At 40.3% G+C, this 57,671-nt stretch carries 56 protein-coding genes (2 of these 56 running past the window's edge); 39 read left to right on the top strand and 17 right to left on the bottom strand.

Going from position 1 to position 57,671, the window contains the following annotated elements:
- From hemL to HLH18_RS05750, 7 genes are all read left to right on the top strand, one after another.
- Positions 1 to 432: the 3' portion of a glutamate-1-semialdehyde 2,1-aminomutase gene (gene hemL, locus HLH18_RS05780; protein ID WP_171546116.1), read on the top strand. The gene continues 870 nt to the left of window position 1, outside the view; 432 of the gene's 1,302 nt are visible here — the last part of the coding sequence; the start codon falls outside the window, past its left edge; the stop codon is at positions 430 to 432.
- 76 nt (positions 433 to 508) lie between these two features.
- A complete protein-coding gene (locus HLH18_RS05775) occupies positions 509 to 928 on the top strand; it encodes a GlcG/HbpS family heme-binding protein (RefSeq protein WP_171546115.1) in 420 nt (139 codons plus the stop codon).
- On the top strand, positions 928 to 1,638 hold the full coding sequence (locus HLH18_RS05770) for a phosphopantetheine-binding protein (RefSeq protein WP_171546114.1): 711 nt from the start codon (positions 928 to 930) through the stop codon (positions 1,636 to 1,638). The genes HLH18_RS05775 and HLH18_RS05770 overlap by 1 nt, the downstream gene beginning before the upstream one ends.
- A 128-nt stretch (positions 1,639 to 1,766) precedes the next feature.
- Positions 1,767 to 2,411, top strand: coding sequence for an RluA family pseudouridine synthase (locus HLH18_RS05765; protein ID WP_171546113.1), 645 nt, complete (start codon positions 1,767 to 1,769; stop codon positions 2,409 to 2,411).
- A gap of 144 nt (positions 2,412 to 2,555) precedes the next feature.
- Positions 2,556 to 5,393, top strand: coding sequence for an RNA polymerase-associated protein RapA (rapA, locus tag HLH18_RS05760; RefSeq protein ID WP_171546112.1), 2,838 nt, complete (start codon positions 2,556 to 2,558; stop codon positions 5,391 to 5,393).
- Between the two features lie 153 nt (positions 5,394 to 5,546).
- Complete coding sequence (locus tag HLH18_RS05755; RefSeq protein ID WP_171546111.1) at positions 5,547 to 5,813, top strand: PAAR domain-containing protein; 267 nt, start codon at positions 5,547 to 5,549, stop codon at positions 5,811 to 5,813.
- 142 nt (positions 5,814 to 5,955) lie between these two features.
- Positions 5,956 to 6,783 (top strand): alpha/beta fold hydrolase, encoded by an 828-nt coding sequence (locus tag HLH18_RS05750; protein WP_171546110.1) that lies wholly within the window; start codon positions 5,956 to 5,958, stop codon positions 6,781 to 6,783.
- Between the two features lie 52 nt (positions 6,784 to 6,835).
- Here the strand turns inward: HLH18_RS05750 and fabR are convergent, their stop codons facing one another.
- Positions 6,836 to 7,531, bottom strand: a complete 696-nt coding sequence (gene fabR / locus HLH18_RS05745) for an HTH-type transcriptional repressor FabR (protein ID WP_171546109.1) — start codon at positions 7,529 to 7,531, stop codon at positions 6,836 to 6,838.
- Between the two features lie 139 nt (positions 7,532 to 7,670).
- Here fabR and HLH18_RS05740 point away from each other — a divergent pair, with 139 nt between their 5' ends.
- The 7 genes from HLH18_RS05740 (at position 7,671) to HLH18_RS05710 (ending at position 13,873) form a co-directional block, all read left to right on the top strand.
- A complete protein-coding gene (locus tag HLH18_RS05740) occupies positions 7,671 to 8,738 on the top strand; it encodes a ferredoxin reductase (RefSeq protein ID WP_171546108.1) in 1,068 nt (355 codons plus the stop codon).
- Between the two features lie 14 nt (positions 8,739 to 8,752).
- A complete protein-coding gene (locus HLH18_RS05735; protein ID WP_171546107.1) occupies positions 8,753 to 9,847 on the top strand; it encodes a fatty acid desaturase family protein in 1,095 nt (364 codons plus the stop codon).
- A 554-nt stretch (positions 9,848 to 10,401) separates the two neighbouring features.
- Positions 10,402 to 10,863, top strand: a complete 462-nt coding sequence (locus tag HLH18_RS16205; protein ID WP_171546106.1) for a type IV pilin protein — start codon at positions 10,402 to 10,404, stop codon at positions 10,861 to 10,863.
- Complete coding sequence (locus tag HLH18_RS05725; RefSeq protein WP_171546105.1) at positions 10,857 to 11,282, top strand: prepilin-type N-terminal cleavage/methylation domain-containing protein; 426 nt, start codon at positions 10,857 to 10,859, stop codon at positions 11,280 to 11,282. The genes HLH18_RS16205 and HLH18_RS05725 overlap by 7 nt, the downstream gene beginning before the upstream one ends.
- Positions 11,263 to 11,700 carry a PulJ/GspJ family protein gene (locus tag HLH18_RS05720; RefSeq protein WP_171546104.1) on the top strand — a complete coding sequence of 146 codons (438 nt, stop codon included), beginning with the start codon at positions 11,263 to 11,265 and terminating at the stop codon, positions 11,698 to 11,700. Before HLH18_RS05725 ends, HLH18_RS05720 begins: the two co-directional genes overlap by 20 nt.
- Positions 11,701 to 11,714: 14 nt before the next feature.
- Positions 11,715 to 12,392, top strand: coding sequence for a hypothetical protein (locus tag HLH18_RS05715; protein WP_171546103.1), 678 nt, complete (start codon positions 11,715 to 11,717; stop codon positions 12,390 to 12,392).
- 14 nt (positions 12,393 to 12,406) lie between these two features.
- Positions 12,407 to 13,873 carry a hypothetical protein gene (locus HLH18_RS05710; RefSeq protein WP_171546102.1) on the top strand — a complete coding sequence of 489 codons (1,467 nt, stop codon included), beginning with the start codon at positions 12,407 to 12,409 and terminating at the stop codon, positions 13,871 to 13,873.
- Positions 13,874 to 13,931: 58 nt separating this feature from the next.
- Here the strand turns inward: HLH18_RS05710 and HLH18_RS05705 are convergent, their stop codons facing one another.
- Both HLH18_RS05705 and HLH18_RS05700 read right to left on the bottom strand, forming a co-directional pair.
- Positions 13,932 to 14,579: an HAD-IB family hydrolase gene (locus HLH18_RS05705; RefSeq protein ID WP_171546101.1), complete on the bottom strand. Its 648-nt coding sequence runs from the start codon at positions 14,577 to 14,579 to the stop codon at positions 13,932 to 13,934.
- Positions 14,546 to 15,754: a DUF1615 family protein gene (locus HLH18_RS05700; RefSeq protein ID WP_171546100.1), complete on the bottom strand. Its 1,209-nt coding sequence runs from the start codon at positions 15,752 to 15,754 to the stop codon at positions 14,546 to 14,548. The genes HLH18_RS05705 and HLH18_RS05700 overlap by 34 nt, the downstream gene beginning before the upstream one ends.
- 82 nt (positions 15,755 to 15,836) lie before the next feature.
- Here HLH18_RS05700 and dusB point away from each other — a divergent pair, with 82 nt between their 5' ends.
- Positions 15,837 to 16,862 (top strand): tRNA dihydrouridine synthase DusB, encoded by a 1,026-nt coding sequence (dusB, locus tag HLH18_RS05695; protein ID WP_171546099.1) that lies wholly within the window; start codon positions 15,837 to 15,839, stop codon positions 16,860 to 16,862.
- A gap of 73 nt (positions 16,863 to 16,935) precedes the next feature.
- Here dusB and HLH18_RS05690 read toward each other — a convergent pair whose 3' ends face one another.
- Positions 16,936 to 17,979, bottom strand: a complete 1,044-nt coding sequence (locus HLH18_RS05690; RefSeq protein ID WP_171546098.1) for an NAD(P)H-dependent flavin oxidoreductase — start codon at positions 17,977 to 17,979, stop codon at positions 16,936 to 16,938.
- 193 nt (positions 17,980 to 18,172) lie between these two features.
- On the opposite strand from HLH18_RS05690, the gene HLH18_RS05685 reads away from it, so the two are divergent.
- Positions 18,173 to 18,694 (top strand): hypothetical protein, encoded by a 522-nt coding sequence (locus HLH18_RS05685; protein ID WP_502708112.1) that lies wholly within the window; start codon positions 18,173 to 18,175, stop codon positions 18,692 to 18,694.
- 69 nt (positions 18,695 to 18,763) lie between these two features.
- Here the strand turns inward: HLH18_RS05685 and HLH18_RS05680 are convergent, their stop codons facing one another.
- The 3 genes from HLH18_RS05680 to ahpF form a co-directional block, all read right to left on the bottom strand.
- Positions 18,764 to 19,975: a YeeE/YedE family protein gene (locus tag HLH18_RS05680; RefSeq protein ID WP_171546096.1), complete on the bottom strand. Its 1,212-nt coding sequence runs from the start codon at positions 19,973 to 19,975 to the stop codon at positions 18,764 to 18,766.
- Between the two features lie 369 nt (positions 19,976 to 20,344).
- Positions 20,345 to 20,689, bottom strand: coding sequence for a hypothetical protein (locus HLH18_RS05675; RefSeq protein ID WP_171546095.1), 345 nt, complete (start codon positions 20,687 to 20,689; stop codon positions 20,345 to 20,347).
- A 200-nt stretch (positions 20,690 to 20,889) separates the two neighbouring features.
- The gene (gene ahpF, locus HLH18_RS05670) at positions 20,890 to 22,455 is read right to left on the bottom strand and encodes an alkyl hydroperoxide reductase subunit F (protein WP_171546094.1); all 1,566 of its coding nucleotides are present in this window, start codon (positions 22,453 to 22,455) and stop codon (positions 20,890 to 20,892) included.
- A gap of 270 nt (positions 22,456 to 22,725) precedes the next feature.
- Here ahpF and HLH18_RS05665 point away from each other — a divergent pair, with 270 nt between their 5' ends.
- The gene (locus HLH18_RS05665) at positions 22,726 to 22,947 is read left to right on the top strand and encodes a DUF1653 domain-containing protein (RefSeq protein ID WP_171546093.1); all 222 of its coding nucleotides are present in this window, start codon (positions 22,726 to 22,728) and stop codon (positions 22,945 to 22,947) included.
- 63 nt (positions 22,948 to 23,010) lie between these two features.
- Positions 23,011 to 23,601: an O-methyltransferase gene (locus HLH18_RS05660; RefSeq protein WP_171546092.1), complete on the top strand. Its 591-nt coding sequence runs from the start codon at positions 23,011 to 23,013 to the stop codon at positions 23,599 to 23,601.
- 85 nt (positions 23,602 to 23,686) lie between these two features.
- On the opposite strand, the gene HLH18_RS05655 is transcribed toward HLH18_RS05660, so the two are convergent.
- Both HLH18_RS05655 and ahpC read right to left on the bottom strand, forming a co-directional pair.
- Complete coding sequence (locus HLH18_RS05655; RefSeq protein WP_067725967.1) at positions 23,687 to 23,893, bottom strand: KTSC domain-containing protein; 207 nt, start codon at positions 23,891 to 23,893, stop codon at positions 23,687 to 23,689.
- Between the two features lie 265 nt (positions 23,894 to 24,158).
- Positions 24,159 to 24,722: an alkyl hydroperoxide reductase subunit C gene (gene ahpC / locus HLH18_RS05650; protein WP_086195510.1), complete on the bottom strand. Its 564-nt coding sequence runs from the start codon at positions 24,720 to 24,722 to the stop codon at positions 24,159 to 24,161.
- 528 nt (positions 24,723 to 25,250) lie between these two features.
- Between ahpC and hrpA the strand changes: the two genes are divergently transcribed.
- The 5 genes from hrpA to HLH18_RS05625 all read left to right on the top strand — a co-directional run bounded on the left by hrpA (position 25,251) and on the right by HLH18_RS05625 (position 35,032).
- The gene (hrpA, locus tag HLH18_RS05645; RefSeq protein WP_214647282.1) at positions 25,251 to 29,147 is read left to right on the top strand and encodes an ATP-dependent RNA helicase HrpA; all 3,897 of its coding nucleotides are present in this window, start codon (positions 25,251 to 25,253) and stop codon (positions 29,145 to 29,147) included.
- A gap of 28 nt (positions 29,148 to 29,175) precedes the next feature.
- Positions 29,176 to 30,285 carry a beta-ketoacyl-ACP synthase III gene (locus HLH18_RS05640; protein WP_171546090.1) on the top strand — a complete coding sequence of 370 codons (1,110 nt, stop codon included), beginning with the start codon at positions 29,176 to 29,178 and terminating at the stop codon, positions 30,283 to 30,285.
- Between the two features lie 11 nt (positions 30,286 to 30,296).
- Positions 30,297 to 31,055, top strand: a complete 759-nt coding sequence (locus HLH18_RS05635) for a lysophospholipid acyltransferase family protein (RefSeq protein WP_171546089.1) — start codon at positions 30,297 to 30,299, stop codon at positions 31,053 to 31,055.
- 166 nt (positions 31,056 to 31,221) lie between these two features.
- Positions 31,222 to 33,228 (top strand): hypothetical protein, encoded by a 2,007-nt coding sequence (locus HLH18_RS05630; protein WP_171546088.1) that lies wholly within the window; start codon positions 31,222 to 31,224, stop codon positions 33,226 to 33,228.
- An 88-nt stretch (positions 33,229 to 33,316) separates the two neighbouring features.
- The gene (locus HLH18_RS05625) at positions 33,317 to 35,032 is read left to right on the top strand and encodes a DEAD/DEAH box helicase (protein WP_171546087.1); all 1,716 of its coding nucleotides are present in this window, start codon (positions 33,317 to 33,319) and stop codon (positions 35,030 to 35,032) included.
- A 44-nt stretch (positions 35,033 to 35,076) separates the two neighbouring features.
- On the opposite strand, the gene HLH18_RS05620 is transcribed toward HLH18_RS05625, so the two are convergent.
- Positions 35,077 to 36,072 (bottom strand): 3-carboxyethylcatechol 2,3-dioxygenase, encoded by a 996-nt coding sequence (locus HLH18_RS05620; RefSeq protein WP_171546086.1) that lies wholly within the window; start codon positions 36,070 to 36,072, stop codon positions 35,077 to 35,079.
- Between the two features lie 451 nt (positions 36,073 to 36,523).
- On the opposite strand from HLH18_RS05620, the gene HLH18_RS05615 reads away from it, so the two are divergent.
- Complete coding sequence (locus HLH18_RS05615; RefSeq protein ID WP_131288090.1) at positions 36,524 to 36,886, top strand: hypothetical protein; 363 nt, start codon at positions 36,524 to 36,526, stop codon at positions 36,884 to 36,886.
- A gap of 16 nt (positions 36,887 to 36,902) precedes the next feature.
- Here HLH18_RS05615 and HLH18_RS15965 read toward each other — a convergent pair whose 3' ends face one another.
- A complete protein-coding gene (locus HLH18_RS15965; RefSeq protein ID WP_131288087.1) occupies positions 36,903 to 37,100 on the bottom strand; it encodes a hypothetical protein in 198 nt (65 codons plus the stop codon).
- 234 nt (positions 37,101 to 37,334) lie between these two features.
- On the opposite strand from HLH18_RS15965, the gene HLH18_RS05605 reads away from it, so the two are divergent.
- Entirely contained in the window at positions 37,335 to 38,255 is a 921-nt protein-coding gene (locus HLH18_RS05605) for a LysR family transcriptional regulator (RefSeq protein WP_171546085.1), read from the top strand.
- A 167-nt stretch (positions 38,256 to 38,422) separates the two neighbouring features.
- Complete coding sequence (locus HLH18_RS05600; RefSeq protein ID WP_171546084.1) at positions 38,423 to 39,598, top strand: MFS transporter; 1,176 nt, start codon at positions 38,423 to 38,425, stop codon at positions 39,596 to 39,598.
- Positions 39,599 to 39,651: 53 nt separating this feature from the next.
- On the opposite strand, the gene HLH18_RS05595 is transcribed toward HLH18_RS05600, so the two are convergent.
- Positions 39,652 to 40,104: a DUF441 domain-containing protein gene (locus tag HLH18_RS05595; protein ID WP_171546083.1), complete on the bottom strand. Its 453-nt coding sequence runs from the start codon at positions 40,102 to 40,104 to the stop codon at positions 39,652 to 39,654.
- A gap of 140 nt (positions 40,105 to 40,244) precedes the next feature.
- On the opposite strand from HLH18_RS05595, the gene HLH18_RS05590 reads away from it, so the two are divergent.
- A complete protein-coding gene (locus HLH18_RS05590) occupies positions 40,245 to 40,955 on the top strand; it encodes a pseudouridine synthase (protein ID WP_171546082.1) in 711 nt (236 codons plus the stop codon).
- Here the strand turns inward: HLH18_RS05590 and HLH18_RS05585 are convergent.
- The 3 genes from HLH18_RS05585 to HLH18_RS05575 all read right to left on the bottom strand — a co-directional run bounded on the left by HLH18_RS05585 (position 40,948) and on the right by HLH18_RS05575 (position 42,838).
- Positions 40,948 to 41,391: a GNAT family N-acetyltransferase gene (locus HLH18_RS05585; RefSeq protein WP_131288078.1), complete on the bottom strand. Its 444-nt coding sequence runs from the start codon at positions 41,389 to 41,391 to the stop codon at positions 40,948 to 40,950. The two genes, HLH18_RS05590 and HLH18_RS05585, sit on opposite strands and share 8 nt — an antisense overlap.
- Before the next feature lie 90 nt (positions 41,392 to 41,481).
- Positions 41,482 to 41,817 carry a type II toxin-antitoxin system RelB/DinJ family antitoxin gene (locus HLH18_RS05580; RefSeq protein WP_171546081.1) on the bottom strand — a complete coding sequence of 112 codons (336 nt, stop codon included), beginning with the start codon at positions 41,815 to 41,817 and terminating at the stop codon, positions 41,482 to 41,484.
- Between the two features lie 115 nt (positions 41,818 to 41,932).
- Positions 41,933 to 42,838: a pseudouridine synthase gene (locus HLH18_RS05575; protein WP_171546080.1), complete on the bottom strand. Its 906-nt coding sequence runs from the start codon at positions 42,836 to 42,838 to the stop codon at positions 41,933 to 41,935.
- A 151-nt stretch (positions 42,839 to 42,989) separates the two neighbouring features.
- Here HLH18_RS05575 and tsaE point away from each other — a divergent pair, with 151 nt between their 5' ends.
- The 4 genes from tsaE (at position 42,990) to hfq (ending at position 46,957) form a co-directional block, all read left to right on the top strand.
- Positions 42,990 to 43,466, top strand: coding sequence for a tRNA (adenosine(37)-N6)-threonylcarbamoyltransferase complex ATPase subunit type 1 TsaE (tsaE, locus tag HLH18_RS05570; RefSeq protein ID WP_131288252.1), 477 nt, complete (start codon positions 42,990 to 42,992; stop codon positions 43,464 to 43,466).
- Entirely contained in the window at positions 43,459 to 45,417 is a 1,959-nt protein-coding gene (gene mutL / locus HLH18_RS05565) for a DNA mismatch repair endonuclease MutL (protein ID WP_171546079.1), read from the top strand. Before tsaE ends, mutL begins: the two co-directional genes overlap by 8 nt.
- Before the next feature lie 6 nt (positions 45,418 to 45,423).
- A complete protein-coding gene (gene miaA, locus HLH18_RS05560) occupies positions 45,424 to 46,368 on the top strand; it encodes a tRNA (adenosine(37)-N6)-dimethylallyltransferase MiaA (RefSeq protein WP_171546078.1) in 945 nt (314 codons plus the stop codon).
- A gap of 91 nt (positions 46,369 to 46,459) precedes the next feature.
- Positions 46,460 to 46,957: an RNA chaperone Hfq gene (hfq, locus tag HLH18_RS05555; protein ID WP_171546077.1), complete on the top strand. Its 498-nt coding sequence runs from the start codon at positions 46,460 to 46,462 to the stop codon at positions 46,955 to 46,957.
- A 179-nt stretch (positions 46,958 to 47,136) separates the two neighbouring features.
- On the opposite strand, the gene HLH18_RS05550 is transcribed toward hfq, so the two are convergent.
- Together HLH18_RS05550 and HLH18_RS05545 are read right to left on the bottom strand one after the other, a co-directional pair.
- A complete protein-coding gene (locus tag HLH18_RS05550; protein ID WP_171546076.1) occupies positions 47,137 to 48,441 on the bottom strand; it encodes a peptidylprolyl isomerase in 1,305 nt (434 codons plus the stop codon).
- Complete coding sequence (locus HLH18_RS05545; protein ID WP_171546075.1) at positions 48,441 to 50,900, bottom strand: LPS-assembly protein LptD; 2,460 nt, start codon at positions 50,898 to 50,900, stop codon at positions 48,441 to 48,443. The genes HLH18_RS05550 and HLH18_RS05545 overlap by 1 nt, the downstream gene beginning before the upstream one ends.
- Before the next feature lie 120 nt (positions 50,901 to 51,020).
- Here HLH18_RS05545 and HLH18_RS05540 point away from each other — a divergent pair, with 120 nt between their 5' ends.
- The 8 genes from HLH18_RS05540 to msbA all read left to right on the top strand — a co-directional run.
- Positions 51,021 to 52,034 carry an aminoglycoside phosphotransferase family protein gene (locus HLH18_RS05540; RefSeq protein ID WP_171546074.1) on the top strand — a complete coding sequence of 338 codons (1,014 nt, stop codon included), beginning with the start codon at positions 51,021 to 51,023 and terminating at the stop codon, positions 52,032 to 52,034.
- A complete protein-coding gene (gene murU / locus HLH18_RS05535; protein WP_171546073.1) occupies positions 52,034 to 52,723 on the top strand; it encodes an N-acetylmuramate alpha-1-phosphate uridylyltransferase MurU in 690 nt (229 codons plus the stop codon). The genes HLH18_RS05540 and murU overlap by 1 nt, the downstream gene beginning before the upstream one ends.
- An 85-nt stretch (positions 52,724 to 52,808) precedes the next feature.
- Positions 52,809 to 53,441: a 16S rRNA (guanine(527)-N(7))-methyltransferase RsmG gene (rsmG, locus tag HLH18_RS05530; RefSeq protein ID WP_171546072.1), complete on the top strand. Its 633-nt coding sequence runs from the start codon at positions 52,809 to 52,811 to the stop codon at positions 53,439 to 53,441.
- Between the two features lie 25 nt (positions 53,442 to 53,466).
- Positions 53,467 to 54,249: a ParA family protein gene (locus tag HLH18_RS05525; protein ID WP_131288044.1), complete on the top strand. Its 783-nt coding sequence runs from the start codon at positions 53,467 to 53,469 to the stop codon at positions 54,247 to 54,249.
- Entirely contained in the window at positions 54,246 to 55,133 is an 888-nt protein-coding gene (locus HLH18_RS05520) for a ParB/RepB/Spo0J family partition protein (RefSeq protein ID WP_171546071.1), read from the top strand. Before HLH18_RS05525 ends, HLH18_RS05520 begins: the two co-directional genes overlap by 4 nt.
- A gap of 30 nt (positions 55,134 to 55,163) precedes the next feature.
- Positions 55,164 to 55,802, top strand: a complete 639-nt coding sequence (locus HLH18_RS05515) for a MotA/TolQ/ExbB proton channel family protein (RefSeq protein WP_171546070.1) — start codon at positions 55,164 to 55,166, stop codon at positions 55,800 to 55,802.
- Between the two features lie 8 nt (positions 55,803 to 55,810).
- A complete protein-coding gene (locus tag HLH18_RS05510; RefSeq protein WP_171528982.1) occupies positions 55,811 to 56,233 on the top strand; it encodes an ExbD/TolR family protein in 423 nt (140 codons plus the stop codon).
- Positions 56,233 to 57,671, top strand: partial view of a lipid A export permease/ATP-binding protein MsbA gene (gene msbA / locus HLH18_RS05505; protein ID WP_171546069.1) — the 5' portion only. 289 nt of this gene lie beyond the right edge of the window; only the first 1,439 of its 1,728 coding nucleotides appear in the window; its start codon is at positions 56,233 to 56,235; the stop codon falls past the right edge of the window. Before HLH18_RS05510 ends, msbA begins: the two co-directional genes overlap by 1 nt.

Genomic DNA, 57,671 nt, shown 5'->3' with positions numbered 1-57,671 from the left:
ATCGCGCCACTGGGTAAAGTTTATCAAGCAGGTACATTGTCAGGTAATCCATTGGCAATGCGTGCCGGTATTGAAATGTTTAAGCATTTACGTGCCGAAGGTTTTTATGAAAAATTAACCGCACAATTAGAAAAATTGCTTGCCGGTTTACAAACCGCTGCGGATGAAGCAGGTATACCATTCAAGACTCAACAAGTGGGTGGTATGTTTGGTTTGTACTTCACAGATCAGGAAGACATTACCAGTTTCGATTCAATGTTGAAATGTGATGTTGATGCTTTCCGTAAATTCTTCCATGGCATGTTAGACCGTGGTGTGAACCTTGCACCATCCGCATTTGAAGCAGGATTTATTTCAGCTGCGCATTCTGATGAAGATATTGCCTACACGATTCAAGCTGCTAAAGAAACCTTTGCAGAAATGAAAGCTTAATATTTCTAATTTATATCAGACCAAGCCCGAATTCGTTCGGGCTTTTTTATACAGTTTTTGAAAATGGAAAAGACAGATGCAAACCAAACATTATTTGACGCTTAGTGATGCCGAGTTTTTATTAGATCAAGCTCATCAATATGCTGTTCAGAACAGTTTTAATGTCAGTATCGCCGTCGTAGATGAAACCGGAATTTTGTTAGCCATGAAGCGTATGGATGGCGCAGCGCCCATGACTGCTAATTTAGCAATTGAAAAAGCCAAATGTTCTGCCATGAGCCGCCGTCCATCCAAGTTATTTGAAGATATTATCAAAGGCGGTCAAATGGGCTTCCTGACCATGGAATCATTTTCAGGAATGCTGGAAGGTGGTGAGCCGATTCTGTATCAAGGGCAATTGGTGGGTGCCATGGGCGTATCAGGTGTGAAGTCATTTGAAGATGCGGAGATTGCGCAACATGGGATTCAGACTTTTTTAGCTCAAGTTGAAAACTAATGTTTTATCCATTACCCAAAAAAATCCAACTCGCTCCATCTCAAGCCAAATGGCAGCTGTCCTCAACACAATCTGTTTTGATACTGGTAGGACTGCAAAACCCAAGGATGATGGCAGGCATACAAGACAGCGACCTCATGACCCATCTGATCCAGATCAGCAATAAAGCTAAAGCACTCGATATTCCAATTGTTGATTTGTACGGTGATGATTTGATGCAGGGAATGCAGCAACTCGGTGAATATGCTTCATCGCATCCACAACTGATTTTTGCCGGGCAGGTCACGCCGATGCTGAAACAGATTTTGCCGCATTTGCAAAGTGTTACCGAGCAAATCTGTGTAGTGGACGATGCGATTTTATTGTCGAATCAAGATCAGCATATTCAATGGATTGAAAATATCTCGGCACAAGGTGTGCATCACATGAATAGCTATAGTTTGGCTCGGTTATGGGATTTAAGTGCGCCGTCAGAATATGTATTGTCTACCAAAGGCATTATGTTAGCGGTCTCAGAACAACTAAACATGGATGCACTTGAAATTGATCCTTATGTTGATTTGAAACAATACGGTCTGGATTCTGTATCAATTGTCACTTTGGTCGGTGTTTGGCGCGCGCATGGTGCAAATGTGCGATATGAAGATGTTTTACAGCATGCTTCTTTGCATGATCTGGTAGGTTTTATATCGCAATCAGCACGGTCATAAGGCGCGATTGAAATTTTTTTGCTTAAAATCGGAAAAACCGTCGTCAATTCGAGCTTTGTGCATTGTAATTCTGTGCCAAGCTTTCTATTATTGCCGGCTCGTTTTCGCGATCAGCCTGGGATTGAACATTGAGTAATTTTCTAACCGAACATCTGATACATCGTGATCAAGATTTTATGGTCATCCATAAACCAGCAGGTGTGCTCACTGTTCCCGGTAAAACTGAAGATTTGCAAGATTGCGTCATCAACAGATTATTAAAAATAGAACCGAAAACATTACTGATTCATCGTTTGGATCGTGATACTTCAGGCATTCTGGTTTTTGGTCTGACTAAATGGGGACAAAAAACCATTTCCCGTCAGTTTCAGGAACGCCAAACAGAAAAAACTTATCAAGCCGTGGTTGCCGGACATCTTGAAGGTGAAGGCACTGTTGATGTCCCTGTTATTTACGATCCTGAACATCCGCCTTTACATATTGCCGCTCCAGATCATAACAAGCCTGCACTCACGCATTGGCAAGCCATCGAACATTTTGAAATTCAAGGACAGGCGGTAACGCGTGTCAAACTTACTCCCATTACAGGTCGTTCACATCAGCTTCGTGTACATATGCAGTATCTCGGTCATCCGATTGTGGGTGATACTTTGTATGCCACACCAGAGCAGCAACAGTTGATTCCTCGGCTGTGCTTGCATGCCGAACACTTGAGTTTTTGCCATCCTCAAACAGAGGAACTGGTTGAGTTTTATTATCCTGTTCCTTTTTAAGGTAAAAACTTTTTAATCGTCATCGATTTTGCGCACTTTTTAGTGGGCTTTATGTCAAAATATATTGCTTAAAGACCTATTTTATTGCTCAAATACTCATCAAGTTTTGAGCTTGAAAATAAGTCTCCTCATTTTTAGATAAAGGTGGAAAAATTGCATCAGTTTGCTATTGGTCAGCGTTGGTTATCAGATACAGAAACAGAGCTTGGATTAGGGGTTCTCATTGATGTAGATGAACGATCGGTTAGCATCTTATTCCCGAAGAGTGATGAAACACGTGTATACGCACGTAACAATGCACCTTTATCGCGTATTGTTTTTAATATCAAAGATGAATTGCAGGATCAGGAAGGCACCAAATGGCTGGTAGAGTCATTTGAAGACCGTCATGGCGTAGTGCGTTATAACGTAATCCGTACTTTGGAAGATGGTACTGAAGAACGTAAAGCTTTAAATGAAACCCGTGTTGGTGCACATATTCAGCTGTCTAAACCGCTTGAACGTTTGCTTGCCAGTCAAGTGGACTACAAAGAATGGTATGACCTGCGTATTGAAGCCTTGATAATGCAAGCCAATATGAAATCCAGTCCATTACGTGGCATGGTGGGTGCACGTGTTGGTTTGATTCCACATCAGCTCTATATTGCGCATGAAGTCGGTCAGCGTTTTGCGCCACGTGTTTTACTTGCCGATGAAGTTGGTTTGGGTAAAACCATTGAAGCCGGCTTGATCATTCATCAGCAGCTAAAAACCGGTCGTTCTGAACGTATCCTGATTTTAGTGCCAGATTCACTGCAATATCAGTGGATGATTGAGATGCGCCGTCGTTTCAATCTACAGTTCTCGTTATTTGATTTGACCCGTACAGCGTCAATTAAAGAACATGATCCAGATTTAAATCCATTCCTGACTGAGCAATGCATTATTGCCAGTGTGGATTTAATGGTCGATCACGATGATTTGCGTGAACAGGCTTTAGAAGCCGGTTTCGATCTTCTGGTGGTGGATGAAGCACATCACTTGATGTGGAGCGAAGAAGAAGGCGGTAATGACCGTTACGATCTTGTTGAAGAGCTGGCTGAAAAAACGCCGGGTGTGTTACTACTTACAGCAACACCGGAACAACTCGGTGTAGAAAGCCATTTTGCGCGTTTACGCTTACTTGATCCGCAACGTTTTAGTTCACTTGATCGTTTCCTGGATGAAGAAGAGCAATATCATCACACCGCAAAAATTGCTGAAGTGTTGATGTCTGATTTGCCTTTGGAACCAGCGCATTTAGCTGCGATTGAAGGCTTGTTGGGTCATAGCATTCAGGATGAGCCAGAACAGCGTTTCCGTGCCATTCATGAATTGTTAGACCGTCATGGAACCGGTCGTATTTTATTTCGTAATACCCGTGAAGCGATTCAAGGTTTCCCTGGTCGTGACTGTCAGCCTGCTGCATTGCCAGCGCCTGCAAACTGGTCGAAAGATGGCAAGTTACGTGAACAAATGTGGCCTGAAGAAGCACAGCTGGATGGCGCCTGGATGGAGCATGATCCACGTGTGATGTGGCTGATGGAAATGCTGCGTACCCAGCTCAAACACAAAAAAGTGTTGTTGATCGCGCGTAGTGGGCCAGTGGTTGAAGCTTTAGAAAATGTACTTCGTTTACATGCCGGTATTCGTACTGCAATGTTCCATGAAGGCATGAGCTTGCTTGAACGTGACCAAGCGGCAGCTTATTTCGCTGAAGAATCGTATGGCGCTCAAATTTTACTGTGTTCTGAAATTGGTTCAGAAGGTCGTAACTTCCAGTTTGCCTCTGACCTCATCTTGTTTGATTTACCAGCCAACCCAGATGTGTTAGAACAACGTATTGGTCGTCTGGACCGTATTGGTCAGGAAAACCGGATTCAAATTCATGTGCCGTATTTGATCGGTACAGCCCAAGAGCGCATGTTCCGCTGGTATAACGAAGGTTTAAATATTTTCAGTAATATTTCACCAACGGCACAGACGCTGCAAGAAAACTTCATTGTGAAATTAAAAGACTGCTTATTGGCAAACTTGGGTCAACAGTTTGAAGATTTGCTTGAAGAAGTCAGTGTACAGCGCGAAGCTCTGGAAGCTGAATTGCAGGAAGGTCGTGACCGTTTGCTTGAATACAACTCATGTCGTCCAATTGTGGCACAAGAGATTGTTCAAGCACTTGAAGACTATGATGACAACACCACTTTACCAATGTTTATGAAGCGCTTCATGGCATCGACAAACATCGATTTTGATGAGCAAAGCAACGGTACGGTAATCATCAAACCAACCGATCAAATGCAAGTGCAAGGTTTGTCTCTGGATGAAGAAGGCATGACTGCGACTTTCTATCGCGATCAGGCACAAGTTCGTGAAGATGCACAGTACTTAACGCTTGAACATCCATTCACTGAAAGTGTTATGGAAATGATTAATACCCAATCATTTGGTAGTACCAATGTTGCACTGTTAAAATCGAATGCACTTAAGCAGGGTTCATTACTGTTAGAAGTCTGGTTCAAAGTGGATGTGATTGCGCCTAAAGCATTGAACCTACCTTCAAGCTTGCCACAACAGTTGATTCGCGTATTGCTCAGTGAAACCGGTCAGGACTTATCTGCCAAGATTGATCCAAGTATCTTGAAACCGTATTTACATCATTTAGATAGCAATAGCTGCCGTCAGGTGGTGAAAGCTCGTCGTGATGTGATTGAGCAACGTTATGCACAGGCGCTTGATATTGCTAAAACAGCATTACCAGACTTCAAACAACAAGCCAAAGAAGTGTATGGTAATAAATGGCAATATGAAATTGACCGTTTAACCTACTTGAAGCAATTTAATCCAAGTATTCGTGAAGATGAAATTGCACGCCTACAAAAATTGCAATCGGAAGGCATTAGCTTGCTGGATGGTTTATCGGTAACACCAGAAGCCATTCAGGTACTGGTTGTGGTTAAACCGTAATTTCAAGATTGATTTAAAAAGCACCCTCGGGTGCTTTTTTATTGTTGAAGATTTTATAGCTTCTATTTGTGTGAACAATGCTAGATATAGAGCGTGGAATTCATCTCATGTTAAAATCATCAAAATACATATTAAAAATATATTAGAAAAATTATGGCTAAATCTTTAGTAAGCATGGGGTCTTCAACCACGCATGGCGGCATTGTATCTGAATGTGAAAATACCTTTATCATTAATGGCATTGCGGTGCATTTACATGGTATGAAACATTACTGTCCAAAATGTCAAGCTGTGGTGTCGGCAATTGCAGCAGATCAATCAACCGTAGTGCAAGGACGAGGGATTGTTATTGCCGGAGATAAAACGACCTGTGGTGCAATTTTCCTAGGCAATCAAGCTTTAGTTATTTCAAAGAAATAATCTTAATCGCGTTGAAAAATATTTTTGATAGAAAGACTGACTTTGAAGTCAGCTTATCCATGATTTAGTGATTTGAATCAAGCAGGCTTTTCCTTAAGCTATCACCACGTGAATACGTTTAATAAGGGAAGGGCATAGCGATATGAAGGATTCATCATTTAAAAAGACAGCCATTCATTTTACCCATGCCAATGGAATTCCTGCGCCAAGTTATCAAAAGTTTTTTGCTTGCTTTGAAGATGAATTTGATTTGAAGTCCATTCCGATGATTGGACTGAATCCACAATATCCCATTACTCATGACTGGCGTTATTTGGTCGATCAAATTGTTGATGATATCGAGCAGAAATTTCATGGTAGAAAGGTGATCGGTCTTGGACATTCCTTTGGTTCACTGGTCACTTTAATGGCTGCCTATAAACGCCCTGATTTATTTTCACAATTGGTGATTATGGATCCGCCTTTTGTGATTGGTTCAAAGTCACCAATATTCGAGATTGCAAAAAAATTAAAACTAAAAGCAATCGATCAATTGACTCCGGCAGGCATCACCTTGAAAAGAAAAGATCACTGGGAAAATCATGAGCAAGCCTATGCTTCCATGCGGCATAATCCGTTATTTAAACATTTTGATGAAAACTGTTTTCAGGATTTTTTAGCCTGTGGTTTGCAACCAGATATTCAACGTGGAGGCTTAACTTTGGCAGTACCTAAAAGGGTTGAAGCTGAAATTTTTAGAACGGTACCTGCATGGTGGTGGCGTACGCCAAGGAAAGCACCAACTGTGCCTGTACATTTAATTAGTGCGCAGAACAGTCCGTTTTACAAGCAAGGTTTTCCACAAGGGATGCAAAAGACCTATCGGATTAATTATAGTTTGATGCAAGGCGGGCATATGTTTCCGTTGGAACAGCCTGAAAAAACCGCTGAACTGGTTAAACAGATTATTACTCAGCAGAAAACCGTTTAAGAATATAATAAGAATTTAATGTCTCAGGATTAAATCCTTACACATTCAACAATTAACGAATTTGCGCTTCATCCAATTGACGTGCGCCTTCTAAAATCATGCGAATCATAATCATGGTTTGTTCTGCAATTTCTTTACGTTCAGTCATGGGCATATCAATCACTTTGGCACCCATATTAAATACCAATTGTGTAATGGCTTTTGCAACAATGTCAGGATGAAACAATTTACTATGATTGAGACGTTCCAAGCGAATTAAATCTTCTTGTAATTCTTGTTGAAAATAATTTAATTGGCGCTCTACTGCTAATTTATATGAAGCAGAACCAGTATAAGCTTCACGGAGTAATAAGCTTAAATTTCCTTCATCTGCATCTAGTTGTTCAATAAAAACTTCTACTGAGCTGCGAATAATACTGCCTTGTTTGGAAGCTTTTAGGCGTGCCTGATGCAAAATTTGACGCAATACGTTACCTGAACGATCAATCAATTCAATTGCAAGTTCATCTATATCTCTGAAATGTCTGTAAAAACTGTTCGGTGCAATACCCGCTTCACGGGCAACTTCACGCAGGCTTAATGATGCAATACTTTTTTGCGGACCAATTAAATTAAGTGCAGCCTGAAACAGTTCTTCTTTGGTAATTGTTGCTTTTCGACCAACTGTGCGGACGATCACCGGTTCATGAACAAAATTCTGTTTATCAACAGGAGCATCAACATTTTTTTTGATTGAATACTGATTCATATTTTTCAAAGGATTAGAGACACCAAAACATTATAGCTGTTGCTTGGTCACTTGGGAAATGAATAGAAACAATACAGATATATATACAAATATATATACATGTGTATAATAATTAAAATTCAATCGCGTGGTGCTTACTATGCATGTGTTAGAAAAAACGAAATCTCCCTTAAGTTCACTTGCTGAAACTGTTATTGATCAGCATGCAGCAAACTTTTGGCTGCAAAAATTTAACCCGCTTTGGTCATTTAACCAAGCCTTGGGGAAAATTGTTCAAAAAGAAAATTCTGCTCAAAATATGGTGAGTCTAACCATCCAGTTCAATCGTCATTTTGAGGTTGGGCAAGCAGGGCAGCATCATCCGATCTTTGTGGAAGTCGATGGTATCCGCTATGAACGCAGCTACAGTTTGACTCAACTTGATTCTCAACATGTCTTGTTGACGGTTAAAAAAGTAGATCAAGGTAAAGTCAGCTCTTGGTTGGTTGAACAGTCTAAAGTCGGTGATATCCTTGAATTTGGTCAGCCGTATGGCGATATGCTGTTACCTGAACAGGCTCAACCAATGCTATTGCTTGCTGCGGGTAGTGGTATTACCCCAATGTTGAGTTTACTCAAAGCACTCTCTAAAACAGATCGAATGGCTCAAGCGCCAATTCAGTTGATGTATTGGGTGAAAGAATATGCCGATGTGGCTTTTAAGGCACGTTTTGAGCAACTTGCTGAACAATATCCCAATTTTTCATTTCAGGTTTTTTATACTCAAGAAGCCGATGCTGGCGAACGTTTAAATCAAGCTCATGCTGCATTGGTGGAAAACCTTGAAAATAGCGTGGTGTACGCATGTGGTCCATCCGGATTTGTCGCACAGGCTGAACAATTATTTGCACATGCGCAAAGTTTCAAGAGTGAAGCTTTTAGCATGACACCGGTAGAAAGTTCTGAAACTGGCTTTGTCAATGTAACCTTACTGAAATCGAAAAAAGTGTTGGCTATTCCAAAAGGCCAGTCGATTTTAGTAAGTCTAGAACAGCAGAATGTTAAACCTACTCATGGTTGCCGTATGGGCATCTGTAATAAATGTGTCTGCAATAAAGTTGAAGGTTCAACCAAGAACTTGGTGAATGGTGGTCAAAATTCAGAACCTGGTAATTTATTAAAAATTTGTGTCAATTCAGCACAGTCTGATCTTGTTATTGATTTATAAGTGAGTCAAATATCATGAATATGCCCGTAAAAATAGAATATTTTAAAAATCCTAAAAATGGTGAGCTCACTCAATCTCAGTTAGATGGATTGGCACGTGAGTTAGATGCCATTAAACAAGAAGTTCTCGATGATATTGGGGAAAAAGACGCGAAATATATTCGTCGTGTTTATTCAACCATTCGTTATGCTTCTATTGCTGGACGTGCCTGTTTGTTTGCCGGTTGGTTCCCGCCAGCATGGGTTTTAGGTACTGGTTTGCTCGGTTTTGCCAAAATCATGGAAAACATGGAGCTGGGTCATAATGTCATGCATGGTCAATATGACTGGATGAACGATCCAAAATTCCATGGTCCAACTTACGAGTGGGATATTGTCGGTACAGCGGATAACTGGCGTCAAACCCATAACTATAAACATCATACCTATACCAATATTAAAGGTATGGACGATGATATCGGTTATGGCTTGCTTCGACTTTTCCCGGAACAACGCTGGAAACCCGGCTATCTTTTACAACCGATTTATGCGATTCCATTTTGCTTGTTGTTCCAATGGGGCGTAGCAATTCAAAATCTTGAAATTGGTAAAGTCTTGAAAGGGCGTAAAACCAAAGAACAAGCGAAAGAAGAATGGCGTCCGATGCAGCGCAAAATCACTAAACAATTGTTTAAAGATTATGTGTTTTTCCCACTCATTGCAGGCCCTGCTGCTTTACCTGTGTTGACTGGGAACCTGGTGGCAAATGGTATTCGTAATATTTGGACCTTTAGTATTATTTTCTGTGGTCACTTCACTAAAGATGTTGAAGTCTTCCCGAAGAAAGTACTTGAAAATGAAAGTCGTGGTCACTGGTATATGCGTCAGATTCGTGGTTCATCGAATTTAACTGGTTCAGAAGCATTCCATATTTTGACTGGTCATTTAAGTCACCAAATTGAACATCATTTATATCCAGATGTTCCAGCACGTCGCTATCGTAAAATGGCACCAAAGGTTCAGGCTGTTTGTGAAAAGTATGGCTTGAACTACAACAATGCCAGTCTGATCAAGCAGTATGGCAGCGTGATTAAACGTATTGCAAAATATGCGTTTCCGTTTAAAAAATAAGATTATTAAAAGATTTTGATACACTGTTTTTCAGGAGTGATTGTGGGATAACAATCACTCCTGAAATTTTTATAATATAGAATAAAAATTATAAGCCATTAATTTAGTATTAAGCGTTGAATGAATTTGCTAATAAATTAACCTTACCAACTGTTTATCTTTTGTTAATTTTTTTATAAATATTTTTGCATAATAATCTTCTTTTTGAGCACTTTTGCCTATTGTCAAAAAGTAAAAATATAGGACTGTAATTATACCCCCTGGGAGTATGCTTAATAAAGCAGCATTTATTAATTGCTCAGAAAATTAAATAAATAACCCCCTAATATTTATGACTATAAAGTAATTGAATTTCATTGTTTTATTATTATTTTTTTGTTTAAATCAAAGTATGTTAAGTTTTTGTGAATAAGTAAATGTAAATAATAATGATTATTAAAATATAAATTAATTGATTAACAATTAAAAAATAATGATCATTTTTACAAACAATAATAAAAGCGGGATGTGTTAATTTTTGTATATAAATATGCCATTTGGTATAGGAAAGAAAAATGCATAAAAAACCGTCTTTAATAGCTCATAAATTTAAATCTGGTTTTACTCTCATAGAACTGATGGTGACAGTGGTAATTATCGCCATTCTTGCAGCAATCGCGATGCCTATGTATTCAAATTACATCACTAAAGCGAAGGCTCGTAATGCTGGGGCAGATCTTGTTGCCTTAAGTCTGGTTTTAGAAAGTCTGTATCAACGTAATTTAACGTATACAGTTCCTACTCCTAATCCTACAACCACGACTGCAGAAACTCAAACTCATGCTTCTGCTTGGCAACCAGCCGAACTTGAAACCTTTGACTACACCATGGAAGTTAAAGATATAGATTCAAAAAAGGGATATGTACTTACCGCCACAGGTAAAGGTCGTAATGTAGGGTGTACTTTAACTTTAAATAGTAAAAATCAACGTGGTGTGCCTGCGACATCAGGCTGTGGTGGATTAACGTCATGGTAAGTCAACGTGGAGTGACCCTCATCGAGTTGATGGTGGCTATCGCTTTGCTTGCAATATTGGCATTGGCGATCTTTCCGCTTGGAAGAGTTTGGGTAGCAAATCAACAAATTACTAAAACTGAAAAACTATTTTTAGAAGCATATGCACGCACTAAAAATGAAGCTTTACGTAATCCGAATGCGGTGAAAGGTGCTACTAAAGCAGCAAGTCTAGAAGTGACCACCACTACCGTAGCTGTAAAAGACAGTAATGATGTCGCTATTTGGAGTATTGATATTGCACCTACAGTCACGGTGACTTTATCAACAGCGTGCGATCAAAAGGTGATTTTAAATAATAATGCAAATATCACAACTACAGGTTGTGCTCTCTATACCATCACAGCAAGTGGAGGTACAAATGCAACAGGTGCTTTATAAAAATTCTGCTCTGCATAAACATCAACAAGGCGTGACCTTAATAGAAGTACTGGTATCTATAGTTCTAATGGCAGTCATTGGCTTGGGGGCTGCCTATATTTCGGGACGTACAGCGGTATTGCATCGTGACCAGAATATTCATTTGCATACTGTTAATCAAATGAGACAGCAGTTGGAAAACTCTGATGCGTGCGGTGGTAAGGCAATTGGAGCATATGACGTTCAAATTCAGGTTGCTGGTACAGGTGTTAATTTAAATTGTGTTGTAAGCGAAGGAGCTTATACCGTTGTTGCAAGAGACTCTACAGGTGCAGGGGTTGCTTCCTCGACATCAGGTGGTATCAAAGTGAATGCCGCAACATTAGCAGTTAAAGATGACGATACTTTTGTACCTGTCAAAGTGCAAATGTCGCCGTGAAAAGGAGAGGGAAAATGGGTAACCTGAAATTTTCACAGCGAGGTATTTCGTTAATTGAAATCCTGATCGCATTGGCGCTTTCAATCATTATTATTTTAGCAATGCTACGGGCATTTGTTACTACTGGTAAAGTGACAACAGAAGCTTCTCTCGGCGCAAAAGTTGATAGTCATATTATGTTGGGTTTAATCGCCACTGACCGAATTTTACAAGGTTTAGGTTATGGCTTAACTAATCCGACTGCTGCAGATTTTGCCATCTTAGATGAAAATGGAGATGCTGTTACATTGGGGCAGGCTGGAAAATTTTTAGTGTGGAAAATATCAACTACACATTGTCAGGCGTTACAAAGTCATACAAGTGGTTTGTATCTATATGGCAAAACGGATGTGGGCTATTCATGTTCTAGTTTGGCTAAACCGGCAGATACGATTGCCAAAGAGCCTTTAATCCAAATTGATCATTCTGCTTTAAGTAATTCGGGTGTGGGTAATACGAATAATAAAATTGGTGAAATTGATATTAAGGTTCAGTCCGTAACCGGAGGTTGTAGTCCTTTTGGAATTACAGGTGATTCTAGCACGCCTCTAGGGAAGTATCATGTGACTTTGCTGGCGAATACTTATGCAGCAAGTACCGATAGCACGGCACGCACGATTCAAAACGTCACATGTCTATTTAACTTTAAGTAGGGGGAGGAATAGTCATGCAATATTCTATGAAGAATAAAAGAGACATGGATAAATTGGTTTCTTTCAATAAGCAGGCAGGTATTTCCACGCTTCTATTTATTGTGTTGGTGGGTTTGTCATTAACAGTACTTACCGTTGGCTATATGTCCTCTATGCGTAATTTGCAGTCGAGTGCAACTACTGCGCATGCGCAGACTCAGGCACAAATGAAAGTGATGATGGGTTATCATGCATTGAGTAAGTTTTTGTTGAATCAACCTCAAGGATATTTAGACAAAATTACCGCAGGTGACATCAGTGAAGGTACTACGATTACAAGTAGTTATGTAAAATCTAATTCATGTCCAGCATCAACAATTCCTGGTGAAGTACATTATTGTTTTGATATTACAGGTCAAAGTGGTGGAGCTTCGGCAATTATTCGTGCCATGTATGCATATCAGAAAGAAGTTCAGCAAAGCACGGTTGCCGGCACTATTTTTGCTGGTGGTTTAGTTGTCGGGGGAAATGCAAAATTTGTAGGTGAAACAGGTGAGGACGTTACCATTTTTGTAGGAGGTACCAATGCAGGACAAGTTGTAGATACCTCTGGAAAAATTTTAACTTTGACTGGAATTACAGTACAAGCTTATACGAATCCAATTGAGGTTGCCGATGCGACAACTTTAAAAAATTATGCAAACTATCTTTTTACGAAAAATAATGCTGGGGCAATGGAGTGTTATCAAAATAATTTGCATACTACAGATACAACTGTAATTACAACACCAACAAAAATAACTTGTCCAACTGGAGTATCTATTGATAATAAAGGAGTATGGTCATTTAACTCATCAACTGCAAAGTTAGCAGGAATTATGTGGTTTGATGGTAATGTGATTATTAAATTAGTGGCAACACCAAATGATATGATTAATACTGTTTTGGCAACTGGTTCGGTTACAACGGATTTAATTGATAAAGCTGGTGTTTATAATGCTTATGCGCCTATGCATTATCTATTAACTGCTAATGATAGTAATATAAAAGCTCGTTTAGATACTGTATGTCCAGCTGAAAATTATCCTGTACAATTTTGTCAAACTTATGATGCAACGCAAAGAAATTTAATCACAAGTGTGGCATATTTTGAAAACAATAAAGATAAATTTTTAAAAAATACCAATCTATTTCCAGCGAATTTGTCGAATATTTTATTCTTAACAGACACTGAATTTGCAATTGATGCAGCCAATAATACTACGATGAATTTGTATGGCAATATAGTTGGCACTAAGGGTGCGGGTGGTACAGGAAAGGCATCAGGAAAAATTACAGGTACTGGTAATATTAATGTGAAAGGGAACTTGGTTGTTACAGGTGATTTGAAAACAGAGGTACAAGGTAATATGACAGTTACTTTAGGCAAAAGTAATACTGATGGTAATAATATTCCTGTATTAATCTATTCGACCAAATCAAAATCTATCCGCTACATGTAATCACCAAAATCTAAAAACCCACAAGCAATTGTGGGTTTTTTTATGCACGTAAATGCAACTAAGCCAACTTCTTATAGTCAATAATTTCAGGTAATTGTTGATCCGTTCCTACCATATATGAATAAGTTGCCAAACTCAGCATTTCATTATCTTCAACACTATTGCCATAGGCATAAATCATAGAATAATGATCTAAAGAATACTTTTCTAAAATTCGTAGCTTTTTTTGTTCTGAACTACAGTCTAGAGTTGTGTATTGCCCAGTATAGGTATTATTTACTTGTTCAGTCTGAGTGCAAATTAAATCAATATTTAATAAGTTACAGAAATGCTTGAGATAGACATCAACCGATGCCGAAACCAGTACAACTTCATCACCTAAAACTTGATGCTGTTTAAGTTGTTTCAGTAAGGGTGGATTTAATTGAGATATTAAATTTGATGCATATTCCTGCGCAATTTGCTCTAATTCTAGAACATCTGCATTGCTAAACATTGCGCGAAACAATTTAGAACGCATGGCATGCGCAGGGTAGGCATTTAAATAATAGGCTTGAATCCAAGGGAGGATTTTAATACCTTGTTTGATGATATGTCGTTTGGATAAAGCATAGAAGATAAACCCCGTGAAACTGTCTTTTTTACACAGGGTTCCATCAAAATCGAAGAGCGCTAAATTTTTATTCTTTTTGCCCGTTGCATACATGATTGATATCTTCCATTTACGCGTGTTGCAAACCAGTTGGTATTATATTCGCGGCTCAGTTTAGGACCAGAAATGACTACTTCAGGCATAATTGCATAAATAGGGTCTTTGCCTGTTTTTTCATGATAGAGCTTGGTTACAGCACGATAGGTGGCTGTATCTTCAAAATCTTTCTCTTTTTCTTTTTTTAAGTCAGCACGAATTTGTCGTGGTGTGACTAAGATATTGTTGGCTGCAAAAACACTAATCAGTTCGCGTTCTGACTGACTGGCTGCAGAACGGATTGAGCCCTCTTTAGTGTAAAGTAATAAGTCGCCATCCAAGTCTAGCTCAGCTGCCGTTAAATCATTCAGCATGCTTTGAAAGGCTGCATTGCGACTTGAATACATGCCAGAGTTATAATCTGCAAAACGATAAATGGCTTTGTCATAATCGGCAGGGTACATCATTAAACGATGAATACCGTAATACAAACCACCATATTGACTGTATAAGTCGGTACGTAATTCGGCAATATTGCCGCCTTGGCGTTTGTGTTCTTTGGCATAACCGATATGAACTTGCATTGAGCCCAATGTGGTAATTGGATTTAATTTTTCACCAATATCCTGTCCAACCAGTTTAGCTGCACCCGTTAATGCGCTAACATGATAATGCTTTGACATATAGGCAAAAATTTCACGATATAACTCATCCAATTCACGTTCAGTTTTTACCCGACGCATTTGGCTTAAATAGTTATCTTCAGGGCTAGGCTGGTTTTTTAAGACTTCCTGGAAATAGCCTGCCATGGTTCCACCTAAAGCATCACCCAATTTGCTTTTAAATTTTTCATCCAAACGGTCTTGAACTTCTTTAACTGCCTTGACACCTAAACCGGGAACTTGTGGGTCAGCGACAAAGTTAGACTCTTGATCTACGACGGCCACAATACTGCAAATATTTTCCTTGGTTTGGGGAATATCGAGCTGGTCTGTAATACTGTAAATATCTTTGGCCCATGAGCTTCGGTCATTGACACGCGGTGGGATCAGACGCTTGATTTGATCTTCTTCTAGAGTCGGTTCGTTATTTTTTGACCACCAAGAATTATCTCCACATGCCACTAAACTAAGAGACAAAGCCAGAATACTCAAGGATTTAACATGAGATGACATAACAAGAGTTTTTTTCATAATGATGAAAACATATTCCAAAAGGATGAGCCAATACAGCAGATGCAGTATACTATGCCGGTCAAAAAAGTGATGAATTTATATGTATATTGGTCCATATCAGCTGTCAAATAATTTAATTGTTGCTCCCATGGCAGGTGTTACGGATCGTCCATTTCGGACGTTGTGTAAATATTTTGGTGCTGGTCATGCCGTCAGTGAAATGATGACCTCAGACCAAACCTTGCGCATGAGCAAGAAAAGTTTGTATCGTGCCAATTTTGATGGTGAAATCGCACCTATATCTGCACAGATTGCAGGTTCTGACCCGCTTGAGCTTGCTGAAGCGGCACGCTATCAAGTCGCCAATGGCGCACAGATTGTTGATATCAACATGGGCTGTCCTGCCAAAAAAGTCTGCAATAAATTGGCCGGTTCCGCCTTATTAAAAGATGAAGATCTGGTGGCACGTATTTTAGATGCTGTCGTGGCTGCTGTGGATGTGCCAGTGACCTTAAAGACCCGATTGGGTTATTTAAATGGGCATGAAAATATTATGCGGGTTGCGAAACGTGCGGAAGAAGCGGGTATAGCCGCGTTGGCATTGCATGGTCGAACCCGTGAAGACATGTATCTGAACACTGCGCGCTATAGTTTGATTAAAGAAGTCAAGCAGATGTTGAACATTCCGGTGATTGCCAATGGCGATATCGACAGTCCTGAAAAGGCTAAATATGTACTCGATTATACTGGTGCTGATGCGGTCATGATTGGACGTGCTGCACAAGGCAGACCGTGGATTTTCCGTGAAATTTCCCACTATTTAGCCACAGGAAAACATCTGGCTGCACCGAATATTCAGGAAGTCAAAGATGTGCTGTTAGGACATTTATCTGAACTGTATGACTTCTATGGTGAATATTCAGGGTGTCGGATTTCGCGTAAACATATTGCATGGTATACCAAAGGTTTACGTTCAAGTAACGAGTTCCGTCAGAATATGTATAAAGTAGAAAGTACGGCTGAGCAGTTCAATGTGGTTGAAGACTATTTCAATCAGTTACTCGCTCAAGGTGAAATTATGAGTGATGTGCAAGTTGAACAGGTCAATCTGCTGGAAACCAAATAATGATCGAATAGTTTATTTTGAATAAAAAACCTCTCAACTGAGAGGTTTTTTATGGCTGATATAACCTAATTGATTAGGCCTGACTCATTTCCAGAACCAGTTGGTTAATTAAATCGGCAGCTTCCATTTCTCGAATTTGAGCTACATTGGTTCCTGCCCAAAATGCACCAAAACTATGATCACCTTGAGCTGTTGCTGCTGCATTGAGTTGTTTGCCCAAGTCATAGCAATATGGATAGGTCGCAACAGGGGGGCGCTCAGGGCGATCCACTTGGGTATGCCAGTGATTAATCAAGCCCCGCGCAGGACGACCAGAAATACTTGTGCTAATTTGAGTAATCGGTTTGCTAAACAGTGCTTTTCGATATGCCGCATTGGCATTGGAGCTTTTACATTGCACAAATGCCGTCCCCAGTTGAACGGCTGCTGCCCCTAATTTGAATAAGAGTTGAGCCTGCTTTCCATTCATGATGCCGCCAGCAGCGACAATAGGTAAAGTGCAATACTGTTTTATCAACTGAACCAAATCAGACGTTTTAACCGCACTGTCAAATGTTTCGTTAAAAATACCGCGATGTCCACCCGCTTCAATGCCTTGAGCAATAATGACATCAATACCGGCCGCTTCAATTTCAAGCGCTTCAGCCAGATTAGTCGCTGAAACCATGGTGATAATACCGGCTTGTTTTAAAGCCTGAATTTGATGAGGATGTGGAATACCAAAGTGGAAACTGACCGCTTTAGGTCGTGTCTCTAAAACCAAATTTAAATAATCGTCATGATCTAAAAAGCTGGGATAAATACATTTTAATTCTGTTGGTGGAACAGCATGATACTTCTCAAATTGAGGTGCTAAATATTGAATCCATTGTTTTGCAATCTCGTGGTCGAGTTCTAAACTTTGATGACAAAAGAAATTCACCTGAAAAGGTTGGTGGGTCAGTGCTTGAGTTTCTAAAATTTGCTGGCGTGCCGCTTCAACAGAACTTGCACCCAAACCAAGTGAGCCTAAGCCTCCTTGATTAGAGACTTCAGCAACCAATTTTGGGGTGGAAACACCTGCCATAGGGGCAAGAAAAATAGGATGTCTAATATCAAGTTGTTCTAATAAAGTCATATTTAGCTCCTGCTGATTTATATTACTTTGCCCAAGCCTTGAAAATTAAGCAAATAATATTCGTTATTTCCTGAGGAAATGAAATGACATTTTTTGCTTGCTTATTCTCATGGCGCCCTATAAATGAAAAGTCAATCTGAAGGGATATTTCAGGCATAATGTGGTGTTATATGATGTGACTATTGGGCAAGTTATGATGAAGCCGTTAATTTTTGTGACTTTAATTTCAAGTTTATTATTTTCAGCATGTTCAAGCTCTGAACAGCATAAAACACAGATTGATCCGCAGCAATACAAAGTTCAGGATGTCGCAAGTTTGCAACAGCGTTTTGAGACTTTAAATCAACAGTTATCTAAAAATTATCAGGCATTTAAAAAAACCAATAATATTGCCTTTTCAGATCAGTCTGTACTGGATGTTAATCAACTCAAGACATTAGATCAGAATGCAGTGAGCCGAACGTCTTTAAAACCCGTCAAACAAGCCTATTGTGAAATGATGAATGGATATTTTGTAGAGATGTATCATTTGGGCAATCAAAACCTGAATTTAATCGGGCAAGTCCAATTACCTAATATGCAAGCTGAAGACTTGACTAAAAGTTTTGCAAATGCAGATCAGTTTTATGATTTTATTTTAAATCGCTATACCACATACCGTCAGGCTCAGGAAATAATGGGCTTCGGCTGTAATTTAAAAGCCGCTTTAAACTAAATTTTAAAAAATAGAATGTAGAAAAAAAGCCCATCACGTGATGGGCTTTTTAATTTCAGTATTTTAGAATTAACAACCGGTTAATTTTTCAGGTTGTGGGCGTTCGTCGGGGAAGAAAATTGGACGAAGTTTGACGCCAATGCTGTTACCGATAAAGGCAAAAATCAGCCATAACCAGCCATGTAAACTGCCTGATGCAATACCGCTGAAGTAAGCACCGATGTTACAGCCATAGGCCAAACGGGCACCGTAGCCTAATAATAAACCACCAACAACAGCAGCAATCAGTGAGCGTTTTGGAATATTGAAGTTAGGAGCGAATTTACCCGCCAGACTTGCCGCCAATAATGCACCCAGCATAATGCCGAAGTTCATCATCGAGGTAATATCTAACCATAATGATTTAGACAAAGCTTTGGCATTTCCCGGTTGTTGCCAGTAAGCCCAAGAAGCCACATCTACCCCGATAAAACTGGCTGATTTTGCTGCCCAAACGGCAAGTGCAGAAGTGACGCCCCAAGGACGACCTGCTAAAGCTAAAGTCGCAAAGTTCAACAAGGTGAGGATGATCCCACCCCAAACCAATGGCCATGGACCACGTAGGAAACGTTTTAAACCTTGAGTTTGCGCTTGAGGTTCGACTTCAAGTGAACCATGACGTTTTTTCTCAAAATGAATGGTTGCAAATGCAATCGCAGCAAATAGGATAAAACTGACGATTAAAGCAGGGATAACGCCTAAGCTTGAAACAATGGAAATGGGTTCAAGGTGAGGGAGGTTAAACCACCAGTCCAAATGCGTGGTTGCAATTAAAGAGCCGAGGCAGAAGAAAATCAGCGTTACGATCATACGTGCACTGCCGCCGCCTACTGTATAGAGCGTACCGGAAGCACAGCCACCGCCTAATTGCATGCCTATACCAAAGATAAAAGCACCAATCATCACTGACATGGAAACAGGGCTGACATTGCCTTTGACAGGATTGCCAAATAACTCACCTGCGCCTAAAGCAGGGAAGAATAGCAATACAGCAAGACCGAGCATGATCATTTGCGCACGCAAGCCACGACCACGACGTTCTTTAATAAAAACACGCCAGCTGGAAGTAAAGCCAAATGAGGCGTGATAAAGCGTCATGCCCAAGGCACCGCCAATGAGGAATAATAAGGCTTGATTCAGCCCAACAACTTGATAGGCACCGATTATACCAACTAACAATAGAAAAAGGGCAACCCAAATCGACAGATTTGATCGATTGGATTTTGCAGCAATAACAGACATGGGAGAATAAAAAATAACGAAATGAATCGGGGTATTTTAGTCGATTCTTCAACTATATATATTATTAAAACTTATAGATTATAAGTATTTTAATTGAGAATAATTGATTTTATATATTGGTAAAATAAATAATAAATTCATTAAAATGTAGAAATATTAAATAAGAAACCAATGGCGCTGGCAAATGCCATAGCGAGAATTCCCTAGAGGATAACCTGTAAAATGTTTTTCGTTATGAAAATAATATGACAGGTAAACATGCTTTTAAAAGTATTGGCACTTCAACTCTATAAAAATGGAAAGGTAAAAGTAAGATGGGTAAAAATAAAAAAGCTCCTGATCAGGAGCTTTTTTATTCAATAAATTAAATTATTGTTGGGCTTTTTCTTTCACATCTGCAGCGCCTTTTTCAACAGCACCGGCAGTTGCTGCAGTGGCTTCTTTAGCTGATTCTTTAACATCTTTTGCAGCAGCCTCAGTTTTTGCAGCAGCTTCTTCACCTACAGCATCAATTTTAGCTGTGGCTTCCTCAGTTGCAGCCTTGGTTTTTGCAGCCGCTTCATCAGCTGCTTTGGTAATATCATGACCTGCTTGATCTGCAGCATTTTGCATATGTTCGCCAGTGGTCGCACCAGTTTCAGGTGCCTTATCTTTATTACAACCAACTAAAGCAACAGTAGCAGCAAGACCTAAAGCAACAAGTAATTTATTCATTTTCATATGTCCTTCGAATTATTTTACCCATATAAATGGGATAGTGTGAATATAATCAAAAAGCCCTTTAAACAACGATCGAAAATTGTTGATTAAATGTAATGTTTGGTGAAAAAACTCGAGTTAAAAAAGGCTTATATCTACGGATAGATATAAGCCTATGTTTATTTTATTCAAATTTAACTGTTTGGATGATGCAGTTATTGCCCCGAACGGATGATGTAATCGAATGCTGAAAGTGATGCTTTGGCACCTTCACCCGTTGCAATGATGATCTGCTTGTACGGTACTGTAGTACAGTCACCCGCTGCAAATACCCCCTTGACGTTGGTTTCGTTACGCTCGTTAATCAAGATCTCACCACGATTGGAAAGTTCAACTTTCGAGGCTTTCAGGAAATCGGTGTTCGGCAACAAACCAATTTGCACAAAGATCCCGGCCAATTCCACCGTGTGCTCTTCATCGGTCGCACGGTCCTTGTATTTTAGTGCAGTGACTTGTGAACCGTCACCGACCACTTCTGTAGAAAGTGCATTCATAATGACGGTGGTGTTTGGCAAGCTGTTGAGCTTGTCTTGCAAAACTTGGTCGGCACGCAGTTTGGTATCAAATTCAACCAAGGTGACATGTTCAACAATACCCGCCAAGTCAATCGCCGCTTCCACACCTGAGTTCCCGCCACCAATCACCGCAACACGTTTGCCTTTGAACAGTGGACCGTCACAGTGTGGGCAGTATGCTACACCACGGGTTTTGTATTCCTGCTCACCCGGAACATTCATTTCTCTCCAGCGGGCACCGGTCGACAGGATGATGGTTTTTGATTCCAGCTTGGCACCGTTTTCCAGTGTCACTTCAACCAGACCGTTGGCAGTTTCATCGGCACCTTTAATCGCTGCCACTTTTTGCAGGTTCATGATGTCGACATCATAAGCACGTACATGCGCTTCCATTTCAGCGGCAAATTTCGGACCCTGGGTCTTTTGCACTGAGGTGTAGTTTTCAATGTCCATGGTGTCCATCACCTGACCCCCAAAGTGTTCTGCCACAATCCCTGTTTGGATGCCTTTACGTGCCGCGTAGATCGCAGCGGTATTGCCTGCAGGTCCACCGCCAATCACCAGGACGTCAAAAGCGCCTTTGGCATTGAGTTTTTCCGCATCTTTGGTTGATGAATCCGAATCCAGTTTGGCCACGATTTCTTCCAGCGTCATACGGCCCTGACCAATATGTTCACCATTCTGGAACAGCATTGGAACCGCCATGATTTTGCGCTGTTCCACTTCCTCCTGGAAGAAAGCCCCATCAATCATGGTGGCAGTCGCCCCCGGATTGTTGATCGCAATCAGGTTCAAGGCCTGCACCACATCCGGACAGTTATGGCAGCTTAAAGAGACGAATACGTCGAAATCAGAGGTTAAATTCAAGCCCTTGATTTGCGCTAAAATTTCATCAGACACTTTTGGGGCATAACCCGACACTTGCAGCAATGCCAGAATCAAGGAGGTAAACTCATGCCCCATCGGCAGACCGGCAAAGTTCACGCGTGGCTGTTCACCGACTTTGGCGATCCCGAAGCTTGGAGTCCGTTTATTGATCCCGTCAAAACGAGCCGTCACCTGATCCGACAGTGCCGCAACCTCAGTCACCAGCTCCTTGATCTTGTCGGATTTGTCAGAAGCATCAAGGGAGGCCACCAGTTCAATCGGGCTTTCCAGACGTTCCAGTAAAGTTTTAAGTTGTGCTGAAGTATTTTGATCTAACATGGCTAATGTCTCCAAGGGAGTAAATGTTTATTTAATAAGGCTATAGTAAGATAAATGAATAAATAGGTAAAACAATTCATTTTAATTTATGTGATCGGATAAATGAATTAAATGTTCGTCTACGTGATTTTGCTTTCGACTTTAAATATGAGGGGTTAATGTGAATATTCAAGTATTTATTGAATATTTCAGGGAAAGAATCAGATTTATACCATGATGAATAGAAATTTTGATTATGATAAGAGCAAGCTTTTCAACAGGTAAGAATGAATGAACCTTAAATCTGGAATTTATCAACATTATAAAGGCAATTTATATCAGGTATTTCATGTGGCAACCCATAGTGAAACAGGTGAAAAGCTTGTGGTGTATCAATGCCTATATGGTGATTATTCCATGTGGGTGCGTCCTTTAGAGATGTTTCAAGAAATGGTCACTCTAGCTGATGGTCAAGTTGTTCCTCGATTTAAATTGATTCAAGAAACTGCATAGATATAGATTTCTACCATAGATAAGCTAGACTCAAAATAACCGCTAAAGATAGGGATAGCTGATATGAGCCTGAGTTTGACATTCCAACAACGGATGCAAGAGTTGTATCAAAGTTTTATCAAATTTGATGCCTTACAACATGAGCGTATTCAGCGTTATCGAAATATTGAACCCGATTCTGCATTATTCCTGGCGATGCAAATTCGTATCCAGCAATCGAAAACAATATTGGAAATTGGAACGTCTACAGGCTATTCGACTTTATGGCTGGCGAATGCCGCGCAAAATACACAAGGTCATGTGACCACACTGGAAATTGATCCTTCACGCACCGCTCAAGCACAGCAATATGCTCAAGAGTTGGCATTGGATGATGTGATTGATTTCTGGGTGGGGGATGCGCAAAAGTTTCTTGAAAAGAGTACAGATCAATATGATTTTATCTTGTTAGATGCCGAGCGCGATGCCTATGTGGGGTATTGGACTTATCTGCAAAATATGATTCATCCGCAAGGCGGCGTTTTAATTGTCGACAATGTCATCTCTCATGCCGCAGAAGTGAAAGAATTTATCGAATTAGTCAAAAATGATGGGCGTTTCCTGACCCTGACCCTGTCGAAAGGCGCGGGTTTGTTTATGATTTGCTATAAATAATATAAATAAAAAAGTCATCATTTTATTGTTAGGCTTGGCATAATAAATCAGGGAACTGACCCTGATTTATCGTATCTGATTTACGTTATTGAATTGAAATACGGGTGAAGTGTACATCGTATTCCAAGTATTTTTGTACAAAAGCAGTTTTATCATTACAGCGCAATAAATTATTATAGATAAATTCAGGAACCGGGTGATATAGCTCGCCAGAACCATTGTTATAAAAAATTTTCAAATAGCGTGAAGATGCATTGTATTTATAAGAAGTGACGACAAGCATTGTTCCCATAAGCTCTCCTTATTCTTCAGTTCCATACCACAGCATTGGATTGACTGCATACTTTGAAACTATGATAAAAAGATCAGGGTATGTATAGCAGAATTGTAATATTTCTCATAAAAAGAATGCTATTAGATCAACACAATTTAGGCTTTGAATTTATCGCTACGCAATTTTAATTTGGCTGAAAATTGAATATTAAAAGTTTTATATAGCTCATAAAAAAACCACGCTAAAAAGCGTGGTTTTTTGAATCAGTTCAATCTAATAAAAATTAGATTTTACCCACTAGGTCGATTGAAGGAGCTAAAGTAGCATCGCCTTCTTTCCATTTAGCTGGGCAAACTTCACCTGGGTGAGCGTGAACGTATTGAGCTGCTTTAACTTTACGAAGAAGTTCTTGAGCATCACGGCCAACACCACCAGCGTTGATTTCAACGATTTGGATTTTGCCTTCTGGATCGATAACGAAAGTACCACGGTCAGCAAGACCAGCAGCTTCGATTAATACGTCGAAGTTTTTAGCAAGTGTCCAGTTCGCATCACCCACCATTACGTATTCGATTTTTTTGATTTCTTCAGAAGAATCGTGCCAAGCTTTGTGAGTGAAGTGAGTGTCAGTAGAAACTGAATAGATTTCAACGCCTAATTTTTTGAATTCAGCGTAGTTGTCTGCAAGGTCACCCAATTCAGTTGGGCAAACAAAAGTGAAGTCAGCTGGATAGAAGAATACTACAGACCATTTGCCTTTAAGATCAGCTTCAGTTACTTCGATAAATTGACCATTTTGGAATGCAGTTGCTTTAAATGGTTTAACTTCTGTATTAATTAAGCTCATCATTGTCTCCATGATTGAGGTTTGTAATTGATTTCCAAAAGGATAGCGAATTTTTTGTTATTGCTGAAACAGTATTTTTACATAATTGAAATCGGAAAAACCGAATTAACTAATATAAAGCCTACAATTCCACCAAATCTGATTCTTTCATCTATTCAGCTGTATAAAAAAGATGACTGAATGACAAAATATCAGTTTTTCAGCTTGCCTAAGAAGATGAAGGTTCAGGGACTAAAATTCAAGGGTAAATTTTTTTAAATTAAATTTTTTTTGAAGCTCGAATCATTTTTAGGCTGAATAATGGTGATAACAAGAAGTATGTGAACATCATTAAAGAATATAAACAGCCGATTTAGCTTTACTGGTAATCTATTTTCCATGCTTTTGAATATTCTTTACCTCAAACGCCATGAATAAATATTTGCCTGTCTTTCTCTCTGCGGCGTTACAGCGTAAAATATTCAGTTCAATTTTTTGTTTTGGGATAAATTATCTGTGTTAAGTCATTTAAATGTAGATCAATGGGTCATGGCACGTGACCGTCATCGTTTAAATCGACTACGCAAAGGTAAAGATGCGAACGAAAAACAGTATCAGGAATTATTAGAAAAATCGAATCACAAAGTGCGTGAGCGCCTGTCCCGTGTCCCGAACATCAAACTCAATCAAGACCTTCCTGTTACCCAATATAAAGATAAGCTGATTGAAGCGATTCAACAGCATCAAGTGATTATTGTGGCAGGGGAAACCGGTTCGGGTAAAACTACACAGTTACCGCAAATTGCCATGCTGGCCGGGCGTGGTCTAACCGGTATGATTGGTCATACCCAACCCCGTCGACTCGCTGCGCGTAGCGTATCGCAGCGTATTGCCGAAGAAGTGGGTGAAAAGCTGGGCGAATCGATTGGTTTTAAAATCCGTTTTAATGAACAAGGTTCACAAGACTCCATTGTTCGTTTAATGACGGATGGTATTTTGCTGGCCGAATTGGCCAATGACCGTTACTTAACCAAATACGACACCATTATTATTGATGAAGCGCATGAACGTTCACTCAATATCGACTTTATCATGGGCTATCTCAAACAGCTTTTGCCTAAGCGTCGTGATTTAAAAGTCATCATTACTTCAGCAACCTTGGATGTAAACCGCTTTAGCAGTTACTTTTTTGATGCTCCAGTTTTTGAAGTCGAAGGACGTAGTTTCCCGGTAGAACTTCGTTATCGTCCGATTTCAGAAATGACCATTGGTGGCAGTGATGACGATGAATTTGATGACTTTGAAGAAAACCTGCCGCGTGCAGTGGTTCAGGCAGTCAATGAGTGTTTTCAGGATGCGCAGGAAAAAGGTCATCCCGAACATGCCGACATTCTAATTTTTGCCAGTACAGAACAAGAAATTCGAGAACTGCAAGAAACCCTGCAAAAGCATGGTCCACGGCATACCGAAATTTTACCTTTATATGCACGCTTGGCTTTAGCGGAACAGCAAAAGATTTTTAATCTGGGCGGCAGTGGGCGACGCATTATCATTGCTACTAACGTGGCCGAAACTGCTTTAACCGTGCCGAACATTCGTTATGTGATTGACAGCGGTTTTGCGCGTATTTCACGTTATAGCTATCGTTCACGGGTACAGCGTTTACCGATTGAAGCAGTGTCGCAAGCGGCAGCGAATCAGCGTAAAGGACGTTGTGGTCGTATTGCACCGGGTGTGTGTATTCGACTGTATTCTGAAGAAGATTTCCAGAGTCGTCCTGAATTTACCGAACCTGAAATCAAGCGTACCAATTTAGCCTCGGTGATTTTGCAGATGCAAAGTCTGAATCTGGGTGAGTTGGAAAGTTTCGACTTTATTGAACCGCCAGATCATCGTTTGGTGAATGATGGTCGCAAGCTGCTGATTGAACTTGGGGCGATGAATGAGAAAAATTCTCCTAAAGCTGAAGCTGATAAAGAAAATCCCTCTAAATCTCCCTTTGATAAAGGGAGACTTTCTAAAGGGGAAGGTTCCTTAACCAAAATTGGTCAGCAAATGGCGAAGATGCCGATTGACCCGCGTTTGGCTCGCATGATTTTGGGTGGTGCGCATTTTGGTGTGCTGAATGAAGTATTGATTATTGTGGCTGCGCTGGCAGTACAAGACCCGCGTGAACGTCCGGCAGATAAACAAACCCAAGCCGACCAGAAACATGCTTTATTCAAAGAAGCGGATTCTGACTTTCTGTTCTACATCAAGTTATGGGAAACCTTGCAAAATAATCGTGCGTCGATGAACGAAAATAAACGTCGTAATTTTGCACGTCAGCACTTTTTAAGCTGGTTACGTTTGCGTGAATGGAAGAAAACCCATGAGCAGTTGACGGAATTGGCTCAAGGCTTAAAACTTTCCTTTAATGATAAAAAAGCCAGTTATGAAAACTTGCATCGTGCTTTACTGACCGGTTTGCTTTCGTTTATTGCCAACAAGACCGATGAACGTAATGTATTCATGGCAGTACGCCAGCAAAAAGCACGGATTTTCCCGGCTTCGACTTTGCATAAGACCAATACGCCGTGGGTGATGGCCTTTGAGATGGTGGAAACTTCTCAGGTGTATTTACGTACGCTAGCTAAAATTGAACCTGAATGGATTTTGCTTGCAGCGCGTGATTTGTTGAAACATCACTATTTTGAGCCACATTGGTCGAAGAAAGCCGGTATCGTCAATTGTTATGACCAGATTTCATTGTTTGGTTTAATTATTGAACCGAAACGTTTGATGGATTATGAAAAGGTTGATCAACCTGCGGCACATGAAATTTTCCTGCGTGATGCCTTAACCACAGGTCATTTGGGCATTACACCGCCATTCTTAAAGCACAACTTGCTCAAGCTTGAAGAAGTGGAGCGGGTAGAAGATAAGCTGCGTCGACGTGATCTGGTGGTCGATGAAGAAACCATTTATCAGTTCTATGCATCAAAAGTTCCTGAAGAAGTGGCGAGTCGTCGAACATTTGAAGACTGGCGTGCAACGGTTGAGCCGCAAAATCCGCGTTATTTATTCGTCGATGATGATGCGTTATGGATGAATGATCGTCCAACGACACAACAATTCCCAGACTATCTACACAATGGTTCATTACGTTTAGCTGCCAGTTACCGTTTTGACCCAAGTCATGATGAAGATGGCGCAACAGTTAAAATTCCGGTGCAAGCCTTGCCGCAGGTCGATGAAAATGTCTGGTCATGGGGCATACCCGGCTGGCGTCAGGATTTGATTGAAGCCTTATTAAAATCCTTGCCTAAAGACAAACGTCGTAATCTGGTTCCGATTCCGGATACTGTACGTAAGTTGATTTCCCGAATCGATGCAGTCAATTTACGCGAACATATCTTTGCTTTCTTGGCTTTCCAGTTACGTGGTGAACAAATCACTGCAAAAGATTTTTCTTTTGAACGTGTAGAGCAGTATTTGTTGCCGTTCATTAAAGTGATTGATGAGAAAGGTCGTGTGCTTGAACAAGGCCGTGATTTGGCGGAACTGAAAGCCCGTTGCCGTACCGAAACGCATAGTCCGGTGAAGCAGCTCAAGGGTGAGTTTAAAACTTTCCCTGACAATTTTACATTTGAAGCCTCGCAAAAAGTGACAGGGGTAATTGTTAAGCAATATCAAGCCTTGGTGCCGACCAAAGCATTTGCAGATCTGGATGCCAAAGATGAATCGGGTGTGGTGATTCAAACCTTTAATGATCAGGCTGAAGCCATAAAACAGCATCGTGAAGGGGTGATTCGACTGGTTTATATGCAGTTGGGTGATCTGGTTCGACAACTGAAAAAACAGATTTCAAAACCGCTGGCTTTGGCTTATTCACCGCTGGGTGACAAAGCTAAACTGGAGCAGATGTTAGTTTATGCCACACTGCAGATTACAATAAATGAGCTTCCTGTCAATGCTGAAGAGTTTCAAAACTTGATATTAAATGTAAAAAAATCTTTCCTAACGCATGGGCAAGTGGCATTATCTGTACTCGGTGATATTTATATCCAATGGCAGGATATTCGTCGGAAATTATTGGTTTTAGACGACTCCCTGTTTGGAAAAAATATCGATGACATTGAAGATCAGCTTGATCTGATGAATCTTTCCGACTTTGTGTATGTGAAATCTTCGGACATCTGGCAGGAATTCCCGCGTTATTTAAAGGCATTGGTGTTGCGTTTGGAACGCTTGCCCAATAACCTGCAAAGGGATAATTCTGCCATTGATCAAGTTGACCCATGGATGGAAAAAGTATTTAAGTTTAAAAATGACGCTCGCCTGAAAGAACTGTACTTCATGATTGAAGAATTTCGCATTTCTTTGTTTTCACAGCCAATGAAAACCAAAATGCCGGTTTCTCCAACCAGATTGCAAAAAGTATGGAATCAATTGGGCATCAGTTAGCATAGCGCGAAATTAGCAGGAGTTTTACATGGGCATTCGTATTACCGGTACTGGTCTTTATCATCCAGAAGAAGCCATTAGCAATGAAGAATTAGTGACAAGTTTAAATGCTTATGTGGAACAGTTTAACCACGACAATGCTGATAAAATCGCTGCTGGGGAAATTGAAGCGCTTCGCGGTTCAGATGCAGAATTCATTGAAAAAGCATCCGGTGTTAAAAGTCGTTATGTTGCTGAAAAATCAGGCATCCTAGATCCAAAACGCCTTTATCCACGTTTACGTGAACGCAGTAATGATGAACTTTCCATTCAAGCAGAGTGGGGCGTTACAGCAGCTAAACAGGCGATGGAAAATGCCGGTGTGACTGCAGCAGATATTGATGTTGTGATTCTGTCTTGTTCAAACATTCAACGTGCTTATCCAGCAGTTTCAATTGAAATCCAAACCGCTTTGGGCATTCAAGGCTATGCCTATGACATGAACGTTGCCTGTTCTGCTGCAACCTTTGGTTTAAAACAAGCATCTGATGCGATTAAATGTGGTGCACGCCGTGTATTGTTGGTAAATGTCGAAATTACTTCGGGTCATACCGATTTCCGTTCACGTGACTGTCACTTTATTTTCGGTGATGTTGCAACAGCATCAATTATTGAAGATACGACCACTAAAACTGGTTTTGACATTGTAGATACGCATTTGTTTACTCAGTTTTCAAACAACATTCGCAACAACTTCGGTTACTTGAACCGCAGTGAAGATGCGGTTGTAGATGACAAACTGTTCCGCCAAGACGGTCGTAAAGTCTTTAAAGAAGTGTGTCCACTGGTTGCGAAAATCATTACCAAGCAACTTGAGAAAAACGATATTGCACCAAGCAACGTAAAACGTTTCTGGTTGCATCAAGCCAATGCCAGCATGAATGACCTGATCTTGAAATATGTAGTCGGTAAAGATGCTGACCGCGCGCTTGTGCCAATTATTTTGGATGAGTTTGCCAATACGTCTTCTGCAGGTGTGATCATTGCTTTACACCGTACGGCACATGAAGTGAATGATGGCGAGTATGGTGTACTTTGCTCATTCGGTGCAGGTTATTCAGTCGGTTCGATTCTTGTACAAAAACACGTTGTTGCATAAGGAACAATGCATTGCAGGTTGAGCATGATGCAAAATGGATTAAACGTTTAAGTACGTTATCCAAACTGTATTTCACGCCAACCTTTTTAGGTGCGGAATATATTGATGCATCCAAACCTGCAATGTATGTAGGTAATCATACTCTGTATGGTGTGCTCGACTCACCAATACTGATTGATTACCTCTATAACCAACATAAAGTGGCTGTGGTCAGTATTGCTGATCATGGCCATTTTTATTTGCCGTTTTGGCGGACTGTGTTTAAAAAATTCGGTGCGGTCGATGGCGAGAAAGAATATATCCGTGCCGCGATGCAGCAAGGTTATTCGATTTTGGTCTTTCCGGGTGGCGGTCGAGAAGTCCTAAAAAGAAAAGGCGAGGCTTATCAGCTGATCTGGAAGCAGCGTTACGGGTTTTTAAAACTGGCTCAGGAATTTAACTACGACATCGTTCCATTTGCAGCTTTGGGTGGTGATGAAGTTTTTGAACTCGGTTTTGATGCCAATCAGATTATTGAAAGTCAATGGTTTCAGAAACTGCTCAAGCTTCCACAACTGGACAAATTACTCCGTCATGGTGACGTGATTCCGTCCTTGCCTAAAAATATTATCCCGAAACGTGTACCTTTTTATTTTCAGTTTATGCCACGACAAAATTTAATGCATATTGAAAATGCTGAACAATTAAAAGATTTCCGTGACCAGATTCAGCAACAAATTTATGCAGGATTAGAACATTTAAAACAACAACGTGAAATTGAAAAAGTTTGAGTAGGCTTGGGTAATATTTTATTGCTAGAGTTTTTATAATGGATGATCAAATGATTAAGCCTGGATAACTTGCCGGGCAGGTTTGATTAAATTTTCAAGTCAGCATACAGTAGCTTCAGTATATGATTAAATTCATCTTGGGATGGATGTTTAATTTGAGGCGAGTATGGAACAGGATCGTTTAGTACCGCAGTATCAATTGGTTGCGAAACAGTTACTCAGAATTTCTAAAAATCTAAATGAAATTTTTCAAGATCAGCTCAATATTGCCGGTGATCTGAATGCGCAAAATATGTTTCGTATTGATCAAGAGCGGCATGTTGTACAAATAGCCAATGGTTTATTTCAACTCGAATTTCATGCACCAGACTCGGATCTGAAAAGTATCTTGCTGTGTGATTTTCATTATTTGGGGCAAAAAGCAGAATTAGTTGAAGAATTTATACTGCATGATCTGTATTTTTTAACCGGTGATTTAAAGCCGCAACATTCGCTTTTTCTGCGTCAAAAAGCCCAACAATTACGACAGCTATTACTCGAGCAGATTTATGTCTGGGTCAATGGAGCTGAACGGGTCAGTACGTATTTAAAATGTCTGTGCATAGATGAAGCTGAAATTATTGATCAGCTGATGATGAATGCAGAGCTTTATCACTCGAAGATTTTGACGGATTATGTACTGAATAAAACGGCATTACCTGAAGCTATTGTTCACATGCTGCAACAGATTTGTTCTATTCAAGTGTTGTGTGGTGATGAGTTTTTACCCCTGCAACCCTTGATGGAATGTCTGGATGAATTCTGTTTTAGCGCCTCGCAGTTTTTACCTGCTGCCATGTATCGCATTATGGCGCTGTCATTTGAAGAGCGTTTTAATTTAAATGAGTTAATGGAGCATCAGGATGATATCCAGTTGCTGTATCGTCATGCACAAGAAAAAACACAATTATTAGGCTTTGTCCGGTTAATGCGACGCGAACTTTGGCAACGTGATGATTTATTGTCAAAGCATAATTTTCTTCATGCGACATCTACGGTTTGGCAGAAGAAAGTCGCAAAACTGCCAGTATTTGATTATCCACGTGCGGTGAACTGGTTGTTTAAACAATCCAGTGAAGTGCTGGATTGGCTTAGTCGCAACATTCAACACAGCAGTGTCAGAGTGGCTGTGACGGCTTTAAGTTTTGTGGATACCAGTCGGGTTCATCCACAAGTCATTTTAGCCAGCTTGCAATATTTTCAGCATTCTTCAGCGCGCATGTTTATTCATAGTTGTCACTATTTTGCGATGCAGGAAGCCTGGTTTGATCATGAGAATAATCATAGTGTGGTGTTAAAGGGGCAACAGCAAGCTCTGGATGATCATAGGATCGCGATTAGTCCTTCTATTTTGTATTTAGATGAATGGATGGAGCTCATGCGGAATGTCGCGAAAGGAAACGAGCAAATCGTTAAGAAAATTTATTTAGGTTTAAGTCGGGTGATGCAGGCTTATATGTTGCATCTACAGAAAATAACCCAGGCATTACCTGAAGCGCTCATGTTTTATATCCGTCCGGAAACCCATCAGAACCGTGATTTTTATACGGTATTACAGCGTTATAAAATGCCGCTGGATGAATTTAGGCAAATCTTTTATTTACGTGATCGGCATACCCGAGTGTCACTCTTTGATCCCTATGTACGCGATTATTTGGTCGATTATTTTACTCACAATAAAATGGTTCTAAAAAGTACCACCTGGATGGGGCTGTTTCATCAAGCGATTGATTGGCATGATCAAATCCAGAAACAGGAAATTATTGCGCAGTTAAAGAAAAATTATGCTGAAACTGTATGGCAACCACTGATGGTTGAGAAAAAGATTCAGTTTGCAGGTTGGAATTTTGAAGAGCTGGCAGATTTAGAGAGAATTATCGAAGAATCCAAAAGATGTCATCATTGTCTAGCAGTCAGCTATGCACAGCGTATTATTGATGGGGAATATGTGGCTTTTCATATGGCATCGCTAACAGGTACACATCATATGACTTTAGGCTGTCATCTGCGAGATGGGCAGTTGGTCTATGAGCAGTTGGAATATCCGCATAATCAAAAAGCTGAATATCTTTTTGTGAATGTCGCTCTGCAATTTATCTCCTGGTTAAATTTACAGTTAATCGCGGTTAAGTGACAGTTGCTGTCATTAAACTTTTTTCTGTGCTTAACTTTTAGGGAAAAAATCGGTAGGCTATAGCCGTTAATTTACGGTTATAGGTCTTATGAAACAAGAAACTGCACTCAAGCTTTTAAAAGCGGGCGAAAATGTCTTTTTAACAGGTTCGGCTGGTGCAGGGAAAACCTATACGCTCAATCAGTACATCAATTATTTGAAAGCCCGTAAAGTCCCAGTCGCAATTACCGCTTCGACTGGTATTGCAGCAACGCATATGAATGGCATGACTATTCATACTTGGGCGGGAATTGGCATCAAGGATTTTTTGTCCGATGCTGACCTGAAAAACATGAAAGAGCGTAAATACTTAAAAGAGCATTTAGAAAATGCCCAAGTGCTGATTATTGATGAAATTTCAATGTTGCATGCCAAGCAGCTCAATCTGGTGAATCAGGTTTTAAAATATTTTAAAGAAAGCGACGAAGCCTTTGGTGGTATTCAAGTGATTGTCGCGGGTGACTTCTTCCAGTTACCGCCAGTCGGTAAAAATGACGAACGTAATCGCGATAAATTCTGTTTTATGTCGGATGCGTGGGTCGAAGCAAAATTCCGGGTTTGTTATTTGACTGAGCAACATCGTCAGGGCAACGACTATTTAAATGACATTTTAAATGCCATTCGTAGTCAAAGTATTACGGCCGAGCATTTACAGGCTTTAGAGCAAACCCGCCAGCAGGATATTGGTGAAACCTTCACCCGTTTGTATACCCATAATATGGATGTGGATGCGATCAACTTTAAGCATCTGAATGCCATTGAAGCGGATGAGCGACAGTTTGAAGCGGTATGTGATGGTAATGACAAACTGATTGAAACTTTAAAGTCATCTGTGCGTGCACCTGAAAATCTCACCTTAAAGAAAAATGCCAAAGTGATGTTTGTGAAGAACAACTTTGATATGGGCTACATCAACGGCAGTTTAGGTGAAGTCATTGGTTTTGAAGAAGACGATGATCATGGCATTTTACCTAAAGTGAAGCTTACCGATGGCACAGTGCTGGTAGTGGCGCCTGAAACATGGTCGGTCGATAACGATGCTGGTAAAACCATTGCCAGTTTTCAGCAAATTCCACTTCGTCTGGCTTGGGCAATTACCATTCATAAGTCCCAAGGCATGACCTTGGAAGCGGCTGAAATCAATCTGGCCCACACTTTTGAGAAAGGTCAGGGCTATGTGGCAATATCACGGCTAAAAGCCTTAAATGGCTTAAAGCTGCTTGGGATTAATGAGCAGGCTTTGGAACTGGATAGTCTGGCGATTAAAGCCGATCGACGTTTTCAGGAATTGTCCGATGAAGCAGAAAATCACTTTGAGTCGATTGATTTAGCGCCGCAACATAAAGCCTTTATTCGTCATTGTGGCGGTACACTAAATGAAACTGAAATTCAGCGTAATGAAAAGAAAATAGCGAAAAGTGGCGGCAAAACCAATTATGCCACTGCAACCCTGGATGAAACGCGTGAGCTTTTTGTCGAAGGCTATGAAATTCAGGATATTGCGGTTGAACGTGGTTTAACCCCTGCAACGATTATCAATCATTTGGCGAAATTGCATAAAGAGCAGGGTCTGGATATTTCTGTAGCACATCCGGGTGAAGAAGTTGTTGAACAGGTACGGAAGATCTATAAGCGTTTAATGAAGCGTCAAAGTCCTGAAAACTTTAGTGAAGATGGTGTAATTAAGCTGCGTCCAATTGTGGAAGCGACTACACCTCGTATGGGTTATGATCAGGTGCGTTTGGCTTTACTTTTTGTTGAATAAGCCTCAATACTTCGATCAAAAAAGGACATCATTCGATGTCCTTTTTATTTGATTTTTTGCTGTTGTATGAATGTTGATGACTTATTAAATGTTACTGATTTGGGTTCCGCAGTCATCATACCCATGCCGGCAATCCATTCCTGAATCGGTTCATAATAGTGTACTTCTGAATCATATTCGCCACTTGCAGAAAGTGCTGCGAAAGCCGCAATCCAGACAAGAATTTCCTGACCGCCACGTCCGCCATCACGACGAATTTCATCATTGCTCATATTGGCTAAATAATCAAAATCCGCATTTTTAAAGCGCTGTAATAAGTCTTTATCCCATTCCGGGTTCAATGGTAGCGCTGCAGTTAAATCACCATTAGCAAGACGTTGTCCCACTGCAATGACTTTAGATTGACGGTTCTCACGTGCTTCTGCTGTCGGGTTACGGCCAGCAATTAAGAATTCCTGAACTTCGGGTGCTGCTGTGCTAATTTGCGGTGTCGGTGGATCATGCGATAAACCACCCGATCCAATAATTAAAACGCGTTCATCTAGGGTTTTAAGATATTCACCAATCACTTTACCCAGTTCAATCACACGTTTGGTACGGGGCATAGGGGCAGCAGCGCCATTAATAAACACCGGAATCACCGGATAACGATTAAGCTGACCTTCGCAAAGTAAATCGAGTGGTTGGGTAAAACCATGATCGGCTTGCATGCGATATGAATAGGAAATATCAATATCGTGATCTAAACAGTGTTCAATTAAACCGAGGGCTTTATCTTCTGGAACGTCCAATGGTGCAGGTCCGTAGTTCCAGTCACCCGCAGCAGTTGCACGCACACCGACACAGAAACTCGGCATCAGGTCATAAAAGAAGCCATTAAAATGGTCTGGACCAAAGACCACAATCAGCGTGGGATCATAGGCTTTAACCTGTTCCGCCAGTTTTTTAAATGTTGCGCGTGCAGCTGCTTCAATCTCTGCAGGAGGAGATGCAAAATCCAGTAACGGCGTGTGCGAGACACATATGAGTTTTATGGGCATTTTTTCTCTCAAATCTGCATTTATTAATGATTTGAGCTTAAATATAAAGTGACAGGTAAATACAATATTTATCTTTGATCAAGCCATAGTAAAAACATTCATATTAACCAGATGTCGTTAGGTTTATTATTTTTAGCGGATTGAAATATATTTGTTTATTTTATTTTTGATGGGTTTTAGATAGATGGTTTTGGAAAGATCTTAGTCAGTTTGGTTTTAATTCCTGCAAGGCTAAGACCAAAGTTCTAAAGAGGTCTAGATTTCTCAGTTGGGGATTGTGGGAAAGATTATTTAAAGTTAAATTTGAGGCATTATAAAAGTAATACTTTAAGTTGAAAAAATAATTTGTTATGTTGTTTTTGAATAACAACAATTTGAATAAGTTTTAAAATAGAAAATAGGATGACTTTTCTATCACTCAAAACAATTAAAAAAATAAAAGGGAAAATTTATGAAACAGTATCAGAGAGCGGCACTCGCTTTAGTGGTAGCCAAACTGGAATTTGGAAACACTAAATCTAATATTTATGATTATAACGAAAGCACATATCCTCAAATAAGCGGCGATGTAAATCAACATGAAGCCAAACTTTATGATTATCAGCGATCAGTCATGTTTGAGGGGCGACATACCGGTCGAGAGTTCAATTTATATGATTATGGTCATAGTGAATTTATCAGTTTAAAGAAGAAAGGTGTAAAAAAATACGAAGGTTATCATTATGGAAATTCGAGTTATTTCGAGATTACGATTTCAGGTTCTAGCCTAAGTTTTTATGACTTTGGTACCGGGCAATATTATCACTTTTCATAATAGGTGATTTTTTATCTCATATAAAAATAACCCCTAAAAATGGGCTATCTTTAATCTGTGCTTGCCAGTTGTTTGCTTCAACTGTAACTGTTTGGGCTTTAGTCAAAAATTCGACTTGGGTAGATTCACCTTTCCGATATGACTCGCAAGCAAATTTAAGTTCACGCTTTGCCCCAACACGTGGATAGCCAAGAATGTGAGAAGTAATCGTCATGATGTTTTTCCTGCAAGGAGATTCTTTTTGTTGAAAACATCATCGAATAAAATTAAACATGAAATAAACTAATTAATTTTATGGTATATTGAATTTAATTCATTATTTTTCTTTTGAAAATTTATCTGCGTGTTTGTCTTTAAGTAGAATTATTTTTTATGAGATTCTCTCACATGTAGCTTTGCTGCATGTCTTGCACTCGGACAAAGTTTCATTTTTCGGATCCTCCTTTACATGTTAGAAATTCGTCATTTAAAAACCTTAACTGCCTTGCGTGAGCATGGTTCATTGGTGGCTGCTGCCAATGATTTGTGTTTAACGCCCTCAGCAATTTCTCATCAACTGAAAGAACTGGATCATTGGTATGGGGTAGAGGTGGTAAATCGCCGTAGTCGCCCGGTCACTTTTTCTAATGTTGGACAGCGTTTACTCAAATTGGCTGATGATGTATTGCCACAAATTCAGATTACCCAAACCGATATTACCCGCATTGTACATGGTCAAACCGGGCGTATTATTTTCTCCTCAGAATGTCATAGTTGTTTTGACTGGTTGATGCCTTTGCTCAATCAATATCGTCATTTATATCCAGATGTGGATCTGGACTTTGCTTCAGGTTTTGAATCCAATCCACATGAACTTTTGCAAAATGCAGAATTTGATCTGTTGATTACTGCAGATCCGATTGCTTTAAAAGGCATCGAATATTTCCCGATTTTTGAATATGAATCACGTCTGGTTTTATCGAATACCCATCCATTGGTACGTGCCGAACGTATTACCGTTCAAGAGTTGGCAGATGAAACCCTGATTACTTATCCGGTCGATAAGCACCGTTTAGATATCATGGCGAAACTGTTTATTCCTGCAAATATCCAACCGAAGCACATACGCACCACAGATTTAACTCAGATGCTGATTCAGTTGGTGGCGAGTGGTCGAGGTATTGCGGCACTTCCAGATTGGGTGGTGAATGAATATGAGCAAAAAGGCTGGGTGACTTCACGCCGTTTAGATTGTGTCTCTTCTACAGGCTTGCGCCGTACTCTGTATGCGGGCTATCGAACCGAAGAGAAAGAGAAAAGTTATTTTGAAGGCTTTTTAAAGCAATTAGCTAAATTCTCGCAAAAGCGTAATCAATATTATTCTGCTTAAAAAGGATACGCTGGATTTTGCACAAGTTCACAGCTTTAGACGGAATTTTCTTATGGCCTGAGTCAATACAGACTGATTGTTCTCAGCTCTTAGCTTATCTAAATCAGCGATAAATTACCGTTTTTATTCTTGCTAGTCTAGCGCTGGAATCGCTAAAGGAGAAGGTTGTGAGTTCCGCGCATTGGCTTAGCAAAGATTTATGGATTATTGCAGCAGGATTTGTCGCTGCCATGCATGTCGGGAAGTTACCACCTGCGGTTCCTGTCCTGCAAGCCGAGTTAGGCATCAGTTTGGTGCAAGCCGGTTTTTTATTGTCCTTGGTGCAAGTTGCCGGTATGTGTATGGCATTACTACTGGGCAGTTATACCGCTAAAATTGGCTTAAAACGCTGTGTATTATTCGGATTAAGTTTACTCGCAAGCGCCAGTTTTATTGGCGGTTTTGTCCAAACGTTCTCAGGGTTGCTGGCACTGCGTGTGGTAGAAGGTTTTGGATTTTTACTGATTACCTTAAGTGGTCCTGCTTTTATCCGCCAACTAGTTCCGGTCGAGCAGTTGCAAGCCAAGATGGGGCTATGGAGTGCCTATATGGGGGGTGGAATGGGAATAGGCTTGCTGTGTACCCCATTCCTGCTCAATAGCATAGGTTGGCAAGGGGTTTGGATTTGCTTCGGGTTATTATCACTTGCCTTGGCATGTGTGATTTACACGATTATTCCCGCAGCGCAAACCCATACGCAGTCGGTTGCAGTTTTTGATTTAATTAAACTGACTTTAAAATATCCTCCAGCCTGGATTTTGGCAATTATTTTTGGTACATACGCCGGACAATGGTTTAGTCTGGTCGGTTTTTTACCCAGCATTTATCAGCAATATCAAATTTCTTTAGCGATGGCAGGGGCCTTAACGGCTATTGTGGCGATTGCCAATGCCATTGGTACCTTTGCTTGTGGCTTACTGTTACAGCGTGGTTTTCGGCCTCAAACTTTAGTCCAAACCGGTTTTACCACCTTAATGGTCTGTGCCCTGAGTTTTTATCTGTTACGCGAATTCTTGCCCTTTATTCTGCAATTTATATTGGTTTTGAGCTTTTCATTATTTGGCGGTTTAGTAGCAGCGGTCGTGTTTTCTCAAGTGTTAAATTTTTCCGTAAAGCCGATTGCCATTACCACCACGATTGGGCTGGTGTTGCAATTTTCAGCCACCTCGCAATTCCTGTTGCCACCTTTGATTGCCTCAATTGTACTGGCTACAGGAGGATGGTTTTGGGTGGGAATTTTAATGGCAACCCTGTCTCTGATTGGCATGCTTTTATCCAGAATCTTATTTCGAAAAGCTGCATAAATTGGGCAGAATAAGCCTGCCAAGTGCCAGTGGTCAGGCTTAAGATTAAAAATTCAAGAATGACCGATAAACAAAGTCAATATTCCGGCGGCGATCAAAGAACCCACAGGGACACCGCGCAATATCGCAACACCTGCAACTGTCCCGATGAGTAAGCCTGCAACTACATCCGGTTGATTGCTCATCAGCTTAACCCCACGTCCACCCAGCCAGGCGACTAAAACCCCAATCGCAATGGCCAGTAAGGATTTCCAGCTCATAAAGGATTTTAAAATCGCATCTCCCGGAATTTTTCCACTGGCAATCGGGGTTAAAACACCAATGGTTAAAATAATGATGCCAATATTTAAACCGTGTTGCTGCAAGTAAGGGAAAAATTCACTCAGCGGGGTAATTCGAAAGACAATTAAAACACCAGCGGCAATCGTGACTGCACTATTATGACTAAAGATACCGCAAGCCAATAACACCAGCAGAACGATCAGATTTAAATCTAAATTGGACATTACTTTAAGGGAGAGTGGGAAAAATAGCACCTATTGTATCGGTTTTTGAGTATGGATTTACTTTAAAGGGGGTGAACAATAAAATTAGCCTGCATTTCAGTATAGAATGCGCCTTTCATGATAGTTATAGGGTGAGGTTTATGTTTTTGGAAAAGATGTTGCAATCGCAGGGTTTCGGTTCGCGTAAACATTGCCAGCAGCTCATTAAAAATGGAGCGATTGCCATCCAAGGTGAAGTCATCACCAATGCAAAACATAAACTGGATTTAAATAATTTAAGTTTTTCCGTGTATGGTGAAAGTTTTGATTATCGTGAAAAGGTCTATATTGCTTTAAATAAGCCTCAAGATTATGAATGTTCCCATCAAGCGACCCATCATTTTAGTGTGTTTGACCTTTTTGATGATGTGTTGATGAACCGTGGTTTGCAATGTGTAGGACGTTTAGATCAGGACACCAGTGGGCTTTTATTGCTTACAGATGATGGTCAGTTTCTGCAGGCATTAACCCATCCAAAAAAACACGTGGCTAAAGTCTATCGAATGCAGACCGCCGATGCTGTGACAGGGCAACAGATTCAGCAATTGCAACAGGGCGTAGAATTACGCAATGAATCCGGTGTTTTTGCAGCGACAGATGTGATTCAACTTGCAGAACATGAATTACAGCTGACCATTCATCAAGGTGTTTATCATCAGGTGAAACGGATGTTGGCTGCAGTGGGGAATAAAGTTGAACGATTACACCGTCAGCAAATTGGTGCTTTAGCACTTCCTGAATTAGAGCAAGGGGAGTGGATTTATTTAACGGAACAACAAGTAGAGCTTGCCAAGACACGCATGGTTATTTAAGGAAACAATGATAGATTTTAAATTCATCATCTTTCACAAAACCCATTTGTTCATAGAGTTTATGTGACTGGTAATTGCTTTTTTGAGTTTCCAGGCTGATGCGTAGTGCATTTTCATGGCGTGCAAATAAAATGGCCGTATCAATCAGTTGCTTTGCTGAACCCTGACGTCGAAACGTTGGGGTGACATAAACATCATCTAAAATATAATAGATAGAGCAAGCTACAGAAGAAAAACCTAAATAAAGTAAAATAAAACCGGTAAAGACATCGTCTTTGATATGAATAAAAATCACACTTTCCTGATTTTCAAAGCGTTTTTTTAAGAATTGATAAGATAAATTTATGTTGGAAGAAGCACCATAAAATTGGCGATATTCATCGAATAAAACTGCAAGTGGATGTAAATCTTCTAGAGTTGCGCGTCTTACGATCATTCCATACTCCATGCTTTTTTTATCTTCGCATGAAGCATAACTAATTTTTTATATTCAGTTTTTTAAAATTTGTTTGTAAATGCAACACTGTTAAGTTTTGTCACTTTCACCCAAAATAGCATTCAGCTCTTCAAACAAATCTAAATGCTCATCATCTAAAATAAATTCTTCGTCAGCATCAACAACTTGTTCTGCATCATCATTTAAAGTGCTTTGTTGTTGCTTTAATTTACGGATTTTATGCAGTTGTTCAAGGTTAATACTTTGATTTTCAATTGAAAAAGGGATTGATTTGGTTAGAACGACTTGTTTAAAAAAAAGTCGAACCGCTTGTGCTGGCGTAATCCCCAATTGTTTAAACACCGCAAAAGCATGCTTTTTTTCTTGGGAGTCAAGTCTTATTTGATAAACTTCTGTTTTTCTCATGATTTTTTGAATACATCTAATTACTTAACTTTTCAGCATTTATTTTAATCAAATCTAATGTAATTTCAATATTCATACACTATATTTACGAAAATAAATTGTAATGACAAGCATATTACAATGTCAATTCAAACCTGGATGAAAATTCCATCTCTTGAAAAGTGACTGGATCATTGAAGCAAATATGCTTTGCTAAAAGCTGTAGTGGTGCTGAAAAATCATCTTCCCTTTTATGCTCTACCTCCGGATAAAAAGGATCATTTTTGATGGCAATGCCTAAACTGCTCAAGTGAACACGCAACTGATGTTGCTTACCGGTGATCGGTTTAAGTTCATATTTTGCCCAGACCGAGTCATGTTCAATTAAATGAATTTCCGTTTCACTATTTATTTTTCCTTCAACCACCTGCATCGTATAAAAGGGTTCACCTTTTTCCATTCGATAGCGTGTATAACAAGGAAATGTTAAATCTGCATGAAAAGGTGCAATCGCATGATAGGTTTTTTTAACCCGCCGTTGTGCAAACATGTCTTGATAGATCGCTCGACTAGACACCTGTTTCGAGAATAAAACCACACCTGCCGTTTCACGGTCGAGTCGATGAATCGGGGTTAAAAACTCATTCCCCGTTTGTTTTTTTAAACGTACCAGTAATGTTTCTTGCACGTATTGACCGGTTGGGCTGATGGTTAAAAAGTGCGGTTTGTCGATGACTAACAAGTGCTCATTTTCAAATAAAATTTCATGTTCAAAGGGAACATGAATTTCATGTGCTAGAAAACGGTAGTAAAACACATGGCTATTTTCAATATAATCAGAATAAAAACTTAAGATATTTCCCATGGCATCATAAATTAAACCATCCGCAAAGCGTTGCTGCCATTCATCGGCTGCAATATGCCGAAACTGCTGACAGAGGTATTGATACACACTGGTTGGTGCAGGAGAAATTCTAGGAAGGAATACTTTGCTTGCGCTTACGCCATCAATCATTGGCGGAATAAATTCAGTGCTGGTCATGTGATGTGTCGTAGATCAATCTGTCGTTCATAGAAATTAATGATATTTACAATGAAATGTAGGAAAAGTTACACATTTGGAAGTGCGAGCATGGGCAATAAAGCGGTGCGATGCTATCATAATTGTTCTTTTGAATCATGTCGTGAGTAATATGCAGTATTCATTTAATTTAGCCTTAAACAATGAAGACGATACCCAAAATTTAGCACAGGTTTTGGCGCAGCATTTTAGCACGGGCGTGGTTTATTTAATTGGTGATTTAGGTGCGGGAAAAACCACACTGACACGCTATTTTTTGCAAAGTTTAGGGCACAAAGGTGCGGTAAAAAGCCCAACTTATACCTTGGTTGAACCCTATAATATTAATGGCAAAGATATCTTTCATTTCGATTTATACCGTTTAAATGACCCTTATGAACTTGAGTTGATGGGTATTCGCGATTATTTAGAAACACCGAATGCGCTGTTTTTATTTGAATGGCCTTCAAAGGGTGGCGATGAAATTCCACAAGCGGACCTCATTATTAATATTGAAAAGTCCGAAGATGAACTGACGCGTACGGCGAGTTTAAGTTTCTCATCGGCAGCATTAAAACAAGCATTAGAGAGTCAATTAAACAATGCGTGATGATTTAAGTCTACGTCGTATTCATACCCTTAATCCTGCACTGGCAAACCAGATCGCTGCAGGTGAGGTGATTGAGCGTCCAGCATCGGTGGTGAAAGAATTATTAGAAAATTCAATTGATGCAGGTGCGACTGAACTTATTATTCGCGTTGAACAGGGTGGCAGTACCTTAATTGAAATCATAGACAATGGTCATGGTGTTCATCCGGATGATTTGGCTTTGGCAGTTATGCGTCATGCCACCAGTAAAATTCAAACTGCGGATGATTTACAGGCCATTGTCAGTTTAGGGTTTCGTGGTGAAGCCTTGGCCTCGATTGCTGCGGTTTCACGTTTAACCCTGACCAGCAGTCAAAATGATGAGGGAATCGGTTATCAGGTGGAAGTAAACGGAACCGCTTTTGATCATCAGGAAATTCAAGCGGTCGCGACTCAAAAAGGCACCCATATCCGGATACAGGATCTGTTTTTTAATGTGCCTGCACGTCGTAAATTTTTAAAAAAGCAGGGCACTGAGTTTGGTCATATTGAAGAAATTGTCCGTCGTCTGGCCTTAACCCATTTTGATATCCGTTTTGTTTTAGAGCATAACAATAATATTCGTTTGAATCTGCCGGTGGCTGATAGTGGCGAACTCCGTTTTCAACGTGTTCAGCAATTATTGGGGCGCCAATTTACTGAAAATGCTTATTGGATCGATGCCGATAGCATTAGCATGCGTCTATCTGGCTGGCTCGGGCATCCATCCGATGCACGTTCACAAGCGGATTTGCAGTATGTCTACGTGAATGGGCGTATTGTAAAAGATAAAACTATCTCACACGCCTTGCGTATGGCTTACGATGGGATTTTGCATGGTCATCAACATGCGGCATATTTATTGTTTCTAGAAATTGATCCTGAAAATATTGATGTCAATGTACATCCAACCAAGCATGAGATCCGTTTTTTAAATCAACGTGAAGTGCATGAATTTGTGCGCCATTTTGCCAAAGAAACGCTATCTCAGTTTCAAACGGCAAGTGCTGACTTGGCTCAGGCCATGAAAACGCAAGAGGAAACTGTTCATCAACCTCAAACGCAACATCCGCGTTATCAGGAGCAGTTTCAACTCCATCGTGCTGTTGAAACTGCGCAGCCGGTAATGTCAGTTGAGTCATCTACTGAATTATTAACTGATTTTAATGCTTCTAGCCTGCAAACCGTTCAATATTCATCTCAGCCTTCACAAAGTCGTTATACGGGTTCACAGCAGCTGAATAATGCCTTACAAAGCTATTTGGCGCCATTACGTGAATCAACCTCACCGACGGTAGATGCAGCGTTGAATCAATTTGAACAAAGTGCAGCCGTTCATGTTGATGAACATCCACTGGGTATTGCAATTGCACAATTGCATGGCATTTATATTCTGGCTCAGAACACTGAAGGTCTGATTATTGTCGATATGCATGCCGCGCATGAGCGGATTGTATTGCAACAGATGAAAGCCGCGTGGGATAAACCTGAATTCTGGACATCACAACAGCTGCTTATTCCTAAAGTCATCAGTATTAGTCGTATGCAAGCCATGCGGGTAGACGAGCTGAAAGATCAGCTTGCGCGTTTAGGTCTTGAAATTGACCAATATGGCGATGAGCAGGTGATTGTACGTGGTGTACCTGCCATTTTACATAAGGCCGATTTTGAAGCTTTAGTGCCTGAATTATTGAATGATTTAGATCCGAATGATGAAGCTCAAGGCTTGCTGCAAAAGCGTGACCAAATTTTGGCGGGAATGGCGTGTCATGGCGCAGTTCGTGCGCATCGTATCCTGAGTCTTTCTGAAATGAATGCTTTGCTGCGTCAAATGGAACAAACCGAATTTGCCAGTCAGTGTAATCATGGACGTCCAACCTGGCGTGCATTTCCACTTTCACAATTAGATAAACTTTTTGCTCGAGGAGAGTAGTTGTACATGTCAAATCAATTGCCGGTCATCAATTTAATGGGACCAACTGCAAGTGGTAAAACCGCTTTGGCATGTGAACTTTATGAGCAAGGTCGTTTTGAGCTGATTTCCGTCGATTCTGCGCTAGTTTATAAAGATATGGATATTGGTACAGCCAAACCGACAAAAGAAGAGCAGACGCGCTATCCGCATCATTTGATTGATATTATTACGCCCCTAGAAGTGTATTCGGCAGCCAATTTTGTCGAAGATGCCTGTGTATTGATTGATGATATTCATGCACGTGGTAAAACACCGATTTTGGTGGGTGGAACCATGCTTTATTTCAAGGCTTTGCTGGAAGGCTTATCCAGTAATTTACCCAGTGCAGATCATGCTATTCGGGCTGAAATCGAAGCGCAAGCCGAGCAGCAAGGCTGGGAGGCGGTTTATGCAGAATTGTGCCGTGTTGATGCTTTAGCGGGGCAGAAATTCAAGATCAGTGATAAGCAACGCATCATCCGTGCATTGGAAGTATTTAAGCTTACAGGGCAGCCGATTACAAAACTACAAGCCGAGCAACCTAAAAATATACCCTATCGTTACACTTTTCATAATCATGCTTTATTGCCCGATCGTGTAGAATTACATAAACGTATTGAACAGCGGCTTAAAACGATGTGGGATATCGGATTTTTACATGAAGTAGAAGGTCTGATTGAAAAATACGATTTAAATGATAATTTACCCTCAATGCGCTCTGTCGGTTATCGTCAAACTTTAGAATTCTTGCAAAAAAGTGATCAAAGTAACGAAAAACGGCAAGAAATGGAGGATAAGTCTTTGTTTGCGACACGACAACTTGCAAAACGTCAATATACCTGGTTAAGATCTTTGCAAGAATTGCATAATTTTAAAACATATTTGACGATAACGCAGGCTCAAGAAGACTTGCGAAACTGTTACGGATAAAGCAAAATTTAGTAACTATCTTTTTATAATTTTTATTTGAATAATAAAGATAGTTTTTTGCGCTGATTTTTAAATTTTTTGGAGTTATAACATGTCTAAAGGTCAAACTTTACAAGATCCGTTCTTGAATTCTCTCCGTAAGGAACGCATCCCTGTTTCTATCTTCCTTGTTAACGGTATTAAATTACAAGGTCATATTGAATCTTTTGACCAATATGTCGTTTTATTAAAAAATACTGTAAGCCAAATGGTTTACAAACATGCGATTTCTACAGTAGTTCCTGCACGTAACCCACGTCCTGCTGGTGCTCCTGCTGGTGCTCAAGGCGCTCCTGGTGGTTTTGGTGCTCAAGGCGGCTTCGGCGGTCAAACTGGTGGCTTTGGTGGTCAAGGCGGCTTTGGCGGTCAAGGCGGCTTCGGCGGTCAAGGCGGCTTCGGCGGTCAAACTGGTGGCTTCGGTGGTCAAGGCGGCTTCGGTGGTCAACAAGGTGGCTTCGGTGGTCAAGGCGGCTTCGGTGGTCAATCAACCCCTGGTTTTGAAGGCGAAACAAAATTTGAAGATTCTCAAGACGACGAAAATAATCGTTAATCGTTAATTGTTGATTCTTAAAAACCTCTCCTGGTGAGAGGTTTTTTTTATTTGAAAATTTATAGTTTTAAAATGAATGAGGCTGTCAAATCTTTATATAGAGCTGTGCTGCATTTTGATGAAATAAAAAAACCAGTTGTTGATCACAACCGGTTTTTTAAGAATTAAATAAATCAAGTTTATTTATTTTTTTTACGATCCAGACTCGGATCCTTAATTTCAACAAAAGCATTGCTACGAATTTCACGTAACCAACTATCTAGCTCGGCATCAAATTGGCGTTCACCTAGAATTTGACGCGCCATACGTTCTTGATATTCACGCGTCATATCTTGTTGGCGAGTATCCATCACTTGAAGAATATGCCAACCAAATTGTGTCTGGAAAGGGGCACTGGTTTGACCTACAGGTGTGCTTTTCATCTGTTTTTCAAACTCAGGAACCATAACACCCGGGCTAACCCAGCCCAAGCTACCTCCATCGCGAGCAGAACCTGGATCATTGGAGAAAGTTGCAGCTAATACTGCAAAATCTTCACCCGCTTTTAAGCGATTATAAATGCTGTCAATTTGCTGTTTTGCATTTTCAGGACTCACCACTTCAGAAGGTTGAATCAAGATATGGCGTGTTTTATATTGATAAACAATGGCTTTTTGCTCTGCACCTTTACGATCTAATAATTTTAAAACATGTATTCCATCTTGTGCAGGAATGAGGTCAGTTGTTTGTCCTGCTTGTAGAGGGCTTACACGTGCTGCAAGTTCGCCTGGAAGGTCAGACAGATTACGAAAGCCTGTATCTGAACTTTCTACTTTTACACCATTGGCAGTGAATTTTTTATCAATTGCACTAATGTCATTACTGTCTTTTAGTACAACCTTTACTTGTTCTGCAACTTTTTCAATATTTTTATCACCCGAAATACGAACATGCAGGACATGAACTTGTTGGCCTAATGCTGCTTGACCTTGCGGGGTTTTTAGAAAATTTTCCACATCTTGATCACTGATTTTAATGCGTGACATCACCACTTGTTGACGTAGACGATTGATGGCTAAATCTTCTGCAATACGGTTACGCAAGGATTCATAAGTTCCTGGTGCAATCCCATCCAGTTTTTGCTGAAACGCTTCTAGGCTTTTGCTGCCAGACTGCGCAGCAACTTTAAGCACAGCTTCATTAAGCTCTTTTTCATTGGGTTTAATGTTATAGCGTTTGACTTGCTCAAGCTGTGCTTGGCGAATAATCAGCTGGTCAAGTGCTTGTTGTTGCAAATATTGCACTGGGGGAACGGGTTTTTTTTGAGCTTCGAGTTGATGTTTTATTTCTGTAATACTTTGATCTAAATCACTTTTTAAAATAACACTGTTGTCTACCAAAGCAACCACTTCGTCTGTTGGTTGTGCGAATGTAGCCATTGATGACGAAAGGGCTAAAGCAAGAGCAGTCGCTTTAAAAAAATGTTTTAACTGTATTGTCTTCATTAACGTTCTGTCCAAGATTGATTAATTTTATTAAAACCTAGAATACGATTTTCTAGTAATGATGAAAGCTTTTTGTTGAAACCGCCTAAACCTTTCAGGCTGACTTCAGCCATAATGGCGCGTTTTGCATTTACGCCTTCCGCATTTACATCGTCTAGGTCATTATAATAAGAGCGTCCATACACCGAAATGCCCCAGCAACAGGCTTCATAATTTACACCCAATAGATATTCACGCGCGACGTTGTTGTCTATGTCGTATTGAGCATGTCCCATAATGCGCCAGTTATTAGATACAGGCTGAATGAAAGATGCAACGACTTGGTCATATTGCTTTTGTCTGTTTGGAATATCTTTGCGATAGAAGTAACCTACATTATATAGATTACCTTGATCACCGGTGTAATAGAGCTGCAAGTCACGTTGAGCATTGTCGCCATTCGACATCCATGCCGAGTTTGCACCAATAGTGAAATTTTGTGACAGTTGACTAGATACGCTTAAAACAGGACCGGTACGACGCTCAGTATCAAACTGATCAGATTCATTATCTAGTTTTACACGACGATCTTCGAAGTAAAAGCTTTGTCCAACACTGGTTTTTAAACGTTCCAGACCAATTTCATCAAATAAGCTATAACTTAGACCTAGAGATAAAAAATTGTTGTCTTCTAAACGGTCATGACCATAAAAGCGACGTGGGCTGAACAATTGATCATAGTTAATAGATGCAGTCGCTGAGTCGAAGTTTGGATAGCCATCTTGGTTTTTATACGGTGCATAGGCATAAAATGCACGTGGAGTGATGGTTTGCAGGTATTTACCATCTTTTTCAAAGGTCAGGCCGGTATCCAAAGTGAATTGCGGTACAGTTACCGATTGATTTTCATTAGAAGAATTCAGGTCTTGATTCGCATTAATGGTATCTTGATCGTAGAAAGTGTTGACGTTACGAATAGACACTTCTGGAATGACAAATGACCACGGATTACGGTAGTTGTAACGAACAGCAAAGTCATTGTAAATACGCGTACCGCTTGGCTCAAATGAACCCGTATTGGTTGAATCTGCAATACTGATGTCTTTTTTAAAGTAGGCAGTATCGTTATTGAATTCGTATTGTAAACCTAGTGGGTTACCCGTCTTATAATTTAACAGGAATTGTGGTAAACGGGCATAAGGGCGGTCTTCATCAGATACCGTCTTATCCAGAGTCTGGAAGTCTTCAACTTTTAACTGGGCTTTTAAGCCGGGAATGCCATTTTTATAGTTAACTTCCCAAGCGCGACGCAAGTTTAAGTCGGTCTTCGAGTTGGGATTGTTATTTAAATCGGCAAAATAATCTTTATCTGATGCATAATTATAATCTAGGTTGGTAGAAAATTGATCGTTGATTTGCCAGTTATGTAATAGATGTAAGTCTTTACGGTCTTGGCCCTCATATTTGTCATCCGAAGCTAAATAACCACCCCAAATCATACCTGAGCCGAAATTTTCGGTTAAATAACGGAATTCGCCTTCAAGCATTGCGCCGCGATCAGCAATATATCGCGGCGTAACCGTAGCATCGTAATTCGGTGCTAGATTTAAATAAACTGGAACAGCAAGTTCTATACCACCATCATTGGTAAAGCCGAAACTTGGTGTCAAAATACCGGTAGTGCGGCGGTCATCAATCGGGAAGTTAAAGTAAGGAACCGCTAAAACTGGAACATCTTTAACATACAGCTTGGTGCCGCGAGTTTCACCGCGACCTGTTTCCTGATTTAAAGTGATTTTATTGGCTTGGATTTTCCAGGTTGGCGTTTCATCCGGCGGGCAGGTGCTGTAAGTTGCATTGTTCATTACCACAACATTTTCAGAAGTACGGGCAATTTTTTCAGCATGCCCGTGTGCATGCTGTTCTTCTGAAATATAGAAACTGTTGTTTAAATCACCTTGCTGGGTTTTTAAGTTGTAATTGATTTGATCACTTTGTGCGAGTAATCCGGCTTGCGCCATTTGCACACGACCTTCTGCATTGGCAAAAGTTTGGGTTTTATCGATGGTGATTTTGTCGGCACGAATTTGACGGCCTTGTTGATCAATCAGTACGTTGCCTTGAAGAACCGAGTCACCATTAGGATCGTAATGACCATAATCGGCAGTGACGACAGACGTGGCTTTAGATGTTTCTACGGCTTTGGTTTCTGGGCTAATCGGGGTAACCCAGGCACCTTGACAATAGGCAGAGCTTAAATATTGTCCTTTACGTTGTTGCGCTTCAGGCGATGATTTATCAACGTAATATTGTTCAAAAAAATGTTGTCCAGGATAAGCTTCCTGAATGCTGTCCTGCATTTTTTGGTTGTCGACAGTCGAAGCTGGAAGTGTGGACTCAGCATAGCTTGAAATCGAGCTGCCACATAAAAGGGTCAAGATAGCAGTCGCTAAAGGATTAAATTTGAACTGATGCTTCATTTGTATCATTAACCAAGTATGCTTAATCGCAATTAATTATTCTCGCATCATAGAGAAAAAGTTGATAAGTGGCTACACTTAGTACTTTAAAAACTCAGCCTGTTTTAGAATTTATCGCAAATGAAAACACAACGTGAACAAATCATACATACATGGATTAAATCTGTACTTGATTCAGATCAATTTGAAATTAATTTTTTGTCAGGCGATGCAAGCTTCCGTCGTTATGCACGAATCAAGCTGAATAATAAAACATTTATGCTCATGGATGCACCACCAGAAAAAGAAGATTGTGTGCCTTTTGTGACGATTGACCAGTTTTTCGATACACATGGTGTTCGAGTACCCCATATCGTTGCTCAAGATTTGCAGCAAGGCTTTTTGTTGCTGGAAGATTTTGGTGATGTTTTGCTCTCAACTTTGCTTAACGATGACACGGTTGATGGCTATTATGCGCAAAGTTTTAAGCAGTTAATTGAATTGCAAGCAATTGATGGTACACAAAACTTTCCGGCTTATTCCTATGAAAAACTCATTTCTGAAATGGAATTGCTTACAGAGTGGATGCTGCCTTCATTACAGGTTCAACCCACTCAAGATGAACAAGCCTTAATTAAACGTACCTTTGCGATTTTGGCCAATGCAGCATTGGCGCAACCGCAAGTGATTGTACACCGTGATTTTCATAGCCGTAACTTGATGAAAATTGAAGGTGAGACAGATCTCGGGGTGATTGATTTCCAGGATGCCGTGATTGGCGCAGATACTTACGATTTGATTTCAATCACGCGTGATGCTTATGTACAGTGGAATGCAGATCAAGTTTATCAATGGTTTAAAGTTTTCTATGACTTGTTGCCTGAAGCGGCAAAACAAGATCGCGATTTTGAACAGTTTAAAAAAGATGCCGACATGATGGCGATTCAACGTCATATTAAAATTTTGGGTATCTTTGTGCGTTTATTTGAACGTGATGGAAAAACAGGTTACTTGAAAGATTTGCCACGTGTCATGTGGTATTTACTTGAAGAAAGTAAAGATTATGCAGAGCTTCAACCCTTTATGCAGTTTATCCAAGCGAAAGTGATGCCGAAATTTGAAGCCCAATATGGAACATATGAGGTTGCTGCATAATGAAAGCGATGATTCTTGCGGCGGGAATGGGGAACCGTATGCGTCCACTGACGCTGCATAAGCCAAAGCCTTTGCTTGAAGTGGGTGGCAAGCCACTTATTGTTTGGCATATTGAAAAATTAAAAGAAATCGGTGTGACTGAAATTGTCATCAATACCGCGTGGTTGGGTGAAAAACTGGCTGCAGCTTTAGGTGATGGTTCACAGTTTGGCGTAAATATTCTGTGGTCGCATGAAGGCGAAGGCCTGGAAACAGCTGGAGGTATTATCAATGCCTTGGCATTATTGGGCACAGAGCCGTTTATTTTGGTCAATGGCGATGTCTGGACCACCATGGATTTTGGTTCTTTATTAAATGTGCAGCTTGCAAAAGATTTAGCACATCTGGTATTTGTAACCAATCCAGAACAGCATCCGAATGGTGATTTTACCTTGTCGAATGGTCGTGCCTATACCTTTGAACAACAACAACCGGGTGAATCGCTCACTTATAGCGGTGTAGCAGTGATTCATCCTAAAATGTTTGATGGTCTGGAAGGCGGTAAACGCCCGTTGGCACCCCTGCTGAAACAAGGCATGCTGGAACAGAAAATATCTGCTTCGAAGATGCATGCGGTTTGGGTAGATGTTGGCACTCCAGAACGATTAAGTGTACTGGATCAACAAATTAAGCAAGGCTTGCACGCTTAAGTGCGTATTCACTAAGCACTCGCTACTGTGACTTCATGTATAAATCGGTATACTTCACCTAACTTTTTCGAGACGTTAATTGTATATGCATACGTTTTTTCAAGAACTCAAGCAGGGTAGTCAAGCTTTGGGTTTAGAGCTCAGTGATGAGGCTTTAAATTTATTACTCAAATACCAAGATGCTTTGGTATTGTGGAACAAAGCATACAATTTGACTGCAATTCGCGATCCAAAGGAAATGCTGGTTAAACATTTGCTGGATAGCTTAAGTATTTTAAAAGACTTGCCACAAGGGCGTCTGCTGGATATTGGTACCGGTGGCGGTATGCCGGGCATGATCATTGCATTGTGTCAGCCAGAACGTGAATGTGTTTTGCTGGATTCAAACGGCAAAAAAATTCGTTTTTTGAAGCAATTTATTGCGGATTTAAAACTAAAAAATGTGATTGCAGTACAAACGCGTGTCGAAAATGAAGACAGCATCAATGACTTGGGTCAATTCGATGTCATTACCAGTCGTGCCTTTGCATCATTAACCGACTTTGTTGCTGCATCGAAACCTTATATGCATGAAAACAGTATTATTGCGTCAATGAAAGGCTTAATTCCTGAAGAAGAAGTAGCCGCCATTAAGCAAGAATTTAGCTGTGAGATCATTGCATTAAAGGTTCCGCGATTGGATGAACAGCGTCATCTGCTTTTGTTAAAACGTATTTAATTATTTTCGAAGGATTGGGGTTACCATGGCACAAATTATTGCGATTGCGAACCAAAAAGGTGGTGTAGGCAAAACCACAACCGCAGTAAATTTGGCAGCATCGTTAGCTGTGTTAAAGAAGCGCGTTTTACTTGTGGATATGGATTCGCAGGGGAATGCCACGATGGGGTCTGGTATCCAAAAAAATGATCTTTTGTATTCGGTCACTGATGTTTTGTTGGGTGAAGTGCCTATTGAAACAGCAATTAGCAAAGCGGAAGTCGGTTATAAAGTTTTAGGAGCTAACCGTGATTTGGCGGGTGTAGAGCTTGCGATTGCCGAACAGGATGGTCGTGAGTTTATTTTACGTGAAGCATTAAAAGAAATTGAAGATTCTTTTGATTATATTATTGTGGACTGTGCACCAAGTTTAAGCTTGATTACGGTCAATGCCTTGGCAGCGGTCGATAGTGTGCTTATTCCGATGCAATGTGAATATTATGCACTTGAAGGCTTGGCAGATTTGACCCAAACCATTGACCGTATTCAACAGGCACTCAATCCAGATTTGCAAATTGTAGGTGTCTTGCGCACTATGTATGATGCACGGAATGCATTGACACGTGATGTTTCAGAAGAACTTGAACAATACTTTGGCAAGAAGCTGTATGACACTGTAATTCCGCGCAATGTGCGTCTGGCTGAAGCTCCTGCACATGGTTTGCCGATTATCTATTTTGAGAAAAATTCAAAAGGTGCAGTTGCTTACTTGAATTTGGCAGCTGAAGTATTAAAGAAAAGTAAAGTAAAAAAAGGAATTAAAGCATGACCACAAAAAAACGCGGATTAGCTAAAGGTCGTGGTTTGGATGCCTTGCTTGGTTCAATCCAAAAAGAAAAATTACAGATGGAAGCTCAAGGTTTAGATCATGGGCAATTAAAACAGATTGATGTTCACTTGCTTAAACGTGGTGAATATCAACCGCGTCGTTTTATTCATGAACCTGATCTTCAAGAGCTCGCGGCTTCTATTGAAAAACATGGGGTGATGCAGCCCATCGTCATTCGTCCAATCGATGATGAAAAATTTCCCTATGAAATTATTGCCGGTGAACGTCGTTGGCGTGCTGCACAACTGGCGGGCTTAACTGAGATCCCGGCGATTGTGCGTGATTTGACTGATCAGGTTGCGATTGCCTTAGCCTTAATTGAAAACATACAACGTCAAGATTTGAATCCAATTGATCAGGCGATGGCATTACAGCGTTTTCATGAAGAATTTGGTTTAAGTCACCAGGAAATTGCGGATACTGTAGGTAAGGCACGTACGACTGTAAGTAATTTATTGCGTCTTTTGACTTTGGCTGAATCAGTCAAAGACTTCATGCAGCAAGGTCTGCTTGATATGGGGCATGCACGTGCCATCTTAACTTTAAAAGCCAAAGATCAGCTTAAAGTTGCAGAGCATGTGATTGAAAAGAGTTTATCGGTTCGTCAAACCGAGCAACTAGTCCGTGATTTAAACACACCTAAACAAGAAAAAGCCAAAGCGGATATTGCACCAGATATCCAGCAGTTGACGCAGCGTTTAGCCGAACGTTTTAGTGCAGATGTAAAAATTGATCATAATAAGCAAGGTAAAGGAAAACTTGTCATTCAATATCATTCACTGGATGAGTTAGATGGTATTTTGAATATTTGTTTCGCAGAATAATTTTTTGTTGGTTTTATTGGGGAAGAACAGATGTGGGAATTAGTCAAAGCAGGTGGGTGGCTGATGCTTCCCCTTGTTTTATGTTCGATTTTTACCGTGGCAATAACCATTGAGCGTTTTATTCGATTAAAAAAATCAATGATTTTGCCCAAAGTATTGTTAATAAATCAAACTCAAAACGTCGATGTTGTCATGCAACAGTTGCAACAAGATAAAGCATTACAAAGTAGTACCTTGGGGCGGATCTTTGCTGCAGGTTACCAAAGTAAAAATAAAAATGAACAGTATGCCCGTGCACAAATGGAAACCACAGCTTCTCAAGAGATTGGCTATTTAGAAAAAAATATTAATTTCTTGGGTACCTTAAGTGCGGTAGCGCCACTTTTGGGTTTATTGGGTACAGTTCTGGGTATTATTGAATCATTTTTGGTGATTGATTTAGGCACCAATAGTAATCCAACATTGATGATTCCGGGGATCTCAAAAGCGTTGATTACGACTGCAGCGGGTATGTTTATTGCCATTCCTGCATTGTTTGCCTATCGTTATTTTCAGCGTTTGGTACAAGAGTATGTTGCTGAACTTGAGCAACAGTCGACCTTATTCCATGCAGCACTTTTCTATCAAAATTCTACAGATGAAGAACAAGATATTAGAAAAGCAGGTTAGGGTGGAAAATGAAATTCAAACGCACACAAGTTGAAGATATTCATATTAATTTAACCCCCATGATCGACTGCTTGTTGTTTATCTTGGTTTTCTTATTGTTATCTACCACATTTAACCAGTTTAGTCGTATGAATTTAACCTTGCCAGATGCACAAGGTGTTCCGCCTAAACAATATGATCATAAAATTGAAGTGGTTGTTGATGCTTCAGGACATTATTCAATTAACGGACAATCGCTTGCAAGTAAAGAAGTTGTGGATTTAAATACTGCAATTAAACAGATTTCTAATGATCGTCGTGATTTAATGTTTGTGATTGCCGCGGATGCCAAATCTACTCATCAGGATGTTATTCGGGTGATGGATGTTGCAGGTCAACTGGGTTTTGTTAATATCAATATTAGTACTAAAGTTCCGTCTAGAGGTTATTAGTGAAGCAAGATTTTAAAGTCTATCTCCGTCTTTTGGGCTATTTGAAGCCTTTTTGGGGTGTGGCGATATTGGTTTTTATAGGTTTTTCAATTAGTGCTGCCACAGAAGTATCTATTGCAAAATTGTTGGAAAAAATCATTACCGCAATCCAGCATAGAGACCAAGACTTTACTTCCATATTTCCCTTCTTGGTGATTCTACTGATGTTTTTCCGTGGGGTGGGTTCCTTTATAGGGGGCTATTTCACAGCAGTGATCTCCCGGAATTTAGTCTTTAATATTCGTCAGGAAGTTTTTGCTAAATTACTTAAACTTCCGTCTCAATATTATTTGGATAATACCAGCGGCCATATTACCGCTAAAATTATGTACAACGTGGAGCAGTTAACCGCTGCTTCATCAGAATCCCTCAAAACCATTGTGCAACAAGGTTTGATTACCCTGGGATTACTTGGCTACTTGTTATATAGCAATTGGCGACTGACCTTGATTATTCTGATTTTTGCTCCGCTGATGGGCTTTCTGGTTCGTCAAGCATCAAAACGTATGCGTAAATTATCTTTACAAGTTCAGGACACCATGGGCGATGTGAACCATGTGGTGCAAGAAACGGTAAATGGCAATTTAGTGGTCAAGGGTTTTGGTGGGCAAGAGTATGAGCAAACCCGTTTTAAAGATCACTCGCTTGAAAACTTAAAACGTGGTTTGAAAATGGTGGTGGTGCAGCAGCTCAATAGCCCTGTTGTACAATTCATTATGTCGATTGCAATGGGTATCATTATCTGGATTGCGTTACGACCAGAAATTTTACGTGATACCAGTGCAGGTGAGTTTGTTGCATACATTACAGCCGCGGGTATGTTAAGCAAACCAATCAAAGCCTTAACCGATGTAAATGAAAAATTACAACGCGGTATGGCGGCAGCCCATTCAGTTTTTGAATTGCTCGATTTACCTGAAGAGCAAAATGCAGGAACTTTAACTCCAGTACTTAAAGGTAATATTGAATTCCAAAATGTGAATCTAATTTATTCCGATGGTCATCAAGCTATTCACGATTTTAACTTGAATGTTAAGGCGGGTGAAACCGTTGCATTGGTGGGGCGTTCAGGCGCAGGTAAAACATCTTTAGTGAATCTGCTGGTGCGTTTTCAGGAAGCAAGTTCAGGTCATATTTATTTGGATCAGCACGATATTCGGAATTTGGATATGAATACCTTGCGAACCCAGATTGCGATGGTGAATCAGCAAGTGGTGCTATTTAATCGTACTGTGCGCGAAAATATCGCTTATGGGCAGCTTGAGGGTGCAACTGATGCAGAAATTATTGCGGCCGCAAAAGCTGCTTATGCGCATGACTTTATTATGGCTTTACCGCAAGGCTACGATACGCCATTAGGTGCACAGGGTTTGAACTTGTCAGGTGGTCAACGTCAGCG

The sequence above is a fragment of the Acinetobacter sp. ANC 5414 genome (genome assembly GCF_013004295.1).
Lineage (GTDB): Bacteria > Pseudomonadota > Gammaproteobacteria > Pseudomonadales > Moraxellaceae > Acinetobacter.
The sequence above is the reverse complement of the archived record's forward strand: the minus strand, read 5'-3'. Positions and strand labels throughout refer to the sequence as shown.

What these genes read in the sequence shown, in the direction of transcription:
- HLH18_RS05775 (WP_171546115.1), top strand. Translation starts at nt 509, where the DNA reads ATGCAAACCAAACATTATTTGACGCTTAGTGATGCCGAGTTTTTATTA.
- HLH18_RS05770 (WP_171546114.1), top strand. Translation starts at nt 928, where the DNA reads ATGTTTTATCCATTACCCAAAAAAATCCAACTCGCTCCATCTCAAGCC.
- HLH18_RS05755 (WP_171546111.1), top strand. Translation starts at nt 5,547, where the DNA reads ATGGCTAAATCTTTAGTAAGCATGGGGTCTTCAACCACGCATGGCGGC.
- HLH18_RS05750 (WP_171546110.1), top strand. Translation starts at nt 5,956, where the DNA reads ATGAAGGATTCATCATTTAAAAAGACAGCCATTCATTTTACCCATGCC.
- fabR (WP_171546109.1), bottom strand. Translation starts at nt 7,531, where the DNA reads ATGAATCAGTATTCAATCAAAAAAAATGTTGATGCTCCTGTTGATAAA.
- HLH18_RS05740 (WP_171546108.1), top strand. Translation starts at nt 7,671, where the DNA reads ATGCATGTGTTAGAAAAAACGAAATCTCCCTTAAGTTCACTTGCTGAA.
- HLH18_RS05735 (WP_171546107.1), top strand. Translation starts at nt 8,753, where the DNA reads ATGAATATGCCCGTAAAAATAGAATATTTTAAAAATCCTAAAAATGGT.
- HLH18_RS16205 (WP_171546106.1), top strand. Translation starts at nt 10,402, where the DNA reads ATGCATAAAAAACCGTCTTTAATAGCTCATAAATTTAAATCTGGTTTT.
- HLH18_RS05725 (WP_171546105.1), top strand. Translation starts at nt 10,857, where the DNA reads ATGGTAAGTCAACGTGGAGTGACCCTCATCGAGTTGATGGTGGCTATC.
- HLH18_RS05720 (WP_171546104.1), top strand. Translation starts at nt 11,263, where the DNA reads ATGCAACAGGTGCTTTATAAAAATTCTGCTCTGCATAAACATCAACAA.
- HLH18_RS05715 (WP_171546103.1), top strand. Translation starts at nt 11,715, where the DNA reads ATGGGTAACCTGAAATTTTCACAGCGAGGTATTTCGTTAATTGAAATC.
- HLH18_RS05710 (WP_171546102.1), top strand. Translation starts at nt 12,407, where the DNA reads ATGCAATATTCTATGAAGAATAAAAGAGACATGGATAAATTGGTTTCT.
- HLH18_RS05705 (WP_171546101.1), bottom strand. Translation starts at nt 14,579, where the DNA reads ATGTATGCAACGGGCAAAAAGAATAAAAATTTAGCGCTCTTCGATTTT.
- HLH18_RS05700 (WP_171546100.1), bottom strand. Translation starts at nt 15,754, where the DNA reads ATGAAAAAAACTCTTGTTATGTCATCTCATGTTAAATCCTTGAGTATT.
- dusB (WP_171546099.1), top strand. Translation starts at nt 15,837, where the DNA reads ATGTATATTGGTCCATATCAGCTGTCAAATAATTTAATTGTTGCTCCC.
- HLH18_RS05690 (WP_171546098.1), bottom strand. Translation starts at nt 17,979, where the DNA reads ATGACTTTATTAGAACAACTTGATATTAGACATCCTATTTTTCTTGCC.
- HLH18_RS05685 (WP_502708112.1), top strand. Translation starts at nt 18,173, where the DNA reads ATGATGAAGCCGTTAATTTTTGTGACTTTAATTTCAAGTTTATTATTT.
- HLH18_RS05680 (WP_171546096.1), bottom strand. Translation starts at nt 19,975, where the DNA reads ATGTCTGTTATTGCTGCAAAATCCAATCGATCAAATCTGTCGATTTGG.
- HLH18_RS05675 (WP_171546095.1), bottom strand. Translation starts at nt 20,689, where the DNA reads ATGAATAAATTACTTGTTGCTTTAGGTCTTGCTGCTACTGTTGCTTTA.
- ahpF (WP_171546094.1), bottom strand. Translation starts at nt 22,455, where the DNA reads ATGTTAGATCAAAATACTTCAGCACAACTTAAAACTTTACTGGAACGT.
- HLH18_RS05665 (WP_171546093.1), top strand. Translation starts at nt 22,726, where the DNA reads ATGAACCTTAAATCTGGAATTTATCAACATTATAAAGGCAATTTATAT.
- HLH18_RS05660 (WP_171546092.1), top strand. Translation starts at nt 23,011, where the DNA reads ATGAGCCTGAGTTTGACATTCCAACAACGGATGCAAGAGTTGTATCAA.
- HLH18_RS05655 (WP_067725967.1), bottom strand. Translation starts at nt 23,893, where the DNA reads ATGGGAACAATGCTTGTCGTCACTTCTTATAAATACAATGCATCTTCA.
- ahpC (WP_086195510.1), bottom strand. Translation starts at nt 24,722, where the DNA reads ATGAGCTTAATTAATACAGAAGTTAAACCATTTAAAGCAACTGCATTC.
- hrpA (WP_214647282.1), top strand. Translation starts at nt 25,251, where the DNA reads ATGGCACGTGACCGTCATCGTTTAAATCGACTACGCAAAGGTAAAGAT.
- HLH18_RS05640 (WP_171546090.1), top strand. Translation starts at nt 29,176, where the DNA reads ATGGGCATTCGTATTACCGGTACTGGTCTTTATCATCCAGAAGAAGCC.
- HLH18_RS05630 (WP_171546088.1), top strand. Translation starts at nt 31,222, where the DNA reads ATGGAACAGGATCGTTTAGTACCGCAGTATCAATTGGTTGCGAAACAG.
- HLH18_RS05625 (WP_171546087.1), top strand. Translation starts at nt 33,317, where the DNA reads ATGAAACAAGAAACTGCACTCAAGCTTTTAAAAGCGGGCGAAAATGTC.
- HLH18_RS05620 (WP_171546086.1), bottom strand. Translation starts at nt 36,072, where the DNA reads ATGCCCATAAAACTCATATGTGTCTCGCACACGCCGTTACTGGATTTT.
- HLH18_RS05615 (WP_131288090.1), top strand. Translation starts at nt 36,524, where the DNA reads ATGAAACAGTATCAGAGAGCGGCACTCGCTTTAGTGGTAGCCAAACTG.
- HLH18_RS15965 (WP_131288087.1), bottom strand. Translation starts at nt 37,100, where the DNA reads ATGACGATTACTTCTCACATTCTTGGCTATCCACGTGTTGGGGCAAAG.
- HLH18_RS05605 (WP_171546085.1), top strand. Translation starts at nt 37,335, where the DNA reads ATGTTAGAAATTCGTCATTTAAAAACCTTAACTGCCTTGCGTGAGCAT.
- HLH18_RS05595 (WP_171546083.1), bottom strand. Translation starts at nt 40,104, where the DNA reads ATGTCCAATTTAGATTTAAATCTGATCGTTCTGCTGGTGTTATTGGCT.
- HLH18_RS05590 (WP_171546082.1), top strand. Translation starts at nt 40,245, where the DNA reads ATGTTTTTGGAAAAGATGTTGCAATCGCAGGGTTTCGGTTCGCGTAAA.
- HLH18_RS05585 (WP_131288078.1), bottom strand. Translation starts at nt 41,391, where the DNA reads ATGATCGTAAGACGCGCAACTCTAGAAGATTTACATCCACTTGCAGTT.
- HLH18_RS05580 (WP_171546081.1), bottom strand. Translation starts at nt 41,817, where the DNA reads ATGAGAAAAACAGAAGTTTATCAAATAAGACTTGACTCCCAAGAAAAA.
- HLH18_RS05575 (WP_171546080.1), bottom strand. Translation starts at nt 42,838, where the DNA reads ATGACCAGCACTGAATTTATTCCGCCAATGATTGATGGCGTAAGCGCA.
- tsaE (WP_131288252.1), top strand. Translation starts at nt 42,990, where the DNA reads ATGCAGTATTCATTTAATTTAGCCTTAAACAATGAAGACGATACCCAA.
- mutL (WP_171546079.1), top strand. Translation starts at nt 43,459, where the DNA reads ATGCGTGATGATTTAAGTCTACGTCGTATTCATACCCTTAATCCTGCA.
- miaA (WP_171546078.1), top strand. Translation starts at nt 45,424, where the DNA reads ATGTCAAATCAATTGCCGGTCATCAATTTAATGGGACCAACTGCAAGT.
- hfq (WP_171546077.1), top strand. Translation starts at nt 46,460, where the DNA reads ATGTCTAAAGGTCAAACTTTACAAGATCCGTTCTTGAATTCTCTCCGT.
- HLH18_RS05550 (WP_171546076.1), bottom strand. Translation starts at nt 48,441, where the DNA reads ATGAAGACAATACAGTTAAAACATTTTTTTAAAGCGACTGCTCTTGCT.
- HLH18_RS05545 (WP_171546075.1), bottom strand. Translation starts at nt 50,900, where the DNA reads ATGAAGCATCAGTTCAAATTTAATCCTTTAGCGACTGCTATCTTGACC.
- HLH18_RS05540 (WP_171546074.1), top strand. Translation starts at nt 51,021, where the DNA reads ATGAAAACACAACGTGAACAAATCATACATACATGGATTAAATCTGTA.
- murU (WP_171546073.1), top strand. Translation starts at nt 52,034, where the DNA reads ATGAAAGCGATGATTCTTGCGGCGGGAATGGGGAACCGTATGCGTCCA.
- rsmG (WP_171546072.1), top strand. Translation starts at nt 52,809, where the DNA reads ATGCATACGTTTTTTCAAGAACTCAAGCAGGGTAGTCAAGCTTTGGGT.
- HLH18_RS05525 (WP_131288044.1), top strand. Translation starts at nt 53,467, where the DNA reads ATGGCACAAATTATTGCGATTGCGAACCAAAAAGGTGGTGTAGGCAAA.
- HLH18_RS05520 (WP_171546071.1), top strand. Translation starts at nt 54,246, where the DNA reads ATGACCACAAAAAAACGCGGATTAGCTAAAGGTCGTGGTTTGGATGCC.
- HLH18_RS05515 (WP_171546070.1), top strand. Translation starts at nt 55,164, where the DNA reads ATGTGGGAATTAGTCAAAGCAGGTGGGTGGCTGATGCTTCCCCTTGTT.
- HLH18_RS05510 (WP_171528982.1), top strand. Translation starts at nt 55,811, where the DNA reads ATGAAATTCAAACGCACACAAGTTGAAGATATTCATATTAATTTAACC.